The 57671-nt window shown below is 38.2% G+C and carries 56 protein-coding genes (1 of these 56 only partly in view); 27 read left to right on the forward strand and 29 right to left on the reverse strand.

What is annotated here, in order from left to right:
- Nucleotides 1-43: 43 nt before the first annotated feature.
- From BM207_RS13890 to BM207_RS13905, 4 genes are all read left to right on the forward strand, one after another.
- Complete coding sequence (locus BM207_RS13890) at nt 44-1591, forward strand: trypsin-like peptidase domain-containing protein (protein WP_090995380.1); 1548 nt, start codon at nt 44-46, stop codon at nt 1589-1591.
- A gap of 184 nt (nt 1592-1775) precedes the next feature.
- Entirely contained in the window at nt 1776-2450 is a 675-nt protein-coding gene (locus BM207_RS13895; RefSeq protein ID WP_090995383.1) for a succinate dehydrogenase cytochrome b subunit, read from the forward strand.
- Between the two features lie 32 nt (nt 2451-2482).
- Nucleotides 2483-4462, forward strand: a complete 1980-nt coding sequence (locus BM207_RS13900; protein WP_090995386.1) for a fumarate reductase/succinate dehydrogenase flavoprotein subunit — start codon at nt 2483-2485, stop codon at nt 4460-4462.
- A 10-nt stretch (nt 4463-4472) separates the two neighbouring features.
- Nucleotides 4473-5243, forward strand: coding sequence for a succinate dehydrogenase/fumarate reductase iron-sulfur subunit (locus BM207_RS13905; protein WP_090995390.1), 771 nt, complete (start codon nt 4473-4475; stop codon nt 5241-5243).
- Nucleotides 5244-5368: 125 nt separating this feature from the next.
- On the opposite strand, the gene BM207_RS13910 is transcribed toward BM207_RS13905, so the two are convergent.
- From BM207_RS13910 to BM207_RS13925, 4 genes are read right to left on the reverse strand one after another with little or no spacing between them, the layout of a single operon-like run.
- Nucleotides 5369-6175, reverse strand: coding sequence for an energy transducer TonB (locus tag BM207_RS13910; RefSeq protein WP_090995392.1), 807 nt, complete (start codon nt 6173-6175; stop codon nt 5369-5371).
- Between the two features lie 25 nt (nt 6176-6200).
- A complete protein-coding gene (locus BM207_RS13915) occupies nt 6201-7202 on the reverse strand; it encodes a TonB-dependent receptor plug domain-containing protein (RefSeq protein WP_090995393.1) in 1002 nt (333 codons plus the stop codon).
- Between the two features lie 7 nt (nt 7203-7209).
- The gene (locus BM207_RS13920) at nt 7210-9183 is read right to left on the reverse strand and encodes a TonB family protein (protein WP_090995397.1); all 1974 of its coding nucleotides are present in this window, start codon (nt 9181-9183) and stop codon (nt 7210-7212) included.
- Nucleotides 9180-9557 (reverse strand): BlaI/MecI/CopY family transcriptional regulator, encoded by a 378-nt coding sequence (locus tag BM207_RS13925; RefSeq protein ID WP_090995401.1) that lies wholly within the window; start codon nt 9555-9557, stop codon nt 9180-9182. The genes BM207_RS13920 and BM207_RS13925 overlap by 4 nt, the downstream gene beginning before the upstream one ends.
- 161 nt (nt 9558-9718) lie before the next feature.
- Between BM207_RS13925 and BM207_RS13930 the strand changes: the two genes are divergently transcribed.
- Nucleotides 9719-11122 carry an MBL fold metallo-hydrolase RNA specificity domain-containing protein gene (locus BM207_RS13930; protein WP_090995405.1) on the forward strand — a complete coding sequence of 468 codons (1404 nt, stop codon included), beginning with the start codon at nt 9719-9721 and terminating at the stop codon, nt 11120-11122.
- Nucleotides 11123-11125: 3 nt separating this feature from the next.
- On the opposite strand, the gene BM207_RS13935 is transcribed toward BM207_RS13930, so the two are convergent.
- The 7 genes from BM207_RS13935 to BM207_RS13975 all read right to left on the reverse strand — a co-directional run bounded on the left by BM207_RS13935 (nt 11126) and on the right by BM207_RS13975 (nt 17532).
- On the reverse strand, nt 11126-11773 hold the full coding sequence (locus BM207_RS13935) for a response regulator transcription factor (protein ID WP_245768118.1): 648 nt from the start codon (nt 11771-11773) through the stop codon (nt 11126-11128).
- Nucleotides 11774-11776: 3 nt separating this feature from the next.
- The gene (locus BM207_RS13940) at nt 11777-12568 is read right to left on the reverse strand and encodes a sensor histidine kinase (protein WP_177217130.1); all 792 of its coding nucleotides are present in this window, start codon (nt 12566-12568) and stop codon (nt 11777-11779) included.
- Nucleotides 12569-13214: 646 nt separating this feature from the next.
- Nucleotides 13215-13739 (reverse strand): hypothetical protein, encoded by a 525-nt coding sequence (locus BM207_RS13950; RefSeq protein ID WP_090995418.1) that lies wholly within the window; start codon nt 13737-13739, stop codon nt 13215-13217.
- A gap of 146 nt (nt 13740-13885) precedes the next feature.
- Complete coding sequence (locus BM207_RS13955) at nt 13886-15463, reverse strand: M28 family metallopeptidase (protein ID WP_090995421.1); 1578 nt, start codon at nt 15461-15463, stop codon at nt 13886-13888.
- Nucleotides 15464-15657: 194 nt separating this feature from the next.
- On the reverse strand, nt 15658-16446 hold the full coding sequence (locus BM207_RS13965; protein WP_090995427.1) for an ABC transporter permease: 789 nt from the start codon (nt 16444-16446) through the stop codon (nt 15658-15660).
- Nucleotides 16447-16448: 2 nt separating this feature from the next.
- Nucleotides 16449-17351: an ABC transporter ATP-binding protein gene (locus tag BM207_RS13970; protein WP_090995432.1), complete on the reverse strand. Its 903-nt coding sequence runs from the start codon at nt 17349-17351 to the stop codon at nt 16449-16451.
- A gap of 1 nt (nt 17352) precedes the next feature.
- On the reverse strand, nt 17353-17532 hold the full coding sequence (locus BM207_RS13975; protein WP_143095959.1) for a hypothetical protein: 180 nt from the start codon (nt 17530-17532) through the stop codon (nt 17353-17355).
- A gap of 275 nt (nt 17533-17807) precedes the next feature.
- Between BM207_RS13975 and BM207_RS13980 the strand changes: the two genes are divergently transcribed.
- Nucleotides 17808-18839 carry a sensor histidine kinase gene (locus BM207_RS13980; protein WP_090995439.1) on the forward strand — a complete coding sequence of 344 codons (1032 nt, stop codon included), beginning with the start codon at nt 17808-17810 and terminating at the stop codon, nt 18837-18839.
- On the forward strand, nt 18836-19564 hold the full coding sequence (locus BM207_RS13985; protein ID WP_090995444.1) for a LytR/AlgR family response regulator transcription factor: 729 nt from the start codon (nt 18836-18838) through the stop codon (nt 19562-19564). The genes BM207_RS13980 and BM207_RS13985 overlap by 4 nt, the downstream gene beginning before the upstream one ends.
- 4 nt (nt 19565-19568) lie before the next feature.
- Here the strand turns inward: BM207_RS13985 and BM207_RS13990 are convergent, their stop codons facing one another.
- Genes BM207_RS13990 through BM207_RS14000 form a run of 3 tightly spaced genes read right to left on the reverse strand, consistent with a single transcriptional unit; the run spans nt 19569 to nt 21743 of the window.
- Nucleotides 19569-20447, reverse strand: coding sequence for a TraB/GumN family protein (locus tag BM207_RS13990; RefSeq protein ID WP_090995448.1), 879 nt, complete (start codon nt 20445-20447; stop codon nt 19569-19571).
- A gap of 2 nt (nt 20448-20449) precedes the next feature.
- Nucleotides 20450-21187, reverse strand: coding sequence for a lysophospholipid acyltransferase family protein (locus BM207_RS13995; protein ID WP_090995451.1), 738 nt, complete (start codon nt 21185-21187; stop codon nt 20450-20452).
- A 1-nt stretch (nt 21188) separates the two neighbouring features.
- Entirely contained in the window at nt 21189-21743 is a 555-nt protein-coding gene (locus tag BM207_RS14000; protein ID WP_090995453.1) for an NUDIX domain-containing protein, read from the reverse strand.
- A gap of 231 nt (nt 21744-21974) precedes the next feature.
- Here BM207_RS14000 and BM207_RS14005 point away from each other — a divergent pair, with 231 nt between their 5' ends.
- The 10 genes from BM207_RS14005 to BM207_RS14050 all read left to right on the forward strand — a co-directional run bounded on the left by BM207_RS14005 (nt 21975) and on the right by BM207_RS14050 (nt 34262).
- The gene (locus tag BM207_RS14005; RefSeq protein WP_090995456.1) at nt 21975-22277 is read left to right on the forward strand and encodes a hypothetical protein; all 303 of its coding nucleotides are present in this window, start codon (nt 21975-21977) and stop codon (nt 22275-22277) included.
- A 139-nt stretch (nt 22278-22416) separates the two neighbouring features.
- On the forward strand, nt 22417-25725 hold the full coding sequence (gene secA / locus BM207_RS14010; protein ID WP_090995459.1) for a preprotein translocase subunit SecA: 3309 nt from the start codon (nt 22417-22419) through the stop codon (nt 25723-25725).
- Nucleotides 25726-25803: 78 nt separating this feature from the next.
- Nucleotides 25804-26244: an SPOR domain-containing protein gene (locus tag BM207_RS14015; RefSeq protein ID WP_090995463.1), complete on the forward strand. Its 441-nt coding sequence runs from the start codon at nt 25804-25806 to the stop codon at nt 26242-26244.
- A 47-nt stretch (nt 26245-26291) separates the two neighbouring features.
- Nucleotides 26292-27473 (forward strand): M20 metallopeptidase family protein, encoded by a 1182-nt coding sequence (locus BM207_RS14020; RefSeq protein WP_090995465.1) that lies wholly within the window; start codon nt 26292-26294, stop codon nt 27471-27473.
- Nucleotides 27474-27621: 148 nt separating this feature from the next.
- Nucleotides 27622-28569 carry a hypothetical protein gene (locus BM207_RS14025; RefSeq protein ID WP_090995468.1) on the forward strand — a complete coding sequence of 316 codons (948 nt, stop codon included), beginning with the start codon at nt 27622-27624 and terminating at the stop codon, nt 28567-28569.
- 44 nt (nt 28570-28613) lie between these two features.
- Nucleotides 28614-30173 carry a serine hydrolase gene (locus BM207_RS14030; RefSeq protein ID WP_090995470.1) on the forward strand — a complete coding sequence of 520 codons (1560 nt, stop codon included), beginning with the start codon at nt 28614-28616 and terminating at the stop codon, nt 30171-30173.
- Nucleotides 30160-30861, forward strand: coding sequence for an SGNH/GDSL hydrolase family protein (locus BM207_RS14035; protein WP_245768119.1), 702 nt, complete (start codon nt 30160-30162; stop codon nt 30859-30861). The genes BM207_RS14030 and BM207_RS14035 overlap by 14 nt, the downstream gene beginning before the upstream one ends.
- A 21-nt stretch (nt 30862-30882) precedes the next feature.
- Nucleotides 30883-32823 carry a DNA primase gene (gene dnaG, locus BM207_RS14040; protein WP_090995473.1) on the forward strand — a complete coding sequence of 647 codons (1941 nt, stop codon included), beginning with the start codon at nt 30883-30885 and terminating at the stop codon, nt 32821-32823.
- Between the two features lie 28 nt (nt 32824-32851).
- Complete coding sequence (locus BM207_RS14045) at nt 32852-33214, forward strand: YraN family protein (protein WP_090995477.1); 363 nt, start codon at nt 32852-32854, stop codon at nt 33212-33214.
- Nucleotides 33195-34262, forward strand: a complete 1068-nt coding sequence (locus BM207_RS14050; RefSeq protein ID WP_090995480.1) for a glutaminyl-peptide cyclotransferase — start codon at nt 33195-33197, stop codon at nt 34260-34262. The genes BM207_RS14045 and BM207_RS14050 overlap by 20 nt, the downstream gene beginning before the upstream one ends.
- A gap of 5 nt (nt 34263-34267) precedes the next feature.
- On the opposite strand, the gene BM207_RS14055 is transcribed toward BM207_RS14050, so the two are convergent.
- The 7 genes from BM207_RS14055 to pgi form a co-directional block, all read right to left on the reverse strand.
- A complete protein-coding gene (locus BM207_RS14055; RefSeq protein ID WP_090995483.1) occupies nt 34268-34789 on the reverse strand; it encodes a DUF4251 domain-containing protein in 522 nt (173 codons plus the stop codon).
- 114 nt (nt 34790-34903) lie between these two features.
- A complete protein-coding gene (locus tag BM207_RS14060; protein ID WP_090995486.1) occupies nt 34904-35371 on the reverse strand; it encodes a QcrA and Rieske domain-containing protein in 468 nt (155 codons plus the stop codon).
- 11 nt (nt 35372-35382) lie between these two features.
- Nucleotides 35383-36324, reverse strand: a complete 942-nt coding sequence (locus tag BM207_RS14065; protein ID WP_090995489.1) for a DUF5777 family beta-barrel protein — start codon at nt 36322-36324, stop codon at nt 35383-35385.
- A 5-nt stretch (nt 36325-36329) separates the two neighbouring features.
- Entirely contained in the window at nt 36330-36890 is a 561-nt protein-coding gene (locus BM207_RS14070; RefSeq protein ID WP_090995492.1) for a YceI family protein, read from the reverse strand.
- Nucleotides 36868-37995: an outer membrane beta-barrel protein gene (locus tag BM207_RS14075; protein WP_090995495.1), complete on the reverse strand. Its 1128-nt coding sequence runs from the start codon at nt 37993-37995 to the stop codon at nt 36868-36870. Before BM207_RS14075 ends, BM207_RS14070 begins: the two co-directional genes overlap by 23 nt.
- A gap of 1 nt (nt 37996) precedes the next feature.
- A complete protein-coding gene (locus BM207_RS14080; protein ID WP_245768120.1) occupies nt 37997-38548 on the reverse strand; it encodes an RNA polymerase sigma factor in 552 nt (183 codons plus the stop codon).
- Between the two features lie 119 nt (nt 38549-38667).
- Nucleotides 38668-40314 (reverse strand): glucose-6-phosphate isomerase, encoded by a 1647-nt coding sequence (gene pgi, locus BM207_RS14085; RefSeq protein WP_090995498.1) that lies wholly within the window; start codon nt 40312-40314, stop codon nt 38668-38670.
- Nucleotides 40315-40379: 65 nt separating this feature from the next.
- On the opposite strand from pgi, the gene BM207_RS14090 reads away from it, so the two are divergent.
- The 4 genes from BM207_RS14090 (at nt 40380) to BM207_RS14105 (ending at nt 44395) form a co-directional block, all read left to right on the forward strand.
- Nucleotides 40380-41684 (forward strand): amidohydrolase, encoded by a 1305-nt coding sequence (locus BM207_RS14090; RefSeq protein WP_090995501.1) that lies wholly within the window; start codon nt 40380-40382, stop codon nt 41682-41684.
- Between the two features lie 24 nt (nt 41685-41708).
- On the forward strand, nt 41709-42311 hold the full coding sequence (locus BM207_RS14095) for a DUF5034 domain-containing protein (protein WP_090995504.1): 603 nt from the start codon (nt 41709-41711) through the stop codon (nt 42309-42311).
- 53 nt (nt 42312-42364) lie between these two features.
- Nucleotides 42365-43439 (forward strand): peptide chain release factor 2 gene (prfB, locus tag BM207_RS14100; protein ID WP_143095960.1). Its coding sequence is split into 2 segments (ribosomal slippage): nt 42365-42424 and nt 42426-43439, totalling 1074 coding nucleotides; the frame shifts between segments, so codons are not numbered across the junction.
- A gap of 38 nt (nt 43440-43477) precedes the next feature.
- Nucleotides 43478-44395 (forward strand): alpha/beta hydrolase, encoded by a 918-nt coding sequence (locus BM207_RS14105; protein WP_090995510.1) that lies wholly within the window; start codon nt 43478-43480, stop codon nt 44393-44395.
- On the opposite strand, the gene rlmN is transcribed toward BM207_RS14105, so the two are convergent.
- The 6 genes from rlmN to BM207_RS14130 form a co-directional block, all read right to left on the reverse strand.
- Entirely contained in the window at nt 44390-45436 is a 1047-nt protein-coding gene (gene rlmN / locus BM207_RS14110) for a dual-specificity RNA methyltransferase RlmN (RefSeq protein ID WP_090995512.1), read from the reverse strand. The genes BM207_RS14105 and rlmN overlap by 6 nt on opposite strands.
- A gap of 85 nt (nt 45437-45521) precedes the next feature.
- Complete coding sequence (locus BM207_RS19290) at nt 45522-45671, reverse strand: type II toxin-antitoxin system YoeB family toxin (RefSeq protein ID WP_245768121.1); 150 nt, start codon at nt 45669-45671, stop codon at nt 45522-45524.
- Nucleotides 45672-45739: 68 nt separating this feature from the next.
- Complete coding sequence (locus tag BM207_RS19460; protein ID WP_394332974.1) at nt 45740-45832, reverse strand: DUF2683 family protein; 93 nt, start codon at nt 45830-45832, stop codon at nt 45740-45742.
- A gap of 50 nt (nt 45833-45882) precedes the next feature.
- Complete coding sequence (gene rluF, locus BM207_RS14120) at nt 45883-46875, reverse strand: 23S rRNA pseudouridine(2604) synthase RluF (RefSeq protein ID WP_090995515.1); 993 nt, start codon at nt 46873-46875, stop codon at nt 45883-45885.
- A gap of 115 nt (nt 46876-46990) precedes the next feature.
- Nucleotides 46991-47488 carry a DinB family protein gene (locus BM207_RS14125; RefSeq protein WP_090995518.1) on the reverse strand — a complete coding sequence of 166 codons (498 nt, stop codon included), beginning with the start codon at nt 47486-47488 and terminating at the stop codon, nt 46991-46993.
- 80 nt (nt 47489-47568) lie between these two features.
- Nucleotides 47569-48258 carry a helix-turn-helix transcriptional regulator gene (locus BM207_RS14130; RefSeq protein ID WP_090995521.1) on the reverse strand — a complete coding sequence of 230 codons (690 nt, stop codon included), beginning with the start codon at nt 48256-48258 and terminating at the stop codon, nt 47569-47571.
- A gap of 290 nt (nt 48259-48548) precedes the next feature.
- Here BM207_RS14130 and BM207_RS14135 point away from each other — a divergent pair, with 290 nt between their 5' ends.
- Nucleotides 48549-51002 carry a hybrid sensor histidine kinase/response regulator gene (locus BM207_RS14135; protein ID WP_090995524.1) on the forward strand — a complete coding sequence of 818 codons (2454 nt, stop codon included), beginning with the start codon at nt 48549-48551 and terminating at the stop codon, nt 51000-51002.
- Nucleotides 51003-51004: 2 nt separating this feature from the next.
- On the opposite strand, the gene BM207_RS14140 is transcribed toward BM207_RS14135, so the two are convergent.
- Nucleotides 51005-52318 carry a sigma-54-dependent transcriptional regulator gene (locus BM207_RS14140; protein ID WP_090995527.1) on the reverse strand — a complete coding sequence of 438 codons (1314 nt, stop codon included), beginning with the start codon at nt 52316-52318 and terminating at the stop codon, nt 51005-51007.
- Nucleotides 52319-52385: 67 nt separating this feature from the next.
- Complete coding sequence (locus BM207_RS14145; RefSeq protein ID WP_090995529.1) at nt 52386-52691, reverse strand: hypothetical protein; 306 nt, start codon at nt 52689-52691, stop codon at nt 52386-52388.
- Between the two features lie 254 nt (nt 52692-52945).
- Here BM207_RS14145 and BM207_RS14150 point away from each other — a divergent pair, with 254 nt between their 5' ends.
- The 5 genes in view from BM207_RS14150 to BM207_RS14170 are tightly spaced (at most 42 nt apart) and all read left to right on the forward strand, a layout consistent with a single transcriptional unit that may run on beyond the window.
- Nucleotides 52946-54109: an amidohydrolase family protein gene (locus BM207_RS14150; RefSeq protein WP_090995532.1), complete on the forward strand. Its 1164-nt coding sequence runs from the start codon at nt 52946-52948 to the stop codon at nt 54107-54109.
- 4 nt (nt 54110-54113) lie between these two features.
- A complete protein-coding gene (locus BM207_RS14155; protein ID WP_090995535.1) occupies nt 54114-55055 on the forward strand; it encodes an NAD(P)H-dependent flavin oxidoreductase in 942 nt (313 codons plus the stop codon).
- 42 nt (nt 55056-55097) lie between these two features.
- Nucleotides 55098-55376 carry an acylphosphatase gene (locus BM207_RS14160; protein WP_090995538.1) on the forward strand — a complete coding sequence of 93 codons (279 nt, stop codon included), beginning with the start codon at nt 55098-55100 and terminating at the stop codon, nt 55374-55376.
- 29 nt (nt 55377-55405) lie between these two features.
- Nucleotides 55406-56908, forward strand: coding sequence for an oligosaccharide flippase family protein (locus BM207_RS14165; protein WP_090995541.1), 1503 nt, complete (start codon nt 55406-55408; stop codon nt 56906-56908).
- Nucleotides 56909-57671: the start of a tetratricopeptide repeat protein gene (locus tag BM207_RS14170; RefSeq protein WP_090995544.1), read on the forward strand. It continues 932 nt past the right edge of the window; only the first 763 of its 1695 coding nucleotides appear in the window; it begins with the start codon at nt 56909-56911; its stop codon lies off the right edge, out of view. It begins immediately after the preceding gene.

A 57671-nucleotide genomic window follows, 5' to 3' on the forward strand; every position in this document is an offset into this window, starting at 1 on the left:
ATTATGATAGCTTGAATACCATTAAAAAACAAATTTTAAACAAATGAAAAAAATAGGATTAATAGTGTTTGCTGCATTTTTAGGAGGTGCAGTCGCAATTGGCGCTTATAAACTATTAGAGCGCAATAATGATAGCTTTTCTTTAGCTGAAAAGCAAAATATGATCTTTGCGAATAACCCAATTAAAGTCTCATCAACAGGAGCGGTAGATTTTGTGCAGGCGGCTGCAGCAGTTTCTCCAGCAGTTGTTCATATTAAAACAACCTACGGTACAAATCCTTCAAATGAAACACGTCAAGGTGGTGGATTAGAAGATTTCTTTGATTTCTTTGGTGGTGGCGGTAGCCGCAGAGGAATGATGCCAAGAGCGGCCTCGGGGTCAGGTGTAATTTTAACTGCTGATGGTTATATCGTTACCAATAACCATGTGGTTGATAAAGCTGATAAGATTGAAGTGATTCTTTCGAACCGTCGTAAAGTTACGGCTAAAGTAATTGGTAAAGACCCTAATACCGATTTAGCGCTCATTAAAGTAGATGTAGATGGTTTGCCTTTTGTTAAAATGGGTAACTCTGACAATGTACAAATTGGTGAGTGGGTATTGGCAGTTGGTTTCCCGTTAGACCTACAAACTACAGTAACTGCAGGTATTGTAAGTGCTAAAGCAAGAAGTATTGGCATTTTAGACAGAGAGAGTAATGGGATAACACGTGAAGAATATATGGAAATGCAACGTACTGGGGTGAGGCCAGAACGTCCGGCAAGTACGGCGATCGAGTCATTTATTCAAACAGATGCTGCCATTAATCCAGGTAATAGTGGGGGTGCTTTGGTAAATGCTAATGGTGAACTGATAGGGATTAATTCAGCGATCGCATCTCAAACTGGTAGAAATGAAGGTTATGGTTTTGCTATCCCAGTAAACTTGGCGAAAAAGATACTAGAAGATTTTAAACAATTTGGCAGTGTAAAACGTGGTTACATTGGAGTTAGCTTTAAAGCTTTAGATGCGGATGTTGCAGAGTACTTGAAAATTAAGGATATTAATGGCCTTTACGTAAGCGACGTGTTACCCGGCGGAGCTGCTGCAGTAGCAGGAATAAAAGAAGGCGATATCATTAAAAAAGTAGAAGGTGTCGAAATTTATGACTCGCCAGATTTGCAAGAGAAGATTGGTCGTCTACGTCCTGGTGATAAGGTTTCTTTAGGGGTGTTAAAAGCAGATGGCTCTTTGAAAAATATAGTGGTAACGTTAAAACCAGAGAGTAGCATGAACTTAGCCTCTGCAAAGAAAACAGAAGCGGTGCCTACCGGAACTACTGTAGCGAAGCTCGGAGCAAGTTTTGCGCCGGCATCTACGGCAGTAAAAGCAAAATATAAAGCTACAAGTGGGGTAGTTGTGACAAATGTTGAACCTGGTAAGTTATTCGACTATTTTGAAGTAACGAAGGGTTTGCTCATTACAACTGTAAATGGTAAACCGGTAAATAGCTCTGCTGATGTAGAAAAAGCACTAGCAACCTCTGGAAACGGTAAAACCACTATAGCTGGTTTTGGAGAGAATGGAGCTTATACATTTTCTTTTAATTAAAAAATAATTATACATGTTAATAATTAGGACAGCAATTTGCTGTCCTTTTTTTTTTGCCTTAAACTGCTCATTTTTTTAGAATGTTTCTAAATAACTTCTTTCTTATGATTTTATAGATGACAATCCTAATTTAAATCATATTTTAAATACTTTTGTAACAACTGAATAAAAAAATAAAAAGCTAATGGGCAGTATCGCAAATGCTTTTTCCTCATCTATAGGAAAAAAACTAATAATGGGTCTCACAGGCCTTTTTCTAATCTCTTTTTTAGTTATACACTGTTTTTTGAATTCCTTTGTGTTTTTCGATAATACTGGTGTATTATTTAATGAAGGAGCTCATTTTATGGCCACGAACTGGATTATACGTGCTATGGAAATAGTTTTAATGCTTGGTCTTATGTTGCATATTGTCCAAGGAGCGCGCTTAACATTCGAAAATCAAGCTGCCAGACCAGAGAAATATGCTTATAACAATGGTAATGCAAACAGTAAATGGTATTCGCGATCGATGGGTCTTCTAGGGACATTATTGCTGATTTTCTTAATTGTTCACCTTTCGCAATTTTGGACAGTTTCTCGATTTACAGGTATTCCTACTGTGGATTCTGCGGGTCATGAAGATTTGTATGCGGTGATGAAGGAAACGTTTAAGAATATATGGTTTGTTGTGTTGTATGTGCTTTCGATGATATCCCTAGCTTATCATCTGTTACATGGCTTTGCATCAACGTTTCAAACCTTAGGTTGGAATCACAAAAAATATACGCCTATTATAAAGGCAGTAGGCGTTTGGTTTTCTATCCTAATTCCTTTGATTTTTGCAGCAATGCCAGTTTGGATCTACCTAGGTCTTTAAAATAATTTTGAACGAATAAAGCTAAATACATAATGTCAGCAATAAATTCAAATATACCAGAGGGGGAATTAACAACTAAATGGACGAAGTTTAAGTCTTCGGTGCCATTGGTTAACCCTTCCAATAAAAGAAGTTTAGAGATAATTGTTGTAGGTTCTGGTTTAGCCGGAGCGTCAGCAGCCGCTACTTTAGCCGAAATGGGCTATAAGGTAAAGTGCTTTTGTTTTCAGGATTCTCCACGTAGGGCGCATTCTATTGCTGCTCAGGGTGGTATCAACGCTGCGAAAAATTATCAAAATGATGGGGATAGCACTTATCGTTTGTTTTATGATACGATTAAGGGCGGTGATTATCGTGCACGTGAAGCGAATGTTCACCGTTTAGCAGAGGTGAGTGCGAATATCATCGATCAATGTGTGGCGCAAGGGGTTCCTTTAGCACGTGAATACGGAGGCTTATTAGATAATCGTTCATTCGGCGGAACACAGGTGCAAAGAACATTTTATGCGGCAGGTCAAACTGGTCAGCAATTATTGCTGGGTGCATATAGTGCTTTAGAGCGCCAGATTGGAATGGGTAAGGTAGAAATGTTTACCCGTCACGAAATGCTTGAAGTTGTGAAAATTGATGGCAAAGCTCGGGGTATTATTGCACGAAATCTAATTACTGGCGAGTTAGAACGTCATTTTGGTCATGCTGTTGTATTAGGAACAGGTGGGTATGGAAACGTTTTTTACCTTTCTACTAACGCAATGGGAAGTAACGTAACTGCTGCCTGGAAAGCAAACAAGCAGGGTGCTTTTTTTGCCAACCCTTGCTATACGCAAATTCACCCTACCTGTATCCCTGTGTCAGGCGATCATCAGTCTAAACTAACCCTTATGTCTGAATCGTTGCGTAATGATGGAAGAATTTGGGTACCTAAAAAGAAAGATGATACCCGTAAAGCTTCAGAAATTCCTGAAGATGAAAGAGATTATTACTTAGAACGTCGTTATCCTGCGTTTGGTAATTTAGTTCCGCGCGATGTAGCTTCGAGAGCTGCGAAAGAACGTTGCGACGCAGGTTATGGAGTTGGAACTTCTAAGTTGGCAGTTTACCTAGACTTTAAGGCGAATACGGAACGCTACGGTAGAATTGAAGCGGCTAAGGCTGGTAACCATCATCCAGACAAGGAAACTTGTATGCGTTTAGGTTTGGCGGTGATCAAAGAGAAATATGGTAATCTATTCGATATGTATGCGCAGATTACCGGCGAAAATCCTTATGAAACACCAATGCGTATTTATCCAGCGGTTCACTACACAATGGGTGGATTATGGGTTGATTATAACTTAATGACTACGGTTCCTGGTTTATACTGTACGGGCGAAGCGAATTTTTCTGATCATGGTGCAAATCGTTTAGGTGCGTCAGCTTTGATGCAAGGTTTGGCAGACGGTTATTTTGTTCTTCCATATACGATCGGACAATATTTATCAAAAGAAATTTCCGTTAAAGCGATTCCAACAGATCATCCAGCATTTGCTGAAGCAGAAGCTAAAGCAAAAGGAATATTGGATACTTTAATTGGAATTAAGGGAACCAAATCGGTAGATCACTTTCATAAGAAGTTAGGTCTAATTATGTGGGAAAAATGTGGAATGGCTCGGAATGCTGAAGGATTAAAATCGGCCATTGCAGAAATTCAACAATTGAAGAAAGATTTTTGGAGCGATGTTAGGGTTCCGGGATCGGCAGATGAATATAATCCTGAACTTGAAAAAGCAGGCCGTGTTGCAGACTTTATAGAGTTAGGTGAGTTAATGTGTATTGATGCATTAAATCGTAACGAGAGCTGTGGTGGCCATTTCCGTGAGGAGTTTCAAACTGAAGAAGGTGAGGCCTTGCGTGATGATGAAAATTATGCTTACGTTGCGGCTTGGGAAAATAAAGGCGATGGAAGCTTCGAACTTCACAAAGAAGAACTGAAATTCGAAAATATTAAAATAGCACAAAGAAGTTATAAATAGTAGTTGAGGTATGAGTATAGGAAATATGAACTTAACGCTAAAGGTTTGGCGTCAAAAGAGTACAAAGGATAAAGGGAAAATGGTCGATTATAAAGTCGCTAATATTTCTCCTGACATGTCTTTCTTAGAAATGTTTGATGTCTTGAACGAAGATTTAATTACAAAAGGGGATGAGCCCATAGTATTCGATCACGATTGCCGCGAAGGTATTTGCGGGATGTGTTCCATGTTTATCAATGGCCGCCCTCACGGTCCAAAAGATGCAGTAACAACTTGTCAGTTGCATATGCGTTCTTTTAAAGATGGAGATACGATTGTAGTTGAGCCTTGGAGAGCAAAGGCATTTCCGGTAATCAAGGATTTAACGGTAGACAGGTCTGCGTTTGATAGAGTTATTGCAGCTGGAGGCTTTATTTCTGTTAATACAGGCAATGCGCAAGATGCAAACAATTTGCCAATTCCAAAGGCTCAGGCCGATGCTGCATTCGAAGCAGCTGCTTGTATAGGTTGTGGTGCTTGTGTAGCAACTTGTAAGAATGCTTCTGCGATGTTATTTGTGTCTGCGAAAATCTCTCAATTGGCTTTATTGCCACAGGGACAACCTGAACGTTATAAACGTGTGCAGAATATGGTTGCCCAAATGGATGCAGAAGGATTTGGAAATTGTACTAACACTGGGGCTTGTGAAGCCGAATGTCCCAAAGGAATATCGTTGGAGAATATTGCCAGGATGAATAGAGATTACTACTCGGCTAAGTTTATAAGTGAAGAAGAGGGATAGATAATCAGACAATTGATTTGGATTTATCCTATAAAATTACTAGATTTAGTTGTCCGAGACAGAGGAGACATTTAAACAAAAAACCCCGACCATTTAGGTTGGGGTTTTTTGTGAGTATTAATTTACTATTTTTTTAATGAGAATTTAACAGGAATACTGTATTTAGTACGAACTACCTTGCCGTTTTGCATTCCGGGATTCCATCGTTTTGATAACCTTAATACACGAACTGCTTCCTCATCTAATCCATAGCCTAATTTTTTGCCATCTACTTTAATATCACTTAATGAGCCGTCCTTTTCTATAGTGAAAGAGGTATAAACAGTTCCTTCAATTTTAGCATCCACTGCAGGCTTAGGATATTTCATGTTTGTACCTAAAAAATTATAGAACTTTGTGATGCCTCCTGGATAAGCTGGAGGGTTTTCCATGGAAACATGACTATATACTGTTTTGTCGCCTTCGCCTGATGTTGAAGGAGTAGTATGGGTATTTGCATTATTTGACGTTATGGTTTTTTTTGGTGTATTAGGCATTGCAAATTTTATTGGCATGCTGTATTTCACGCGAACAGGTTTTTCCTTATAGAGACCTGGATTCCATTTTCTCGCCAATTTAAGCACTCTAACGGCCTCCTCCTCTGTTCCTGAGCCTAGTTTTTTGCCATCTACTTTAATGTCAGTTAATGAACCATCTTTTTCTATCGTGAAAGAGGTATATACAGTACCTTGTACATTGTTTTCGATTGCCTGGGTGGGATACTTGATCGTTGCGCCAAGAAAATCATAAAACTTTTGAATACCTCCAGGATAGGTTGGTGGGGTTTTTAAAGATATATGATCATATACCTTTTCATCTTGGGCAAACGCTTGGTTTAGGCATAGATTGAGCATTAACACCGCTATTAGCGATGAGAAAATTTTTGTTTTCATCTTTTTTGAGCTTTAGGTTAAGTTTTTACTGATTCTTTGTTTTTTGAATTGGAACATTCTTGGTCGTCACTATGATTACGCCATTTTTCCCCGAAGAGCCGTAGAGGGCGATAGCAGAAGCATCCTTTAGGATCGAGATTGATTCAATCTTATTGGGGTCTAATTGGTTAATGTTTTCGTTTTCTAATACTTTTCCATCCAAAATGTAAAGAGGGTTTTTGCCATAGGTATTGGTGCCCCTAAACTTCACTTTACTTCCATAATCCTTTATGGTTACTTCATCATTGTTTTTCGAGGCTTCTGCTTGTTTGATTGCTGGAGTTTCTTTTTTGTCTACGCCATTTGCGATAGCATTTTTGGTAGTGATTACAACTACGCCATTAGCTCCTTGAGTCCCATAAAGACTAATTGCCGAAGCATCTTTAATTATGCTTACTGATTCAATGGTGTTTGGATCCAATTCATTTAAGTTAAGGGCAAACACTTTTCCATCAACGATGTATAATGGCTCTGTTTGTTTATTTGTTGAACGATAGCCAATAATTTTAATTGACTTTGAATCTACATTGCTTTTGGCTTGCGGATTTGATGCCTGGGCCATGATAGTTATTGTATTTAGCGCAGTGAAACCAATTGGCATTTTTACCCCGTCATTGATAATAGCCGTACTAGCGCCTTTAATTCTAAACGAAGTTTGCAACGCATACAAACCATCTTTTAAGGTGTTTAATTGCGAATAAGCCATCAAACTGTTTAAAACTGCAACATCACAGCCATTTCCAAGTTCTGTATGAATATTTATATGTTTTAAATTGCCTTTTATAAGTGTGAAAGTTATAATGCTATTTCCTTGATGGTTTTGTAAACGAGCGGTGCTAGGGTATTCAATACTTTGCATTAAATAGCTATAAAATTTACCTAGGTCATCAGCTCTATATATTTTTCCAATTGAGACATCTTTAAAGTCTGCGCTAACTGTGCCGCATAACAACGCAGCAACTAAAGATAATGTGATTATTTTTTTCATTGTAAAGTTATTTAGTTAGCGACTCTTTTTTAGTGGTAATAAGAATTACCCCGTTTTTTCCTTCTATTCCGTAGAGAGAGTTAGCAGAGCCGTCTTTAAGTATGCTTATGCTTTCAATGGTTTCTGGTTTCAAGTTGTTAATAGCAAGGTGATCTTGTTTCTCCCCGTCGATTATGTATAAGGGATTTGATTCCTGGTTTAAGTTGCTCCCTTTTAATTTGATGCTGGTAGCTAGGCTCGCATTATATGGTTCGCTGCTGGTTAATTTAAGTTTAGCAGTCTCATTGGGCATTGCGAACTTGATGGGAATGTTATATTTAACGCGAACCGGTCTGCCATTCAACAAGCCTGGATTCCATCTTTTACTTACTTTAACTACTCTGGTAGCTTCTTCTTCAAGGCCATAACCTAATTTTCTTCCATCTGCTTTAATGTCGGTTAATGTTCCATCTTTCTCTACAGTGAATGATATATATATAGTCCCTTGCACCCGGTTGTCAGTTGCCATCGAAGGATATTTAATCGTATTCGCTAACCAATGATAAAATTTTTGAATGCCACCTGGATAGCTAGGGGGACTACTCATTGACACGTGGCTGTAGACGATGTTTTCTTCTATAACCCCTTCTTTTTTAGCAGGTGTGGCATAGCCTCTCACAACTAGTTTCGGCAATTCATTGTATCCATTAGGTGCTTCGTTAGCGATCGCCTCTTCTTTACTGGTAAGCTGTGTTAATTTAAAAGCAGTGATGAAGCTATAATTTCCATCATCGGCAGGTAACTCTTTAGTAAATGCTAAAACGCTTTGCTTTACTTCTTGTTTGGTTTGATAACCTAAATCTCCCACCACATTCACATCTTGAATTTTCCCTGTTTCTACCTTAAAGTTAATTCGAACATCCCCTTCAATTTGTTTGTTCATTGCCTCTTTCGGATATTTGATAGTATTGCCCAAGAAATTATAAAAGCCATCCCAAGCTTTATTTGAATTGCTTATTAAGTTGTTTTTTGCGGTATTAAAGATTTTAGGATTTGTGTTATAAACACGTGGCGCAATTTCTATATTGAGAATTCTTAGTGGTTCTATGGTTTCAGTTACTGCCGCTTTAATATCATTTAATGGAATATGTTCTGCCACTTCAATTAACCTATTGTTTTTACGAATAGTAGCCGATGACAAGATCAACGTTAGCGCAAATAAGGGAACAAATAAACCATACTTGAGCATAGCTGTCTTTTTTGAGCGCTGTTTGTGTAACATAAAAATCCTTTTTTTGATAAGGGATTTTGTGAAAAAACCATTGGTTAAATCACTTGGACGGGCACCAAATGCTTGACTTAACAGTAACAAGGAATATGTTTCTTTATCACCTTGAAAATTTGCCGCAGCTTCATCGGCCAAGAATTCATGGATGTTTTTTACCGTATATTTGTAGGCATAAATTATTGGGTTAAACCAAGTAAAAATGGCTAATAGCTCGAAAAAGATCACATCAATGGTATGTTTTTGCTTGATATGGATTTCTTCATGTAAATGAATTGTTTCGGGCTCAGGAACATCTTCAGCGATAGCTTTTCTGTTCAGAAAAGAAAAGGCAGCGCCACTGTTTACATTATAGAACATTTTATTTACCGCTTTTAGCTGATAAATAAATCGAATAATAAAAAATATAATTCCAGACACATATATTGCTACAACCAGGTTCCCCCAATTAAATTTTTCTGACGACTGGTCGACAATACTTACTTGAGATACAAACCCACTTAGTTGGTCAACCCCTGTATACATACGTTGGGCAACAGGTTGTGTGGCTAACCATTCAAAGCGTAAGAAAGGAATGGTTAGGGATAGTAGCCCTGATCCAATCAAGTATATCCTGTTTAAGATAAAGTAAGTTTCTTTATCTAATAACAGTTTATAAAAGCAAAAAAATACAACCAGGTAGATATTTACCTGTAGCAAATAATGCGCCCAACTCATTTTGGTTTATTTTTGAATTTGTTAATCATTTTTAAAATTTCATCCACATCACCTAGATCGAGTTTCTCTTCCTTTACGAAAAAAGAAAACATGCTTTCAACAGAATTTTCGAAATAGTTCCCTAATAATTTCTCTGTAGCATGGCGTTTATATTCTTCCCGACTAATTAATGGGTAATATTTGTGAGCTTTACCAAATGCTTCATGCCCAATAAAACCTTTTACTTCTAAGATTCTGATAATCGTAGATACCGTATTATAGGCAGGTTTTGGTTCTGGCAGGTAATCCATTACTTCTTTTACAAAGGAATTCTCTAATTGCCATACAATTTGCATGATTTGTTCCTCAGCCTTTGTTAGATCTTTAATTTCCATGTTAATTGTTGTTTTTATGTATTAAGAGCGCTTTTTTTTTCAAATGAGTGTTATTATTTGAGTAATTTACCGAATAATTAGTATAAACTTAAAACTAATATTTTAGTTTTCAAAATATTTGTGCTGTTATTTTATTAAAATCAGAAAATAAATTAAAAAGAATGAAGATAGCATTTCATGGCGCTGCACGAACAGTTACCGGCAGTAAACACTTGATTACTTTAAATTCAGGTATAAAAATTTTGCTAGATTGTGGTCTATTCCAAGGAATGGGACATGTTACCGATCAATTAAATGAGCATTTTGGATTTGCGCCTGCGTCACTAAATTATGTAATTCTTTCTCACGCCCATATTGATCACTGCGGTCTGCTTCCAAGATTAGTAGCCGAAGGTTTTAATGGTACAATATTTTGTACGCCTGCTACGATGGATTTAGCGAGAATATTGATGATGGATTCTGCAAAAATACATATGCAGGATACTGAATTTTCAAATGAGCATAGACAACCGGGGGAGGAAGAAGAGCAGCCATTATACATTGATGAAGATGTGATTAAAGCTGTAGGCTTAATGAAAGTGATAGAATACAGGGAAGTTTATCAGATAACAGACAATATCAAAGTAAAATTTACTGATGCGGGTCATATTTTAGGAAGTGCTGCAGTGCATTTAACGCTAACAGAAGGTGGTAAAGAAAAGAAGTTAACTTTTAGTGGTGACATTGGTCGTTATGGAGATATGTTGCTCAAAAGTCCAGAAGTTTTTGACCAGGCAGACTATATTATTATGGAGTCTACTTATGGCGACTCATTGCATAGGGATCTAGAACCCATTGAGAAAAAATTGCTTGAAATTATAAATTATACCTGTAAAGTTAAAAAAGGAAAGGTAATTATCCCAGCTTTTAGCGTGGGCCGCACACAAGAGCTTTTATACGCTCTTAACGGTCTTGAGCTGAAGCAGCAGTTGCCAGACGTACCGTATTATGTGGATAGCCCGCTTTCAGCGCAAGCAACAGCTGTGCTAAAAAATCATACAGAAGTTTATAACCAAAAAGTGAAAGAGGTGCTGGCAGCTGATCATGATATTTTTTCTTTTAAAGGATTAAGATTTATCGAAAGTACGGAAGAGTCAAAAGCATTAAATAGTGATAATCGGCCTTGTGTAATAATCTCCTCCTCAGGCATGGCGGAAGGTGGGCGTGTGAGGCATCACATCAGAAATACAATCGGAAATGAAAGAAATACCATTCTAATGGTAGGTTATTGCGAACCTTCATCATTAGGAGGAGAATTAATTGCAGGTCAGAAAGTGGTGAAGATTTTTCGTGACGACTATGAAGTTAAGGCAGCAGTAGGTTCAATAAAATCAATGAGCGCACATGGTGATTTTGAGGATTTATTGCGCTTTTTATCTTGTCAAGATCCAGCAAGGGTAAAACACTTGTTTTTGGTTCATGGAGAATATGAAGCTCAACAGCACTTTGCAATCCGCTTGAAAGAAAAGGGCTTTAAAAATATTTCAATTCCCTCCTATCATGAAAAATTTGACCTCGATGTTTAGCGCTTATTTTTTTATTATATTGATTAAGCCGTTTTCGATGCCTTGTATTATTAATCCTGTTTTTGATCTAGTATTGAGTTTTTTGAAGAGTGAGTCTCGATAATTGTCTACCGTCCGATGGCTAACATGCATTTGTAAGGCAATTTCTTTATGTGTTAACTCTGCTGCGGACAGCTCAAGAAACATACGTTCTTTTTCTGTTAATACAGGTTTAATCTTCACTTTTTTTGAGGAGACCGCCAATCTTCCAGTTACAAGCTCGCTAGTATAAAAGCCTTTAGTTTTAACTACTTTGATGGCATGGAGAACTTCAGCGGGCTTGGCCTCTTTTAGTAAATATCCGCCTGCACCACAGTTTATCATTTGTATAATTGTTTTTTCATCATCGAACATACTGAGTGCCAATATGCGGATGCTAGGGTAGTTGCAATTTAACCATTGTGTGGTGGCATAACCATCCATGATAGGCATGCTGATATCCATTAATACGACGTCTATCGGTCCATGTTTTTTAATTTTGTCCTGTAATTCCATTCCATTTTTTGCAGTAAAAACCACATCAATTTCTTCAAACTCTTTCATTAATACCGCCAGGCCTAAACAGAATAATGCTTGGTCGTCTACGATTGCTAGGGTAATTTTTTTATTCATGATTTAAGTGTATGGTATCTGTATGTTAATTATTGTTCCTTTTAAGGGTGTAGAATGAATTGTTATTTTCCCGGCAAGGAGTTTTATGCGCCGTTGAATGGAATGAAGACCAATACCGATTTTTTGTTGATCATAAATTTTTTCAGGATCAAACCCTAGGCCATCATCTTTTACTCTTATGCTTAAGTTACCCATAGCAATTTGAGTATTAAGTTCAATATGGGTTGCGTGGGCATGTCTGACAATGTTATTCATGATCTCCTGCAAGATGCGCAGAATGATGATATCTTTTTCCGGAAATAAATTGTCAGCTTCCAGAATTTGATTGTTGAGGGTTAAATTATACCCTCCAGTCTTCAGTGATAAAGCTAATTCTTCAATAGCTTCTCCTAACGGTTTTTCTAGAGTTTGTTCACCATATAGCAGTTTTGCTAGATCACGCGTTTCCTTTATAGTATTATTAATCATGCTTAAAGCGGCATCTATTTTCGTTTTTGATTTTTGGATTTCCTCTAAATTTATTGAACTTAATGTAATGGAACTTAAGCTTAAAGTTTGGCCCAAATTATCATGTAAATCTGAAGCGATGCTTTGCATTAATTGTGCTTGCGCTTTGTGATTTGTTTCTATGATATCTATCTTGAATTGTTCGTTCATTTTCATTTTTTCTTCAATGTGCAATCTTTTTTTTCGAAAATAGAGCACAACAAAAAAGGGCATGGAAATTCCAGCAATTAAGATGGTAATTGAAACGATCGTAATTATTGCGAATAGGTCCGAGTTTTGAAAAGACATAAAAATGATTTTATCCAACATCCATACATAATAAGATTTAGAACGGAAATTAACGCATATCTAAACGGGAAATTATTAGCCTTGCTGACCACAATTAATTGATCTATATAGAGATTAACTGTTGTTGATCCAACATAAAATAGTAGACAACCAGTAATAAACCAAAAAGCGGGTTCATTGAGTATATTGTCAATTTGATCTTGATAAATTAAATTGTAATAGTAAAAAATAGAAAATAAAATAATGCTTATTCCAAATAAGACATTCGTTGTAGCAAAGAAATAATTAAGCCCTAGAAAATGCCATTCCCATGCATAACAACCTATTAGCGCTACAAATGTAATTTTCAAAACGCTCCGGATAAATGGCGCTTTTATCAACTTAGCAAATAAAAATAAATGAAAACACAAATAAACGAACAAGAATATATTATATATCCAATGGGTGCTAATTGCTTGTGGCGATGTTTTAGCGAGATAAAAACAGTAACTTTCCACCAAAACGGTAATAGCAAGATAGGGCACTATCAATCGCCAAAATTTTGGCTTTGCATTCATAACAAGTAGAATGGATGCAGCTAAGCATATCCATTCTATAATTATTCCCAACGGAATTCTGGTTAATATCACTATTTCGTAGCAGGCGGTTAAGTAGGTTCTCTCCCTACGTCAAATATACAATAATCTTGCTCATTTGCGTCAGGTATGCATTCTTCCATGCAGTCTGGCGGGCATAAAACAGATTGATCTAAGCCATAACCGCCATCATTCGGGTCCGAGCTGTCAGCAGACAACGTGGTCATGTTTGCTTCATTTGTTAAAATATCTTCGAATTGATACGCTCCGCGAATGATGGTATTACACAGAATGGTGGTATTAAAGTTAAGATACCTTGCTCTTTCGGCTTCATTACTGCCAGGGCAGTTTGATAACTCAAAATGGTTTCCAATATATATTTTTAAACCAAATTTTTCCGTGTTATTGAATTCAACATTGGAAATTATTCCGTTGTCTATGAATAACTGGATGACTTCCTCTGCGCCAAAATGTGCATAATTGAAGTTCTTTTGTATTGGCCGGTTTTCTCTATAAGCTACAACCATTTCTTTAATCGTTTGTCTGTCCATTTTGACAGAGTGGTTTCTGTTTGCTCCTACTGATTCTAATGACATAAATTTCTGGTGTTTAAAATTGTATTGTTTATTGTAAATGTCACTAGTTATTATTTAATTTATTACCGTTAAAACACCCTATTAATGCTCAAAAAAAATGCCCAGCAAATTTAATTGCTGGGCATTATATTATTTTTTAGAATCTTTTATTGTCTTGGGGCTGCTGGAGTAGGCATCGTTTTACGAGGCAGTTTCTCAGCTCTTTCCGAAGTGTGATAAACAAAAGAAGCAACAATAGTCGCTGATTTTTTTAAGTCATCTCCATCTAAACGATCAAAAGTGTCTTGATTAGAGTGGTGGGTTCTGGTGTTATAATCCATAGGGTCTTGGATGAACTGGAAGCCTGGTAAGCCCACACCGTCAAAGGCTTGATGGTCTGTTCCGCCTGTATTGTTGATCGTAATTGTTTTTGCTCCTAGATCTGCGAATGGAGTTAACCAAGTCTGGAAAATGTCTCTAACAGCAGCATTGCCCTGTAAGTACACGCCACGAATTGTTCCTGTGCCATTATCCAAATTGTAATAAGCACTCAATTTTTCATGCTCTGGTTTTGCAGTCATGTTGGAAGGGTCAGCAAAATGCTCTTTTACATAACCTCTAGAACCAAATAATCCTTGCTCTTCGGAACTCCATAATGCAATACGAATAGTACGTTTTGGCTTAAAATCTATTGCTTTTAAAATACGAACAGCTTCTATCATTACTGCCGAACCTGCTGCATTATCTGTTGCACCTGTACCAGAATGCCATGAATCATAGTGACCACCAAGCATTACAATTTCACTCTTTAGCTTAGGATCAGTACCTGGAATTTCGGCAATTACGTTATATCCTTTTGGATCTTTGTCGTAAAATGAAGTTTTAACCTCCGCTTCTAACTCCACTTTTTCACCACCGCGTAATAAACGTAAGATGTGCAGGTAATCTTCACTGCTTACTTCCAGCTCTGGGTTAACTGGCTTAGCATCTAATTTGTAAGAAGCACCATTGCTTGTAAAGAAAGTTCCATGACTTCCGCGAGCATAGGTTAACTTTAAGCCAATTTTCTCTGCTAATAACATACTGTCAATTGCAGCTCTAACAGCCATTAATTTCAGCATCATTGCGCGTTGGTTGCCTCCCGCATTGCCGAAATTTCCCCGACGACCAGCACCTGCAGCTTGAGGTTCTGCTGCTGCCATCTTTTCTAACGCTTCTTCGGTATATCTTACCGCATCAGGTGTATATGAATTTTTTAAAGGTTGAAGGGTCGCCGACTCGATCATTACAATCTTGCCTGTTAATTTGCCTTTATATTTGGCCAAGTCTGTAACGGTGTCGGCTTTTATTAAGATTACCTCTGATTTAATAGGTCCTTTTGTGCCCGGAGTCCAAGCTTTTGGAGATGCAATCATTGGACGATAAAAAGGTAAGGTAGTGGCAGCATAATATTTATCAACTTGCCATCCTTTACCAAATTCTCCCCATGCTTCTAAATGTACGTTTTGAAGTCCGATTTCTTTGAAGTATTTAACAGCCCAATCTTGCGCTCTTTTTAGGCCTGGTGAGTTCGATAAACGCGGTCCAGCCACATCTGTGATTTTGTAGGCAATTTCCATGGCTTTAGAGTTATCTAAGCCCTCAGTTCTGATCTTTTGTACAGCCGCAGTGTTTAAGGGCTCCTGTGCAAAAGCAGAAAAGCAAAGGCCTAGAGCCAATGCGCTAAAAGTAAATGTTTTAATCATGTTAAGTTAGTTTTAATGAAGTAACGTTGTTGATGGTGAATTTACAGGTATTGCTATTTATTTGTACCTTTCTATTCATATTTTTACACTTGAAGATTAAATACAAAATTTATCCAACCATTGAGAATCTTCCTCAACAGATGGGTAAATTAATTAAAGTGCTAGCGCTTTTAGATAAAGGGTGGGTAAAAGATTTACTTGATTGTTTTTTTCGCCACAATAAAATAGCCTAAAATAAATACTACAGCTGCGCAAATCATACTATTGTAAATTCCTTGGTCAAATACTATCATTTTGGTGATGTCGCCCTTACTGGTCATAATTTTCGTTACCGTTAAATTTGGATAGGCGTAAGGTAGATAATCTACATATTTCCAACCTACGTTGGCGGTAATAATTCCCATAATAGTTAATAGGAAGCCAATTCCGAAAGGTTTTAAAAAGTCATTCCACATCAAGTTCATTAAAAATTGAATAGAAATAATACCTAATGAGGATAAAAATAATTTCCCGAAAAACTTGACAATAATAGTGTTAGGATTGTAATCTCCAAATTCTAATGTGGGCTTTATGAGCTCGATCATATGCCCCGAGCCAATAATGAAAATAGCAAATAAAAACATCGTTATAAAAGTTAAAAATACGATGTAAATGTATTTGCTTGTGTAGACAGAGAATTTCGAAAGAGGTAAGGAAAACAAGCTTTTCCAAGTATCCCCTTTATATTCCATATTCGTAATAGCATAGGTGTTATAAATCACCAAAACAGGTAATAGCAATACCCCCATAACACCTAAGATTGCAGATATATATCTAAACCAAAGAACTTGAGCGGGATCGTTTGCTAGTTTGGTTTCCTGTGAAATAAAACCCCAGCTCATGAGTATACAAATTACCAAGGGTAATAAAATGGCACTCCAAAAGGCAAGTGTTTTTCTCGATTTGTAAAATTCTGATGTTAATGAAACAAGTAGTGAGCGCATAACTAATTTTTTGAAGTAATGTCTAAGAATAAATTTTCAAGGTCTTTTCTTTCAGTGCCAATGGTGTATACCTTAATGCCGTTTTGCACTAATAACGTATTGAGATTGGCCATATCTTCTCTGCTTTGGAAAGGTATGGTAACGGTACTCCCTTTTTGTTGAAGGATTTCAGTCGGTCCCAATAGCGCTATCGTTTTTTCAATATCATCTACTTCTACCTTGACAGTTGGTTTAGAAAGATCATGCAACTCATTTATCGTTCCCTGAAATAAAAGTTCACCTTTGTTAATGATTCCCACATGGGTAGCTGTCCTTTCAATTTCTGCTAATAAATGGCTCGAAACCAAAATGGTTTTTTGATGTTTTGTTGCTAACTCAATCATCAAGTTTCTGATTTCAATAATACCGTTAGGATCTAATCCATTGGTAGGCTCATCTAGTAACAACAATTCCGGGTCTGATACTAAAGCCAAGGCTATGCCTAAGCGTTGTTTCATTCCTAGGGAATATTTGCCAGCTTTTTTGTTAGCAGCGTCTGTTAAGCCAACTAAGCTTAACATTTCGGCAACCTTATTTTTTTTTATTCCTAGTAACAGGCAGCGGTTAACCAAGTTTTCTTTGCCACTTAAATGACCATATATGGCAGGCTGCTCAACTAAAGCACCCATCCGTTTTAAACTGGCAATGCGGTTAGTGTTGATGTCTCTTCCAAAAATGAAAACCTGGTCACTTGGAGACTTTAACAGGTTCAGCAAAATTTTGATGGTAGTGGTCTTGCCAGCGCCATTCGGACCTAAGAAACCGTAGATGCTTCCTTTAGGTACTTGTAATGATAAGTTTTTAACTACGGTTTGAGTACCGAAATTATAGGTTAGCCCTACCGTTTCTATTGCGAGGTTACTCATCTTATTTGATAATTGCAGTAGTTGCTTTGATGATACTTCCGGTAGCTGAAGGTGCACTTTTTAAGGCGGCTACTTCATTTTGACTAATATTAGTCGTTGCTGTTGCAAAAGCTAATACCATCATTACAAATACTGGAACTAATAAAAGGATAAACGGCGATATGTTTGATAATTTTTTCATGGTCTTTTCTATTTTTGTTTTGGTCTTGATACTGTGTGGTTCTAACTTGTTTTTGTTTTGTTGAACAAATAGAATAATTAAATAAAACATGCTAAAATGTTTTAGACAAAGTGCATTTTATTCTAGATAAACGCCTAAAATGAGTAGTTTTATAACTCGTTGCCAGATTTGGCCATTTGGTAGAATAAAAAAGCCAGTTCGTCGAAAGTAGCGTTAAAAAAACATACTATTAGTTATTTTGGATATACTTAAAGGCATTAATAATTTTTAAAAAGATGAAAAGCAAAGGTGCGGTAATTGTAAATCTTTTATTTTGGCTGTTTATTTTGGCGTTGATCGTGCTGCGTATTCTGAACAGTTCTATCAAAGCAACTTGGTTCGAACTATGGGTAACATTTGGCTATTATGGTATTATTAATGTCTCCTTGTTTTATATCAATTCATTAATTTTAATTCCGGACATCATTAAGAAGCGCCAAAAATCCTGGCTCTATCTTTTTTTAATTTTTGGATTAGTTGCTGTTGCGGTGGTAATCAAGACCGGGATTGCAGTACTCTACCCCGATATAGTTTTGCAGTATACAGACCGTGCTGGAAAACTCCAGTATACCGAGTATAGTCATTATATAGGTCAGACTTTTTTTACCTCTGGATTTTTCGTAGTCACTAGTTCATTATTAAAATTTGCAACAGACTGGTTTTCCAATGAACGGGTCCAGCGTAACCTAGAAAGTCAGAAAAAGGACATGGAGCTTCAATTTTTAAAGTCTCAATTAAATCCTCACTTTTTATTTAATTCTTTAAACAACATTTATTCGCTAGCGTATCAGAAATCTGATAAAACTGCGGATGCTATTTTGAAGCTTTCAGAAATTATGCGCTATATGATTTACGAGAGTAACGACAGTTGGGTAGCATTGAGTAAGGAGGTTGAGTATGTACAAAGTTATATTGAATTGCAGAAATTAAGATTTAAAGATGGTGCGGCGGTAGAGCTAACATTAAATGGCGAGATCGATGCCCAACATATCGTTCCTTTGATTTTAATTTCTTTCGTTGAAAATGCATTTAAGCATGGAGTGGCTAATGATCCCCAGGATCCGATTAGAATTAATATTATTGCTAATCAGAAAATTTTGCATTTTAGCATTACCAATAAAAAAAGTAAAACAAATAAGGATGCCATGGGTGGAGTGGGATTAAACAACGTTGAGAGAAGATTACAGTTGTTATATCCAGATCGATATAAATTAAATATTGTAAATTCGGCTACCCATTATACAAGTGAATTGATGTTAGATATATGATATTAAAATGTATTGCTGTTGATGACGAGCCACTAGCGCTCGATATTATTGAAGATTATATTGCTAAAGTTCCATTTTTAGAACTAGTTAAACGTACAGAAAATGCGATTGAGGCTCTGCAAATGGTGCAAGCCGGAGGAATTGATCTTGTTTTTTTAGATATCCAGATGCCTGATTTAACCGGTATTCAATTTCTAAAAATTGCGAGTGGGAAGTCTAATTACATTTTAACTACCGCTTATTCTCAATATGCGTTAGAGAGCTATGATTTGAACGTTTCAGACTATTTACTAAAACCGATAGCGTTCGACCGCTTTTATAAAGCAGTGGAAAAAGTACGCAACCAAATGCAAAAAGAGGAGGTTGTTTTACCCGTTGTTGAAACACCACAAAATACAGTAGCTGCGCAGGACTTCATATTCGTAAAAACTGAACATAAGATTCAAAAAATACAGTTGGACGACATTTTGTACATCGAAGGTTTAAAGGATTATATTTCTATATTCACAAAGAACGAGCGCATCATCACCTTGCAGAACATGAAAAAGATGGAAGAAACATTGCCGAAAGGGGAGTTTATTAGGGTTCACAAATCCTATATCATCTCATTGGATAAGATAGAAAGTATTGAGCGAAGTCGTATTTCGATAGCAGGAAAGATTATCCCCATAGGAGATACCTATAGAGATGAGTTTTTTAAATTAATTGAGGGAAAGAATGTTTAATTTGCTAATTGGTTGCCAAGGGCCTTACGGTATAACCCAAAGTTCTCAACCTTTTTATCAAACCGTCATTACCCAATAAATGACCTGCACCTACAGCGATAAATAAGCTTTGGTTTTCCATTAAACCTGGCATTTGAGCGATCCATTTTATGTTGCGATTTTTTAATAGCTGATCCAGTTCATCCTTGTTATAGCTATCCATTTTTGCAAAAAGCTTTGCTAATTCTTCCAAGTTTTGAGCAATGTAGTTGTTATACAATATTTGGCTTTCATTTTTATTCTTTTCTTCCTCCTTAACACCTTTTAAAAGCAACTCTTTTTGTCTTTCAAGGCTATTTCCGAATAATACACGGGCCTGATCTTCTATCGTTTCGAGCCCAATTATCAGTTTATTATTGGCTTTCCCATAATCCTGTATATATTGGTCTAGCGCAGGATTAGTTTCGCTGATGGTTTTAGGTGCTGTAAATTGTAACATGGTCATTTGCACCGCGACTGGTTTCATTGAATTGAACATTTTAAGGTCATAACCGGAAATCTTTTTCAAATGACTGGCCACCAATTCATATTGTTCAGCAGTGAGCAGTTTATCGAGGAAATTATTTTTCATCAGCATATAAGGTATTAACTTTCCAGCCATGCTTTTATCTATAATAATTTCGCCCACTATGGCATCGGCCATTGCTAATTTTGATTGAAGAACTTTCATCGTATCTATAAAATCTTTACCAGCAAAATGGTAGGTGCCGAATAGGTAGGATGATTTTCTTAAACCTTTTCCTGAAATTTCCCAAAGCAGCGAGTTTTCGGCTTTTTTTGATTGGGCTTTGCTGTTTGCACCAATACTTAAAAAGCTGATAATAAGGTAAACTAAAATTCTCATAATCAAATTGTTTGTTTTAATTGCAGACGTATTGCATGCTCTGCAGCCAAAGTGATTTCTTCAGCACTTTTATCTGTTTTATCTATTGGTTTTAAAACCGTCCATTGTACGGCGTTTCCAACCGCTAACGGAAGCTTGCCATGGCGTACAATTTTCCAGGAATTTTCGATTGCTACAGGTACGATCAGCGCATGTGGTACAACTTTTAGCAGTGTGGCAATTCCGCCAACATGAAATGATCTCATCTTCCCATCTTTTGCCCTGGTACCTTCCGCAAATATCACTGCACTCCAGTTATGCTCTTTCATTCTCCTTCCTAGTTTAATGATTTCCGAAACCGACTGCTTACTGTCCTTTCTGTCGATATTGGCCCCCCCTCCATATTTAAGATTAAAAGAAATGGATGGGATACCTTTGGTAAGTTCTATTTTGGAGATGAATTTTGGATGATAACGCCGTAAGTACCATATTAGCGCAGGAATGTCGTACATGCTTTGATGATTGGCGATAAAAATAATGGGCTGGTTTAATGGTAGATCTTCTTCATTTTTAAAAGTAACCGAATTTAAAAGTAGCCAATTGCAATAAGTTAAAAAGAAATTTAAAACATCTACAGAAGCCTTATGTGCTTTATAACCAAAAAGACGATAACTAATCCATTGAATTGGTTGAAAAATGCATAGAAACAGGAAGAAAAAAAAGTGGAATATAGATCCTAAGAGGTAGCCTAAAAACTTCATGTTAAATTTTCCCTTGTTCAATTAATATTTTTGTTTTTAAAATCCCTGCAACGCTCATGCTATCCGTAATTTCGCCTGTCATTACCATTTGATAGGCTTCGTCAAAAGCCAACTTACGCACTACTAATTCTTCGGTTTCTTCTGGAGAGGAGTCGCCTATTTGCAGATCTTGCGCTATATAAATGATGGCCATTTCATCAGTTACAGAATTAGAAAGGTGCATTTTTTGAATTTCCGTAAATTTAGTGGCAATTATTCCGGTTTCTTCCTGCAATTCTCTTTTTGCACTTAACATGGGGTCTACGGTATGCAAGCCGCCGCCCTCGGGAATTTCCCAACTATAAGCTTTTAGTGGGAAGCGATATTGTCCAACTAACCATGTGTTATAATCTTCATCAAGTACTACGACTCCAATTGCGAGGTTCTTGAAATGTACTTCGCCGTAAATTCCTTGTCCGCCTGCGGGATTGATTACCTGATGTTCGGTTAATTTAATCCAAGCATTATCGTAAATCTGATTACTTTTTAAAATCTTCCAAGGGCTGTCCAAACTCATGGTGCAAGATAAGAATTTTGCTATGGAGTACAAAGTTGAAATCCCATCCGACTCCCCAACCGACTTCGTAAGTCGCCCAACTCCTAGCCGACTTCGCAAGTCGAATCCCGCACGGGGGAGATCTAATCCTGCATTATTCCTGCACTACCCCGCATCCCGACTTGTGAAGTCTGGATAAAATGCGCTTATATTTCTATATGTAAAAGATTAAAAGTAGCTTTGCCGCTAGAAATGAAACACTTTGTTGCCATATCGCTTGTATTTTTTAGCTTAACACAGCTTGCCAAGGCTGATAGAGCTGAAGGACTTAGGTTAATAACCGAAGGCTATTGCAGTCAGCAACAAGTTTCTGTGCAAAAGTTTACTCAACAGGCAAATCCGTTAAATGATGAGCTGAGTACTTATTTTTTAACTTCGAGTGAACTTGCCTTAATAGGCACTCGTTCTGAAATCCGGACTACGCGATACCGCTTGCAAGATCAAAATGTGAGCGATTTAATTGTAGTGAGCAAACCAAACAATAAAAGCCCTTAGTTTTCGAAACCAAAAAGCAACGCTATGAAAATAGTGCCTTTTACGCTTTTCCATTCCCATAGAACTGCCAAGTTGACTTAATAAGTATGGCTTGGTTGTTGTGAACTAAACATTTTTTAAATAATAAATATAAATACCCATGTTAGGATTTTTAACCAAGATATTTGGAAGTAAGTCAGAACGAGACATTAAGGTTTTACAACCTCTGGTTCTCGAGATTAACGAAGAATACGCAAAACTTTCGTCATTAAGTAATGATGAATTACGTCATAAAACAATAGAATTTAAAGCAACCATTGCGGCGGCTGTGGCTGATATTGATGCCAAAGTTGAAGCTACTAAGCTGAAGGCAGAAAACCCTGATTTATCATTGCCCGAAAAAACTGCTTTATATGAAGAGGTAGATGCTTTAGCAAAAGAACGCGATGTTGAGCTTGAAAAAATATTGCAACAAATTTTACCTGCAGCATTTGCAGTGGTGAAAGAAACATCTCGCAGGTTAAGTGAAAATGATACCTTAGAAGTTACGGCAACAGCTTATGATAGAGATTATGCGGCACGGAAAAGCAATGTAAAAATTGTTGGCGATAAAGCTTTCTGGGCTAATAAATGGGACGCGGCTGGAACTGAAGTGTCGTGGAACATGGTGCATTATGATGTACAGTTGATAGGTGGTATGGTTTTACATGGTGGTAAAATCGCTGAGATGGCTACAGGAGAGGGTAAAACTTTAGTAAGTACCTTACCAGCTTATTTAAATGCCCTAGCGGGGCAAGGTGTGCACATCGTAACAGTGAATGATTACCTGGCACGTCGTGACTCGGAATGGAATGGTCCTTTGTTTGAGTTTCATGGTTTAAGAGTAGATTGTATCGACAAGCACCAACCTAATTCACAAGAGCGGAGGGATGCTTATTTAGCTGATATTACTTACGGTACCAATAACGAATTTGGTTTCGATTATTTGCGCGATAATATGTCGCAAACGCCTGATCAGCTAGTACAGCGAAAACTTCACTTTGCCATGGTTGATGAGGTCGATTCAGTGTTAATTGATGATGCGAGAACTCCCTTGATTATTTCTGGACCGGTTCCATTTGGCGATCAACATGAGTTTCATGAGCTAAAGCCACGGATTGAGCGTTTAGTGAATGCGCAAAAAGCTTACGTTACACAAGCTTTGAATGAGGCTAAGAAATTAATTAATGATGGTAAAGCGGGAGCTGAAGAAGGTGAGGGAGGTTTAGCCCTTTTGCGTGCGCATCGTGGTTTGCCTAAGAATAAAGCGTTAATTAAATTTTTGAGTGAGGGTGGCGTTAGACAGACTTTACTTAAAACGGAAAATCATTATATGGCTGACCAGTCGAAGAATATGCCTAAGGTAGATTCGGAATTGTTCTTTTATATTGATGAAAAAAATAATCAGGTTGAGCTAACCGAGAAAGGTATAGAATTGATTACCCAACAAGGGGAAGATTCTAGTTTCTTTGTATTACCTGATGTAGGAACTGAAATTGCTGAGATAGAAAAATCTTCATTAAGTAATGAAGAGAAAGTTGCTCAGAAAGATAGCTTAATGCGTGATTATGCTGTTAAAGCAGAACGTATCCACTCTGTAAACCAATTGCTAAAAGCCTATACTTTGTTCGAAATTGATGTTGAATATATCATTGACGAGGGAAAGATTAAAATCGTAGATGAGCAAACAGGCCGTATCATGGATGGTCGCCGTTATTCTGACGGTTTGCATCAGGCAATTGAAGCGAAAGAGAATGTGAAGGTAGAGGATGCGTCACAAACTTATGCTACAGTAACGTTGCAGAACTTCTTCAGGATGTACCATAAGCTTTGTGGTATGACCGGTACTGCTACTACTGAAGCGGGTGAATTTTGGTCAATTTACAAATTGGACGTTGTAGAAATACCTACCAATCGCGTGATGGCCAGAAAAGATCAGCAAGATTATGTATATCGTACTATTCGCGAGAAGTATAATGCGGTAGCGGAAGAAATAGGTAAATTAACAGAGGCCGGCAGACCAGTTTTAGTAGGTACCACTTCTGTTGAAATTTCGGAATTATTAAGCCGCATGCTGAAGCTTCGTGGTATTAAACACAATGTGTTGAATGCTAAGATGCACCAAAAAGAGGCTGATATTGTTGCTGAAGCTGGTAAAGCAGGAACGGTAACAATTGCGACCAACATGGCAGGTCGTGGTACGGATATTAAATTGGGAGAGGGTGTAAAAGAGGCCGGTGGTTTGGCGATCATCGGTACGGAGCGTCACGAATCTCGTCGGGTTGATAGGCAGTTGCGTGGTCGTGCTGGTCGCCAGGGCGACCCGGGAACTTCGCAGTTCTTTGTCTCGTTAGAGGATAATTTAATGCGTTTATTTGGTTCAGAACGTATTTCTAATATCATGGTGAAAATGGGTATTGAAGATGGTGAAGTAATTCAGCATTCGATGATTACCAATTCTATTGAACGTGCACAAAAGAAAGTAGAGGAGAATAACTTTGGTGTACGTAAGCGTTTGTTGGAATATGATGATGTAATGAACTCTCAACGTTCGGTAATTTATTCAAAACGTAGGAATGCTCTATTTGGTGACCGTTTGGATGTAGACATGAATAACATGGTGTTCGATGTAGCTGAAGATGTGGTGACCGAATATAAAGAAGTTTCGAATTATGAAGGGTTTAAACTTGAAGTAATTAGAAATTTTTCTTCGGATACAACCATTACAGAAGAAGAATTCAACTCGAAGAATATCCATCATTTAACCGATCGCTTATTTGAAGAAGTAACCGAATTCTATGCCCGGAAATCTGAAGGCATCATGAATCAATCTATGCAGGTACTAAGACAGGTTTTTGCGGAACGTGGAGAGCAGATTGAACAGGTAGTGGTTCCATTTACCGATGGTATTCGCCAAATTAATGTGCCGGTCGATTTGAAAAAGGCAATCGCAAACAACGGTCGTGAAGTAACTAAGGCTTTTGAAAAGACCATTATTTTGGCATTAATTGATGATAGTTGGAAAGAACATCTACGTGAGATGGATGAATTAAAACAGTCGGTTCAAAATGCTGTTTATGAGCAAAAGGATCCATTGATTATTTATAAAATGGAGGCGTTTAACTTGTTTAAAAGCATGCTGAATGTGATCAATAAGGAAGTTGTCGGGTTCCTGTATAAGGGAGGCATTCCTATTCATCAAGAGGCTGATGAAGTAAGGGAAGCAAGAGCACCTAAGCGTGAGCAGCCACAACTACGTACTTCAAAGCCAGAATATGGACAAGCTGGCAGTGCTGCGATGCCTATGGAAGATACGAGAGAATTTGTTCCACAGCAGCCCATCCGTAAAGAAGTAACTGTGGGAAGAAATGAGCCATGTCCATGTGGCAGTGGTAAAAAGTTTAAAAACTGTCACGGCGCAAATGCATAAAAATGCCGTAAGGCCTTAACGAAAGTTAAGGCCTTTTTTATTTGTATTCCCCGTCAATTATGCCGATTTTTGCTAGCAATGAAAAAGCTGCTACTCTTTATTTTGGTTTTGTTTATAGGAACGGCGACTTTTGCTCAAACAAAAGGCAAAGTAACTATTTTAAAAGACCCTTTAATTGACAGTTTAATTGCTAAAAGGATTGAGTTAAACACTAAAAGACCCACTACAACCAATCCAACATCATCGGTTATTGTTTCGCAAATGGGTTACCGAGTTCAAATTTTTTATGGCTTAGATCGTCGGGAAACTTTTAGTGAACAAGCTAGATTCAAAGCATTGTACCCTCGATTGAATACCTATATTACCTATAAAGAACCTAACTATTATTTAAGAGTTGGGGATTTTAGAACACGTTTAGAGGCACAAAACCTGTTAAACGAACTGCGTTCAAATTTCCCCACACTTTTTATTTTCAGGGAAAAAATTAATGCTCCAGTGTTGGAAGCAGACAATCAATAGGTAAAAATGGTAATTGTTTAAACAGGTAACCGATTAACCACAAAAGAATGAAGGAAAAAATCCAAAAATTGTCAGCTACAATCTACAACGATGTGGTAGGTTTTCGTCAGCATATTCATGCAAATCCAGAACTTTCTTTTAAGGAGTATGAAACTTCTTCATTCATAAAAGAGAAATTAACAGCTTGGGGCATTGAGTTTCAAGAAATGGCAGATACAGGCGTTGTGGGTTTAATTAAAGGAGTATTGCCGTCTGACCAAGTCATCGCCCTGCGTGCGGATATGGATGCGCTACCTATAGTTGAGACCAATAATAAGCCTTATAAATCGAAAAATGAAGGTGTGATGCATGCCTGTGGTCATGATGTGCACAGCTCTTCCCTATTAGGTACCGCTTATATTTTAAATGAACTGAAGACTGAGTTTGCCGGAACAATTAAATTGGTTTTCCAGCCAGCTGAAGAATTGTTGCCGGGTGGTGCGAGTATCATGATTAAAGAAGGAGTGCTAGAAAATCCTAAGCCCCATGCTATGGTTGGCCAACATGTAATGCCGCTCATAGAGACTGGAAAAGTGGGTTTCCGTTCAGGTATTTACATGGCCTCTACAGATGAACTTTACGTTACAGTACATGGTAAAGGTGGTCATGGCGCACAGCCACATCAAAACATAGATCCTGTAGTAATTACAGCTCATATCATTGTGGCACTGCAACAGATAGTAAGTAGAAATGCAGATCCACGTTTACCTTCGGTGCTGTCATTTGGAAAAGTAAACGCAAATGGAGCCACCAACATTATTCCCAACGAGGTCAAATTGGAGGGTACATTTAGAACATTAAATGAAGAATGGCGTAATGAGGCTCATCGTTTGATGAAAAAAATGGCAGAAGGTATTGCAGAAAGCATGGGTGGTTCTTGTGATTTTAATATCATGAGGGGATATCCCTTTTTAATTAATGAGGAAAAACTCACAGCCAATGCGATCGAATATGCCCAAGACTATCTGGGTAAAGAAAATGTAATCGATCTGGATATTTGGATGGCTGCTGAAGATTTTGCTTATTATTCGCAGGTTACGGATTCATGTTTTTATAGATTGGGTACTGGGAATGCTGCCAAAGGAACGACTTATTCAGTCCATACACCTAATTTTGACATAGACGAAGATGCACTAAGAACGTCGACAGGATTAATGGCTTATATTGCATTGAAGCAACTAGGGAATTGATGAAAGCGGTTGCCTACGCAGCTCCGTCATTGCGAGATACGAAGCAATCTAGTGATCAGATTGCTTCGTACCTCGCATCGACGGGACATCACCTCGCAATGACGACAAGGAAAATTAAACAGGGCATTATTTTTGTATAAGCTAGTCGATGAAGAAAACTTTTTTATTGTTCATATTTTCAATCTTTTTCTTTAATGCCAAAGCGCAGGAAATCCCTCGTTTTAATCCAGATACAATTAAAACAATTCGGCTGGATTCGGCAGTGAACATAGTGGGAAAGAAGTTCGGGATAGAAACGTTTATCGACGCTATTATCAACGACACTAGTTTTTATCAGGCTTTTAGAAATATGAAGCGGTATAGCTTCATTGCAGAAAACAGAATTTATACCTATGATAAGAGTAATAAGGTAGATGGAAAGATTTATCGTAAAATACGACACAATAACGACGGGCCATATAAGATGGAATATCTGGTGAAGGAAGACAACGGTAGGATATATAAAAAGAATGGAAAGTATCAATTGTATACCGTTGAAATGTTCGATTATATTTTTATGAATGCCTACAACACCGACTTCGTTTCGAACGCACCTATGAATAGTGGTAAAGGGGGTGGGTCTAATGAAAGTTATAAGGACAAACTGAAGACGTTAATTTTCAATCCTGGAAGACCCATTAAAGGCCTGCCCTTTATCGGCAACAAAACCCAGATTTTTACCGCCAATATGCGCCAGTATTATGATTACTCTTTTTATAGCGCCACTTACTTAGATTCAATTCCTGTTTATCGTTTCAAGGTTGCGGTTAAGCCGGGATTGAGCAGTTGGACAAAAGATGGTTTGATGATCAAAGAATTGGTAACGATATTCGATAAGCGCAATTTCGAAATCTTAGGACGATATGTGGATATGAAATATAGCAATATGCTATTCGATTTTGATGTGCAAATGAATATAGAGATGAGCTATTTTGGCGAAGACAAATTGCCAACCAAAATTACCTATCAAGGTAATTGGGATTATCCGTTTAAAAAGGAAGAACGGGCAAGTTTTTTAATCGTTCATAAAGATTATAAGCTCGGAAAAGGCAAGTAGTTTGTGATTTTTAGTATCTTAGAAATCAATTTAAAACTTACACAATGAGGTCATTTTTGAAACTTCCTATTTTGACTTTTCTACTCCTTTCGGGAGTAAATCTAAACGCTCAAATCTTAACTTCTAAACAAATTGATAGTGTTGCCGAGCAAACCTTGTGTACTTTTAATGTGCCCGGCATTGCCGTCGCCGTAATTAAAGATGGCAAAGTGATCCACACAAAGGGGTATGGAGTTCGGTCTATTAAAACCAATCAGAAGGTAGATGAACATACTTTATTCGGCGTGGCTTCAAATACCAAGGCCATTACGGCTGCCGCCCTGGGGATGTTGGTTGATGTGAAAAAGATCACCTGGGATACTAAAGTAATTGATGTCATTCCTGAGTTTAAATTGTACGATGCTTTTGTAACAAGTGAATTTACAATAAGGGATTTGTTAACCCATAGAAGTGGCTTAGGTTTGGGAGCAGGCGATTTAATGATATGGCCCGACTCGTCCACCGTCAATAAAACACAACTTATTCACAATTTAAGGTATTTAAAGCCCGTGTCTTCATTCCGTACAAAATACGATTATGATAATTTAATGTACATCGTGGCAGGAGAGGTTGTCGCAAGAGTTTCAGGATTAACCTATGAAGATTTTATCGAAAGAAAAATCATTAAACCATTGGGGATGAACAAAACAGCAGCTTCCTGGTATCGTTTAAAAGATAAGTCAAACGTGATTGATGGTCATGCTCCTTATCAGGGTAAATTGCTTCCGGTAGGCTTGAGCTTTGGTGAAATTGCAAATGCTGCAGGTGGGATATACTCAAGTGTAACCGATATGAGCAAATGGGTGATGGCCATGTTAAACGGCGGAAAGTATGGAGATAATTTAACACAGCAATTGTTCAGTCCTGCGGTACATCAAGAAATGTGGACCCCACAAACAATTATAAGTGGTGGTAATCCCGCCAGTTTTAGTAGTTACGGCTTAGGTTGGTTTTTAAGTAATGTAAATGGCCATTTTCAGGCAACGCACACCGGCGGCCTATCTGGAATTGTAACGCAGGTAACCCTTATACCTGATATTAAGTTAGGGATTATCGTTTTAACTAATCAGCAATCAGGCGCAGCATTTAATTCCATTACCAATTCAATTAAAGACGGGTATTTGGGTATTAAAGGTCAAAATAGGATTAAAACATATAACGACAATAGGCTAAGAAGAGAAAAGGAAGCAGATGATATTGTTGCTAAAGTTTGGGCTGATATTGATGCAGCGCAAAAATCCTCAACGACAAAACAAGAGCTTAAAAATTATTTCGGTACCTATAAAGATCCATGGTTTGGAGACGTTGTTATTAGTGAGGTAAATGGAAAAATGCATTTCCAAGCTAAAAACTCTCCAAAACTTAGAGGTGATATGACTTTTTATAAGGGTAATACTTTTATCGTAAAATGGTACGACCGCAGTTTGGATGCCGATGCCTTTGTGAATTTTACCTTAAATACAGAGGCAAAAGCAGATGGATTTAAAATGTCGGCAATTTCGCCTTTGACCGATTTTAGTTTTGACTTTCAAGATCTAGACTTTAAATTAAATGATAAGAAATAACGAGAACATGAGCCAGATAAAAATTTATAAATCTAAAAAGTGGAGCAGCTTCTTTGTGGCAATTGCTGTATTAATTTCATGTATAGCTATGCAAAGACAAGCGAAAAGAGTGATCTTCTTTGGTGATTCGATTACACAGGCAGGAGTTAAAGGCAACGGTTATATCAATCAATTGAAAAAAGCAGTCGACTCTACGAAGTTTCAATTAATTGGAGCAGGCATTGGCGGCAATAAAGTCTACGATCTTTACTTACGCCTGGAGGAAGATGTGTTAAATAAAAAACCTGACCTAGTCTTTATTTATGTAGGCATTAACGATGTATGGCATAAGTTGGGAGCCAGAACCGGTACCGATTATGATAAATATCTGAAATTTTATCAGGCATTGATCAATAAAATACAGGCCAAAGGCAGTAAGGTCGTATTATGTACACCAACGGTAATTGGCGAGAAAAAAGAGGGGACCAATGAGGTAGATGCTGATCTGAACAAATATGCTGCTGGAGTGAGAGATCTGGCCGCTAAAAACAATCTTCCACTGTGTGATTTAAGAAAAGCATTTATGGATTATGAAGCGGCAAATAATACAGAGGATCAGGAAAAAGGCGTGCTAACTACTGATAAAGTACATTTGAATGATGTAGGCAATAAGTTGGTTGCCGATACAATGCTACCGTTTATCAAGTAAGTGAATGCCTAAAACCCACCCATGATTAACCGCGAAACTATAGACAAAATAATGGAAACTGCCCGGATAGAAGAGGTAGTAGGCGATTTTGTGCACTTAAAAAAGCGTGGTACAAGTTTAATTGGGAACTGTCCATTTCATGGAGAGAAGACACCTTCCTTTCACGTTTCGGTAAGTAAAGGAATTTATAAATGTTTTGGCTGCGGAAAGGGAGGGGATTCGGTACGCTTTGTAATGGAACACGAGAAATATTCCTATCCTGAAGCCCTGAAGTTCCTTGCTCAGAAATATAATATTGAAGTTGAAGAGACGGTTGAAACGGTACAAGATGTCGAAGCTCAAAATGCAAGAGAAAGCCTTTACATTGTATCTCAGTTTGCAGGCAATTTTTTCGAAGATCAGCTTTGGAATACCCCAGAAGGGAAAGCAATTGGCTTGAGCTATTTCAAAGAGCGTGGATTTAGAGAAGACATTATCAAGAAATTTAATTTAGGCTATTCGCCTGATTTTTGGGATGCACTAACGCAGGATGCAGTTAAGAATAAACATGCTGAAGAGTACCTTGAGAAAACAGGCTTAGCCATTAGAAATGATAAAGGTAAGCTCTATGATCGTTTTCGTGGGCGGGTGATGTTCCCGATCCATAACTTTACTGGACGTATTATTGGCTTTGGCGGTAGAACTTTAAAAACGGATAAAAATGTTCCGAAATATGTGAATTCGCCTGAAAGTGATATTTACCATAAATCGAATGTTTTATATGGCTTATTTCATGCTAAAAAGGCTATCAGAGATACCGACAACTGTTACCTGGTTGAAGGTTACGCTGATGTCCTAGCGGTTCATCAGGCGCATATTGAGAATGTAGTTGCTTCTTCGGGAACTTCATTAACCATCGAACAAATAAGATTAATTGGTCGTTTTACCCAAAATGTAACCATTTTATACGATGGGGATGCGGCCGGTATAAAAGCCTCTTTGCGCGGCTTGGATATGATTTTAGAAGAAGGACTTAATGTTAAGGTAGTGTCTTTTCCTACCGGGGATGACCCTGACTCGTACATGCATAAAGTTGGGGCTGGCGCATTTAAAAGCTATATAGAAGATAATAGGCAAGATTTTATCCTATATAAAGCCAATATATTATTAGCGGAGGCTGGCAAGGATCCGATTAAACGCGCGGGTATCATTAGGGATATTGTGGAGAGCATCGCTAAAATCCCCGACAATATTAAAGCCTCTGTTTTTATCAGAGAATGTAGCCGTTTGTTAGAAGTTGAGGAAAGAATCCTGCTTTCGGAGTTAAATACCATGCGCGCGGCTAAGCTGAAAAAAAGCTCGACCAGTTCTGCCCGTCAACCTCAGCATCCAGATTTGCCTCCCGATAATCTCTTTGCCGATGATGAGGCAGTGGTTACTATGGAGACTATGCCCGATGATGAATTGCAGGAGCAGGAAATTGTACGGTTGTTATTAGCATTTGGGCATGAGTTGGTAAGCTGGGATAAAATTGATAATATGTATATTGGTTCGTTTATCATGCAAAACCTCACCGACGTAACATTTGAAAATACACTTTGCAAGAAGATAATTGATCATTATCGGATCGAGATTGAGAACGGACAATTGCCCACGGCTAACCATTTTATTAAAAGTGAAGATCGGGCTATTGCCGATTTAGCCATTACACTTTCTACCTCTCCTTATACTTTAAGTGAAAACTGGTACAATAAGCATAATATCTATGTGCGTGATGAAACTGTTAACTTAAAAGCGACTATCCTTGGAGGCCTCTATCATTTAAAAAAGCGTAAAGTAGATCGAATTTTGCTAGATTTATTGAAAGAGATTAAATCAGAGAATGATGCAACAAATCAAGAGATCTTGATGCAGCGGTATGCCTTTATAAAGAATGTAGAAAAGGAGATTTCCAAGTTTTTAGGTTCTGTGATTGTAAAATAAATTGAACAGGTTCAGAAATTAATTAAGTATGGCGCAGCACAACGATTTGGGGAAGTACGGGGAAAAATTGGCAGCAACATTCTTAATGCAAAAAGGGTTTGAGATTTTAGATGAAAACTGGGTATTTGGGCGGGCTGAGATAGATTTAATTGTCTATGTAAATCGTATCATTGTATTTGTTGAAGTAAAAACCCGGAGTTCGACTGGCTTTGGCTTGCCAGAAGACTTTGTGAATTATAGTAAGCAGCAACACATGGCAGATGCTGCCGATGCGTATATCGAAATTATGAATCATGAAGGCGAAGTCCGGTTCGATATTATATCCATACTTTTTAAAAGAAATAATAGTTATACCATAAATCATATTGAAGATGCATTTTGGCCAACCTAAAAAAATTAACCTTATCGCAATTGGCTTGTTTATATTGCTGGTACAAGCCTGTAAAAATAACGTACCAGTTAACATCAGTTTTAAATCGCCAGATCAAGGGCAAAACATCAAAATCGGAGACGAAATTAAAATCCAAATGGATATTCCGAAAGAAGTATCCTTAAAGTCGATCCAATATTTGATAGATGGTAAGCCGGTAGCAGGCAATCAAAACCAGAAACCATTTAAACTGCCTACCAACAACCTGAAGCTGGGTTATCGAATGATTACGGCAATTGTAGCCTATGATGATCAAATAGACACATCGAACATCAATGTTGTTGTAAAGTCTGACACCAAGCCAAAGAAAGTTGCCTATAAAGTTGTTAAAACCTTCCCGCATGATACGAGTGCCTATACGCAAGGTTTAAGCTATGTAGGGGGGAAACTGTTGGAGAGCACAGGTAGAGAGGGCAAGTCAAAGCTGAAGTGGGTAGACCTTAATTCGGGAAAGACTTTACAGCAAACGAAGCTGGGAGATCAATATTTTGGAGAAGGGAGTTTGATGCTAGGCGACAAAATTATCATGCTTACCTGGCGAGAAAATACAGGGTTTATATTTGATGCTAGGACATTTAAGCAAATAGGCACCTTTCCATATGAGGCAAGTAGAGAGGGTTGGGGCCTCACCTTTGATGGACAACATATATTGAGAACGGATGGAACCAATCGGATTTGGATGATGAACAAAGAAACCTATAAGGAAGAAGGATTTATAGAAGTTTATGATGATGCTGGACCAGTAAATAGCCTGAACGAAATGGAATATATCAACGGGAAAATATATGCTAATGTTTACCTAACGAGTAAAATTGTTATTATCGATCCCTCATCCGGAAAAGTTGAGGCAAGTATTGACTTAGCTAAACTGGTTCCACAGCATTTTTTCAAAGCCGAGGAAGAAGAAAATAACGTTCTAAACGGCATTGCATGGGATGCCGCTGGTAAGCGGCTTTTTGTAACCGGAAAGAAATGGCCGAAGCTGTATCAAATTGAACTTGCGCAGTAGCCAGGTTATTTTTTCGGCTCCGCTAAATAACCATTATAGTTAATACTTTGCTTATTATTGCTGCTTACTACCAGCGATGCATAACCATTCTGGGAAACAGAAAAGTTCATCCGTATATTTTCTTTCGTGTCTTTCGGATTAATGGTGATTTGCCAACCTCCTTTTTTTCGAGTAACGTTTTGATAGGAGAATTTAGTAGAGGTAAATTTGAATCCGCTTTCATTTCTATCCATTGGCGCGCTAAAAGCCCTTCCATAATAAGGTAAGTATGCTACCAAGCTATCTGGCGTAATACGTACATCGTAATTACCGCCGGTTAAACTGATCGTTCCACCACCATTGCCCCCCGGCATTCTGCTCAAAATATTGTTAATTTCAGCGCTGTTCATCGGAATTGCCGATGAAGCAATAAAAACAAAATCCTTTGCTTCGATAATTCTTTTAGTGGTCTCTTTATCTGTTTGAGCATTAACACCTATCGAGATGAATGCCAATAAAATGCTTATAATTATTTTTATCCTATTCATGGTCTAATGATTAAGTAACTAAATACTAGACAATAAAAATAGCAAATAGTTTAACTTTTTAGCTTAAAGAGCAAAGATGAATGACTAATCTTTCACCTTTGCTCCCGGTTTATTTTAACTCAAGGTTGCTGTCAAAGTAGTGCCCGATACGGCTAAGCTATAAACTTTCAATGCAGCAGTTGAACCACCATCATTTGGTTGCTTAAGAATTGCACCACCAGCGGTGTATTGAGAGCTATGTAAAGCACATTGTATAAGGTTGCTGGCGGCAATCCAATTTAATGCCCCGCCTTGATGCGGACAAGTTGCCTGGGTTGCCGTAAAAGAGGAGGCTGCATTTCCTGTTGCCAAGCGGACAAACAGTACGCCACTTACTGTTGCGAATGATCCTACAGATAGCAGCTGGGATGCTAAATCTATGTTTACTTTTGTATTGGTATTTCCGCCGCCACCGCCACCACCTCCACCACCGCCCGGTGCAGGATCATCAGATTTGCTTCCCCCGCAACCAGACATACAGCTGCCTGTGCATACCAGCGCTATCCCTAGCCCTAGTGACTTAATAAATTCGTTACGTTCCATAATTTAGTTTTTTAGTAAATGGTTGATTTTGTGTCCTGATTTTTATTCTTTGACTTAAAGAGGCTAAAGTTTCTTGAAATGGTGAACCCAAAACGTACACCACCATCCTTCCATGACTTTTTTGTACTGGGAATAAAGCTATTCTCATTGATGTATTCTGAGTTCATAAAATTGAGCGAGAATATATGTCCGCCCGTTTCAATTTCAAGACCTACACCCAGTGGGTTGTATAAATCGCCTGCCAGTTCGCTTCTAGAAAGTTCGTTTACCAGGGTATATTCAGCTATAAAAGATAGCCGCCTATTCAGTTTCATCCTCCCAGCAAAGCCTAAACTAAGCAGATTTTCGGGGTCTGCAGATCCTAGTGTTTTTGAACGAATTAACAACGCAGGCATAACCTGTAATGAAAGGCTGGATGAAAATTTCCTCGATAATATCGGTTGAATCAAATAGCTTAAGCGATCATTATAACTTGCAAATTCATTTGCAGCAAATGGTTCTCTCGCAACTAGCCCCAGCTGAGCAAAAAGTGTTAAATTAATGGGCATACCCACTGTTTGCTGTTGGAGTAATTTTTGCTTTACCAGGAGGTTAAATAGTTCATCATGCTTGCTCCTGCCAATGCCTACCGTTAAGTTATCAGTAACACCATAATCTAATCCAATAAACAAATCGGTGGCAACATCTAAACCATAAAGGGTATGGGCATTGCCAAATTCACCTCCAATATCTCCAAAATGATGTCTAATTCTGAGATCTAAATCGCGTTTCTTTTGGGTTTCAGTAGAGTTGGATAAAACAATGTGTGTCGACTTAAAAGTCGCTGCTACCTTATTGAATTGCTGGTCAACACTCAACGAATTTAGCAGCGAATCAACCTCCTGGGCACTTGCCCTCATTGCCAATAAGGCACAAAGAAGGATAAAGAAAATAAATAGTTTGGTTTTATTCATGATCGTTAGTTAAGTGGGTTTAAATTGCCCTGTACCTTTACCTGAATTGTCTCGGCAATCTTGGTAAACATCAGGCTTGGGATTTTTATTTGATGCGCTGCGCAGGCAACATTGAAGGTTGCATCCAGACTAACTATTTTATTTTTGATGGTAATTTTTCCATTGATTGTTCTCCCTTGGCTAACTCCGTGCACAAGCAATGTTCCTTTTGCTGTTACATTATATTCGCCATCTTTTGTCCAATCTATCTTGGGTTCAATTATTCCCTTAAACTTAGCAAGAGGGTATTTATCGCTTTCCATGTAATTTTCATTAAAATGCTCTTGCATTAATTTTTTATCAAACTCGAAGCTTTTAATCATTAATTGCATGCTGAGCTCTTGTTTTTGGGCTACTAACACCGCCACACCAGTATAACTTACAGCTTTGATATCTTCAATCGGCGTCGACGAAAAAATGTTGAACTTGATCTGCTTCCCAGCGAAGGTCTGTGCCTTTGCTTGCAGCAGTGGACTTAGGCTCAGGAGCGCCACGAATAGGAGTTTAGTATTTTTGAGTAAGTTCATAGTTTAATTTTAAAGAAATTCCACTCGATTTTAAAGGCACCCTTCCTTCACCGATCCCGCTTAATGGGATTTTAAGATAAGGCTCTAAGCCCAATGCAAATTTTTTGTTTCTGAGTTTAATGTTATAGGTGGCTGATAAATCGATCACACTCAAGAAATGTTGATTAGCATTCTCTTTCTCCAGGAACCGATCTTTTTTGCCGGAAGCAGGCGTGTAAACAAATCGGTAATTTTCTTTAAGCATGATATAGCTCGAGAGGCCAGCATTTAGACTGATACTACTTTTTTGATTATCGGTTAAGGTATAAGCGGCACGCAAAGGGATTTCCAACACTTTACACGCAGCGTCGATAGCTGAAATAGTATTTACGATGTTTTGGTTATTAAATGTGTAATCATAAGCTTTAGCCTCGTAATTTTTAGAGCCGTAATTTAAACCGGTTTGCACGCTTAGTCTTTTAGTTAGCCCAACACTCATTCCCACTCCAATCGCCATCCCGCTTTTACCCCCAATGGCATTTTCGGTAGAATTGAAATCTGGACCAATTACGAAAGCGAGGCTATTTGGGAGTTTTGCTTTCACTTTGCTTGATACTTTAGGGATCGCATTTTCCCTTACAGGAGGTTCTGCTACATCTTGTATAGCAATAACTGCTTTATTTTGACCTTCCGTAGGATGGCTATTAGCTACGATACCTTGTTCCGTTACTGGATTTTCGGTACTTTGGATAATTTGTGCTGTAGCTGCTTGGGATGACTTATTTAGTATTTGCTTGCTAACAATCACCCGATGAGCAACTTTGTTTTCGGTAAAATTATCGCTGAGTTTTGAAGCCGGACTAGTTATTTCAGGTGTATTTTCCGTAGCTTTTTTTACCATATATACCGGGCTATCTGGTAGTTTATGGTCTTTAATAAAATATAAGCCAACACCAAAAGAAAGGAATAATAAAATAATGCTCGCATTTCTATAAAAGACAAACCGCTCTCTTCTACGGAGCTTTCGCTCCATCTTAAGCCACGAATCTTCTTCGTATTCAAGATAATTAGCAGTTATCTTATTTTTGAAGATCTCATCAAAATCATTGTCATTTAACTCTTCCATTTTAATAATTAATGTCGTGGTTAGCAACCATTCTACTTTCAGTTAGCATCTTTTTCAGATTTTCTCGAGCTTTAAATAAGTTTGATTTTGAAGTGCCTACAGAAATATGCAGCATTGCAGCAATTTCTTCATGATTGTATCCATCTATCGCAAATAGGTTAAATACCGTGCGATAAGCGTAAGAGAGCTTTTGTACCAATTTAATTAAGTCTTCATAATTGATATTGGAAAGAATATTTTCTCTGTCTTCAACTTCCTGTTTTTCGTTTAACTCTTCCATTTCTATTTGTTTAATACGTTTCCGGTATTGATCAATAGCCGTATTAATCATAATGGTGCTTAACCAGCTATTAAATGACTGCTCAATTTGGTATTTCGAAATATTCATAAACACCTTCATAAAACCATCATTAACAATTTCAACGGCTTCATCTTTATCTTTTGCATACCTTAGGCATATCCGAAGAGCATAGCCATAGTAAAGCTTGTAAAGCTCTTTCTGGCTTATCCTGTCCTTTTTTACACAGCCGTGGATTAAGTTTGAGGTTAGCAAAATTGTGTAATGAGTTTGTTTATATAGAGGTACGCAAATTAAGGGCAAGCGGTTGCCTATACCTTAAGAAATTTACTCAAAAGAATTTATATACAGAAAACCGAAGCGGAAAAAGGTAGCTATCGCCAGTTCTTATACTGGTTAATTAACCCATTGGTGGATGAATCATGGGAATTGATCTGCTGATCGGTAGCAAGTTCAGGTTGTATTTTTTGAGCTAATTGTTTGCCCAGCTCTACCCCCCATTGATCAAAACTATAGATATTCCATATAATACCCTGTACAAAGATTTTGTGTTCGTACATGGCAATAAGGCTACCTAAGCTAAAAGGAGTAATTTTTTTTAATAAAATGGAGTTTGTTGGCCTATTCCCATCAAAAACTTTAAATGGTGCAAGCTCAGCTATCTGTTCCTCTGATTTTCCAGAATCTTTAAGCTCTTCTTTAACTGTTTCCTCACTTTTTCCATTCATCAAGGCCTCGGTTTGGGCAAAAAAGTTCGATAACAAAATAGGGTGATGATTGCCTAAAGGATTTAAGCTCTGTGCGGGAGCGATAAAATCACATGGGATTAATCGTGTACCTTGGTGAATTAATTGGTAAAACGCATGTTGGCCATTGGTACCTGGTTCGCCCCAAATAATCGGACCGGTTTCATAATCAACCGCTTTGCCGTTGCGGTCTACATGCTTCCCGTTGCTTTCCATATCCCCCTGCTGAAAATAAGCGGCAAAACGATGCATGTATTGATCGTAAGGTAAAATTGCCTGTGTCTCGGCTCCAAAAAAATTAATATACCAGATCCCTAATAGCCCCAAAATAACCGGGATGTTTTCCTCAAATGCTGTTTGCTCAAAATGTTGATCCGCTGCATGTGCCCCGGCTAACAATTGTTTAAAGTTAGCATAACCTATACCCAGTGAAATCGACAAGCCAATTGCACTCCATAATGAATAGCGACCGCCCACCCAATCCCAGAACTCGAACATATTTTCGGTATCAATACCAAAAGCAGCAACATCTTTTGCATTGGTAGATAAGGCTGCAAAATGTTTTGCGATATCTTCAACTTGAGCGCCACTATCCAGAAACCATGCTCTGGCACTATGGGCGTTGGTCATGGTTTCTTGCGTGGTAAATGTTTTGGAGGCAACTAGAAATAAAGTTGTTTCCGGATTTATAAGTTTTAAAGCTTCCGCCAGATGCGTGCCGTCTATATTAGAAACAAAATGCAAATTTAAATGTGTTTTGTAAGCTTTTAAAGCCTCGGTTACCATCACCGGACCGAGGTCCGATCCGCCTATACCTATATTTACAACATCGGTAATAGGTTTGCCTGTATAGCCTTTCCAATTGCCTGAAATAATGGCATTGCTAAACCTTTCCATTTTGGCTAAAACAGCATTTACCTCAGGCATCACATCTTTGCCTTCTACCAAAATCGGCGTATTACTTTGATTTCTTAAAGCTACGTGCAAAACTTCACGCCCCTCTGTCTGATTAATTTTATTACCCTTAAACATGGCTTTAATTGCCTCATCCAGTTTACATTCTTTTGCCAATTGAACCAACAGCGCTAAAGTGGTATCATCAATTCTATTTTTAGAAAAATCAAAGAGTATGTCTTCAAAAAGGATGGAAAACTTCTTAAAACGTTCCGGGTCATCCTTAAACAAATGTTTAAGATCTGTTTCGCTCATGGAGATGAAATGATCAGTTAAATATTGATAAGCGGCGGTTGTTGTGAAGTCTATTTTAGGAAGCATAAAAGAATGATTTAGGGTAAAAATAGGAAATTAAACTAAATAACTAAATTTCGTTATCTTGCTAAATGAAAAGACTTTTACTCTCTACGGTGCTTATTGCTCCATTGTTTTTATTTGCACAAAAGGCCACCTTAAAAACTGAGGCGGCTAAACGTGCAGATGCCTTAACTGAAAAGGTAATTGCCTGGCGGCGCGATTTTCACGAACATCCAGAATTGGGGAATTTAGAGACACGTACTGCCGGTATTGTTGCCGATCATCTTAGAAAATTAGGGATTGAAGTAAAAACAGGAGTGGCTAAAACAGGTGTTGTAGGCGTTTTAGTAGGCGGTAAACCGGGTCCGGTTGTAGCTTTAAGAGCCGATATGGATGGTTTGCCAGTAACTGAACGGGTGCAGTTACCTTTTGCGTCGAAAGTAAAAACTATGTACAATGGTCAGGAAGTTGGAGTTATGCACGCTTGCGGCCACGATTCGCACGTGGCAATGTTGATGGGAGTTGCTGAGGTATTGGCGGGAATAAAAAAGGACTTGGCTGGCACGGTTAAGTTTATCTTTCAGCCTGCAGAAGAGGGCGTTCCTGTTGGGGAAGAAGGAGGTGCGGAGTTAATGGTAAAGGAAGGGGTTTTACAAAATCCGAAAGTGGACGTTATTTTTGGCCTGCATATTAATTCACAAACACCGGTGGGGGATATTACCTACCGGCCAGGGGGAACAATGGCGGCAGTTAATGATATGAAAATTACTGTTACTGGGCAACAGGCGCATGGCGCATATCCCTGGAGTAGCATAGATCCGATTGTTGTGGCCGCTCAGATAGTAACCAATCTTCAAACCATTGTAAGTAGGAACTTAAACATTACAGAAAACCCCGGTGTGGTTACTATTGGATCGATACAGGGCGGGGTGCGGTCTAATATTATCCCTGAAAAAGTTGAAATGTTAGGGACAGTACGCAATTTTAGTGCTGCCGACGAGAAAATGTTTATTGAACGGATTAAAACTATTGTAACAAATACAGGTGAAGCTGCGGGAGCTAAGGCAGAGGTATTGATCCCTTACAGTTCACATTACCCAGTAACCTTTAATGACCTTGCTTTAACCGAAAAAATGTTGCCAAGTTTGCAACAAACTGCGGGTGCGGCCAATGTAAAACTAAAGCCACCTGTAACAGGTGCAGAAGATTTCTCTTTTTACCAAGAAAAGGTGCCAGGTTTGTTCTTCTTTTTAGGGGCTATGCCAAAGGGTAATGATCCTTTGAAAACGGCTTCTCATCATACACCAGACTTTTTCTTAGACGAGAGCAGTTTTAACTTAGGCGTAAAAGCAATGATTAACCTGACCTTGGATTATATGTCGGCAAAGAAATAGTTCATTTTAGAAAAATATAATGTTATGATAAAGAAGGTACTTTTTGTTTTTGGCTTGGCGCTCATTGTCCAAACCATTACAGGTTGCGTAGATTGTAATTGTGGGCCAATTAGGAAAATTTATATCACCAAAACGGGTTTAACGCTCAATGCTTTAGATTCTTCTTTACCGCAACCCATGGTTAGCCAAACTGGAGTAATTGCTAGTGCTAACTTTGGTTTTCAGCTGCTGTTGCGAACAGCTCATGTGGCAGTAAGAAAACAACAGGTAAACTGGAGGTTAATACAAACTGCTCAGGCATGTAGCTGTGCTGAGGATGACTTTATATCCAAAGAGGACGTCTTGTCCGTAGAAATATTCTCCAATAATGATTTTGACGCTAGCCATCCAAAAAATACCGATCTAAGCGTATATTTCGAGGTAAAAAATTATAAAACTATGGTTCCACTTGCTGAATACATTAAGCGCATCAAAGATTCTAACTACTTAGCAAGAACTGCCTTTTTTGAAGGGATATTCCTCACGAATGCTCCAACAATTAACAAAATGCATAAATTCCGTGTTAAAATTACTTTATCAGACGGTAGGATTTTAGAGGCTGAAACTCCAGAAGTGGAATTAACGTAAAAATAGTGAGTGCCCCGTGAAGTGGGCTTGTAACAATTCTCTATATTTGTAACATGACTAAAGAAAATTTAGAAGATTTAAGGGACAGAATAACGTCGCTGAGGAGGTATCTTTGACGTCGATGAATTAATTTATCAGATTGGTGAGGAGCAGAAATCAACATTAGATCCCAATTTCTGGGATAACCCCAAAAAAGCCGAAAGCATATTGGCTGCAATTAGCAGTAAAAAGAAATGGACAGATGGGTTTTCAAAGGCAAATGGTGCCGTTGAAGACACCGCGGTACTGTATGATTTTTTTCAAGCTGGAGATGCAACTGAGGCTGAAGTGGATGAACAATACGCCATTGCCGTGAAAGAGGTGGAAGACCTTGAACTAAAGAATATGCTCAAGACTAAAGAAGACCAATTGGATGCGGTTATGCAAATTACCGCAGGAGCTGGAGGTACTGAGAGTTGTGATTGGGCTTATATGTTGATGAGAATGTATTTGATGTGGGCAGAGAAAAATGGTTATAAAGTAACAGAACAAGATTATGCGGAAGGTGAAGTTGCAGGAATTAAATCAGTTACCATTCAAATAGCGGGTGAGTTTGCTTATGGTTATCTTAAGGGTGAGAATGGCGTACATCGCTTGGTGAGAATTTCTCCGTTCGATTCAAACGCACGTAGGCATACTTCTTTTGCATCTGTATATGTTTATCCCCTAGTTGACGATACTATTCAGATAGATGTTAATCCTGCCGATGTAGAGTTTGAAACCTTTAGGGCAGGTGGTGCAGGTGGACAAAATGTAAATAAAGTGGAAACTGCGGTTCGACTTTATCATAAACCATCCGGGATTATCATTAAGAATCAAGAATCAAGATCTCAATTACAGAATAAGGAAAATGCCATGCACCTACTTAGGTCACAATTGTATGAAATAGAACAACGTAAAAGAGCGGAAGCCTCTGCGGCTGTAGAGGGCTCAAAGAAGAAGATTGAATGGGGTTCGCAAATCAGAAGTTATGTATTGGATGATAGAAGAGTAAAAGATCATCGCACAAACTTCCAGACGTCTAATCCTCAGGCAGTGCTTGATGGGGAGATCAATGATTTTTTGAAAGCTTATTTGATGGAGTTTTAGAATAAAAGCTTAGTTTTAAGTATTAATAGATTAATTCGATGAAAAAGGTACTCATTTTAGCGCTATTTCTTTTTATGCTAGTAGATCAAACTATTGCCCAGGAAGTTATTCCTTTGTATGGATCAAAAATCCCGGGTGCTAAAATAGCACCGGCCGACTATCAGGAAACAGTAGTTACTGCACCTGATGGCGTAATTAGGATAAGTAAGGTTACCGAACCAAGCCTTACCATATATTTGCCGGAAAAAGGGAAGGCAAATGGTACAGGTGTAATTATTTGTCCAGGTGGTGGTTATAGTATTTTAGCATTTGATAAGGAAGGGACAAAAGTAGCGGAGAAATTTGCAGAGATTGGGATTACGGCATTCGTACTAAAATACCGTTTACCGAGCGATCTTATTATGGCTGACAAATCTATGGGTCCATTACAAGATGCCTTACAAGCTATTTATCTTGTGCGTAAGAATTCGGCTGTTTGGAATCTTGATAGAAACAAAATTGGCGTAATGGGCTTTTCGGCAGGGGGTCATTTAGCGGCCAGTTTAACGGTTCATTACAATGATATGAAAATCCAAAATGCTGAAAATATAAGCTTACGCCCAGATTTCTCCATTTTAGTTTATCCGGTTATTAGTTTCGGTACAGTTGCGCATGCCGGATCCGTTAGAAATTTAGTTGGGGAAAAGCCAACGCCGGCTCAGAAGACTTATTTCTCTAATCAGAATTATGTAAATGAGCATACACCGCCAACTTTTTTGGTGCACGCTAATAATGATGCCACTGTTCCTGTAAAAAATAGCATACTTTTTAATGAGGCCCTGGTGAAGTTTAAAGTTCCTGCTGAGATGCATATTTATCAGGGGGGTGGACACGGATTTGGCTTGTATAACAAAACCACTCAGGAAAATTGGTTCGAAAGCTTACAGCATTGGCTAACTGCGAATAAATTCTTATGATTTTACTGCTAACTGTCCGCAGGCAGCGTCTATGTCTTTCCCTCTGCTTCTCCTGATGTTTGTGTTAACCCCGTTGTTTCGCAGATAAGTTGCGAAAGCGTCAATTTTATCGCCTTCTGCATTAATGAAGTCGGCAAATTGAATAGGGTTGTACTCAATTAGGTTAACCTTACAAGGTACATGCTTACAGAATTTTGCCAACTCCATCGCATCCTGTATTTCATCATTAAAGTTATTGAATACAATGTACTCGTAGGTAACCGGATTTTTGGTTTTCTGGAAGTAATATTTTAAAGCCTCCGCCAGAGCTTTCAAGGAGTTATGCTCTGTTATGGGCATAATTTCATGCCTTTTAATATCGTTGGCGGCGTGCAGAGAAAGGGCTAAATTAAATTTAGCGCCGTCGTCACCCAATTTCTTAATCATTTTGGCGATGCCGGCGGTAGATACCGTAATGCGCTTATACGACATATTTAAGCCGTCTGGAGCCGTGATGCGTTCGATAGATTTTAGCACATTGGCATAATTTAGCAAAGGCTCGCCCATTCCCATGTATACGATGTTGGTAAGAGGTATATTATAGTTCTTTTTAGCCTGTTGGTCTATCAATACTACCTGATCATAAATTTCATCGGCATTCAGGTTTCGTTTACGATCCATATAGCCGGTTGCACAGAATTTACAGGTTAAACTGCAGCCAACCTGTGAACTTACGCAGGCGGTCATCCGTTCTTCTGTGGGGATTAAAACACCTTCAACAATATTACCGTCATATAGGCGAAAGGCGTTTTTGATGGTATGGTCGTTGCTAAATTGAGCAGTATTAATTTCAACAATATTGATGCTATAGTTCTCGTCAAGCTTCTTGCGAAGATCTTTAGAAAGATTGCTCATTTCCTCAAAACTTCGGGCAGATTTTTCCCAGAGCCATTGGTAAACTTGCTTTGCGCGATATGCGGGCTCTTTCATCTCTGTGAAATGTTGTTGCAGTTGCGGCAAGTCTAGTGAACGAATATCTATTTTCTTTGTGATTGCGGGCATATTATTTTTCGCTATAATGACCTATTGCGGAAATAATAAGAACAGTTACTATTTCTTCTTCTACTTTGTAAATAAGTCTGTCTTTTTAGTTTACTCGTCTTGACCAATATCCGGTAAGTTCATGTTTTAGTTGTTCGGGTTTTCCTGTACCTGTTTTAGGATTTAAGGATAACTTTTCAAGTATTTTTTTTAATTTTTTCAGTGTTACTGCATCTCCACTTTTATAATGCTGCATGATTTGTTTTTGCGCAAGAATCTCAAGAATTATATGGTATTTTCCCTTTCAGTTTTTTCCTTTTTTTTCTATCTTTCAAACGGGACTTTAAGCGCCTTAGCAAATGCTTTTAGGGCTTTTAGTTGCGTTTGATTTTCAGGATGCATGATTAAAGTCTCCATAAAACAATTTTTTATAAGTGGCTGATGTGCAAAGATAATCAAAAATTATGTTACTTCCTTTTTGGGCTTCGCGTTCTGGCTGCCGGCGCACCTTGTTTGCCATTCGATGGTCGTGTTGGCCGTTTACTCGGTCCATTTGTTTTAAACCAATCATTAGCCGCTGCGTTGGCTTTGTAACCACTTCCACTTGATGGTGACCCGCCTCTTGACGCTCCGGGTTCCTTGCCCCTCGCTGTTTTATCTTTGGCAAAACGCTGTGCTGGCCGTTCTTCCTTTTCGCGGGCGGGTTTTTTGGTGATTTGCTTAGGAGTGGCTGGTTTTTCAGAACTTGATTTAGCCACCATTTTAAAAATCTCTGCCTGCTCTTCTTCTGTAAGTTCTCTCCAATCGCCAACAGGAATTCCTTTTACGCTAATGTTCATGATGCGAACACGCTCTAATTTAGTTACCTCATAATCAAAATGCTCACACATCCTGCGGATCTGGCGATTTAAGCCTTGAATTAAGGTGATTTTAAAAATAAAAGGACTTTCTTTGGTAACCTTACACTTTTTAGTCATAATCCCCAAAACAGGAACACCTTTACTCATTCCGGTAAGGAACTGCTCTGTTATCGGTTTATTTACGGTAACAATATATTCCTTTTCGTGATTATTTCCTGCTCTTAAAATCTTGTTGACTAAGTCACCATTATTAGTTAAAAAAATCAACCCTTGCGAATCCTTATCCAATCTTCCGATAGGGAAAACACGTTCGCTATGGTTCACATGATCAACAATATTTCCCTTTACATTAGATTCGGTTGTGCTGGTAATTCCAACGGGTTTGTTATAGGCTAATAGGATGGTGTTTTCTGCTTGTGCCGGTTCAATGGTATTGCCATTTACCATAACTACATCGCCAAATAATACTTTATCGCCTATTTTAGCTTTACGGCCATTGATGAAAACCTGACCTAGTTCAATAAATCGATCAGCCGCTCGTCTGGAGCATAAACCACTTTCGCTAATGTATTTGTTTAATCGTGTTGTTGAGTCGGCCATCGGGTAGAATTATTTAATAATTCACAAAGTTAGCATTTTAACACATCTATACATTACAACTGCGTAGAAACATAGGCCCATCGTGATAAACTTGATGTGCCTATGTGAAAATGGTCTAAAAGTTCTGATCATCAGCACTCGGACCATAGCTTCCAGGAATAGGGATGTTCAACAAACGCAAATAAACACCTAATTGCGCCCTGTGGTGCGATACTTGGCTATAAGAAACCCTTATCATTTCATAAACAGACATATCTGCATGAATTGTATCGCCTGTTCTTAGCAACCATCTTCCATTCAGGTCTTCCTCTGTAGCTTGTGCTAAGCTGCTTTTTGCCTCTTCCAAACTTTTTTCCAATATTGATAAAAGATCATTATTGGTTGCTACAGGAACCGGTTCATAAGGAGCAGTGGCGAAATCTAATTCCTTTGTAGTTAAGGCTAATTTAATCCACCCTGGTAATTCGGCAATATGCGTTGCCAAAGCTTTCATTTTCATGCTTTTTTCATGAGGAGCCCAATCAAATTTGTCTACAGGTACAAGCGCTAACATTTTGCGGGTAACGATCGCTTCTTGCGCTAATTCAGTTAATAAGAGTTCGATAATGTTCATTTTCTTTGATTTTAATTTATTGTTATACAAAGAAAATCCACGATACTGACAACCCTATGTCAGTGCAAAAAAAGAATTATTTAAAAATTTACAGGAAGCAATTTCATGTAATCGCTAATAGGCATATGCTCCATTTTTCTGAAGGGAATATCCGTACAATTTACGTTGATAATATTATTCAGCTTAAAGTCCCTATACTCATTTCTGAGATGACACCATGCAATTAAATGCCAGTGAAATGCGTAAAAAACCAGGCCAATAGGTTCTACTTCACGCTTACTCGTTTCGGCTTTGTTGTTTTTATAATTTATTTCAATAATGCATTGGGCAGAAATGGCATTTTGAATTAAAGAAAGATATTCATAATCATTTTTTAAACGCCCTGGTAATTGAAGTTTAATATGTTCGTTTAAGGTCTCCAGTTTTTCTCTTTGGGCAGAACGCAACACATTCTTAACCTTGTTTAGAGCAGTTGTATAATGAGTGAGTATTGATTTATCTGCAAACCCTTCCAGAAATCGCTCCATTAAAAGTAAGGCATTGGCTTCATCAGAATTGAAAGAAACAGGAGGTAAGAAATAGCCGTGCACTATAAAATAGCCCTTGTTTGGTTCAAAGCTCAAGGGGATTCCTTGTTCACTCAGGGCTTTGATGTCCCGATAAACAGTTCGAATGCTAATTCCGTATTGTTCAGCAATCCGCTCTGTGGTAGTGTATTTTTTTGATTGTAAGAGAATTAGAATTCCGAAAAGCCGATCAATACGGTTCATATGATTGTTGCCTTGTTTCCGATAAAATTACTAAAAAATATAAGTTCGGTATGGTAAATCTTAATTAGTTGTTAACCATACATGAAGTAGTGTTCAAGTAGGTATCAAGTAGGCATCAAGTAGGTAATATACTACTTGATGCCTACTTGATACCTACTTCATGCTTACTTGATGACCGCCTGAACTTAGGCATTCCAAACTTACTAAACTTACGCAGCATTCAATTGTTAAGTATACCATAACGTTATTTGCTCGTTATAGAGAGATTGTATACCATATTTTAGAACTAGATGGCAAATGTTGCTCAAAAACCTTTTATTCAGGCTACCAAAGGAAAGGTTATTTTAGGTTTTTTATTTGCTTGTTTGGCGCTATTGGCTGCTTGGGGGGTAAGTAAGTTTGTTTTTAAAGAAATGTTACTGACGGTCGAAAAGCTTTCAGCTCCAAATGATCGACTTAGGATTGTCAACGAACTTTCACAAAAAATAGCCCGGTTAGATCAGTTGCAAAGAGATCATTCATTTGGCAAATCTGGAGATAGTTTTATAACGGAGACCAAATATCTAAGAAAAAAACTAGATACACTTTCTAACTTTTATGAGAACGACCAAGCACAGCTTCAAAGGATAAAAACGCTTAAAAAATTGTTGTCAGATCGGGACAAGCAATTTGTGAAATACCTTGAAGTAAGGGAGACGTTGGTGAATACCGAATCTTTCTCGGATGATGTGCAGAAATTAAATAAGTTGGTTTTGCAGCGATCACGGGAGTCGGATAGTGCTGTTTTAACCACCGAAAGGGCAACTTCTACGAAAACAATAGCGCCAGATGAAGAGAAAAAGTCGAAAGGTTTTTTAAATAGGCTTTTTGGGAAGAAGGAGGCGGAGGTTTATAAAATCATAAACGAGGAATTTAAGATCAAAAGAGATACCTTAAATGCGCTTGTTGAAGACAGTATTATGAAGGGTGTTCAGGAAACCCTAAAGTCTATCGAAGTAGCACAGCGCCAAAAAAGTCAAAAGTTCTTAAAACGAGAGGCTGTTCTGGCAGAATCCAGTAATGCGCTCACAAAGCAAATGTTAAGTATTTTAAGAGAGGTGGAGGACGAGGTGTTGAGCCAAATTATCTTAAATGGGGCCAATGCAAGGGAGGTGGTAAATGAGGGTGCTGTTCAAATAACGGTGATTATTATTGCATTCTTTTTTATCACACTGGTATTGGTTTATTTAATTTTAACAGATATTACCAAGAGCAATCAATATCGCAAAGCAGTGGAATTGGCGAAAGAAGAAGCCGAGTATCATGGAAAAGCCAAACAACGCTTTCTTTCGAATATGAGTCATGAAATAAGAACACCACTCCAATCTATTTTAGGGTATGCAGAAATAATTACCCGACAAAAAAGCCCTGAAAAGAAAGACATTAATGCTATTTATCAATCTGCTGTTCACCTTCTCCAAATTGTAAATGAAGTTTTGGACTATAGTAGAATCACCTCTGGAGAGTTTAGCTTTAATAACCAAGTTTTTTCCCTGCGTAAGGTGCTTGAGGAAGTGGTTGCCGTAATGTATCCGTTGGCGGAGCAAAAATCGCTCAAGTTGGTTACGCGATTTGACCTTGAAGAGGTAGACCATGTTGTTGGCGATGCATTTCGATTAAAGCAAATCCTTTTCAATTTATTGGGTAACGCTATCAAATTCACATTAAAGGGACATATTCTGCTTGATGTTTCTTTTAAACAACATGGTACGGCATTGCACTTCAACTTTACGATCGAAGATACAGGTATAGGTTTATCGGAAGAAGATTGTAACCGGATTTTTAATGAATTTGAGCAAGTTGAGCTAGCAGGGGAAAGCCAACTTAATCAAAGTGGTACGGGACTTGGTTTAACTATTGTGAAATCACTTGTGGACCGCCAATCTGGGCGCATATATGTAAAAAGCGAACTTCATAAAGGCTCAACATTTAGTGTTTTTTTAACATATACCTTGGCCGACGAGCAATTACAAAAGCCCGTTGAATTATTGGAACATCCAATCGAAAGTAGGGGTAAAGTGTGGATTATAGATGATGATAAGTTAATACTGGACCTTTGTGAGCTAATTTTTGAAAGAAACGATATTCCTTATAAAAGTTTTAGTGATGTAACCGATATTTTAGCGGAGGCACTAGATGAAAGCGTAAAATATGTGCTCATCGACATGCGTCTTCCAAAAATGTCGGGAGTTGACCTATGTGGTTTATTAAGAGAACGGATGTCGGCCGACGTGAAATTCTACGCGATTACCGCACAAGTTTTGCCCGATGAACGAGCAACTGTTTGGAGTGAAGGATTTAACGGAATAATTACCAAGCCCTTTAGTGAACGCGATTTGCTTAGCATTTTTACAACTTCTGTTGACACTTCAATAATGGATCGCAGTTTGCTAGAAAAAATGACCATGGGTGATAAGCAGATGCAAAAGAAAATCATAGCCCGTTTTAAGCAAGACTCTAATGAAGACGTCGCGGCATTAAAAGAAAGCTTGGCGCAGGGCGATGGACAAAAGAGTCGGTTAATCATTCACCGCCTTGCTGGAAGGCTAGCACAGATCGGGGCGAAAGATCTCGCAGTCGAATTTAGGCAAATCGAAGTTTCTGTTGCTCAAAAGGAATCGATTGATGAAGAATGCCGTACTGCCATCTCGGTGTTGTTGATTAACTTAGAGAGGTTGTTGAGCGTAATTGAAGAAGCGTATTAAATTTAGGCTATCCCATAACGTTCCATTTTGCTATATAACGTTTTACGGTCGATATTCAATAGTTTTGCTGCTTGCGATTTATTGTATTTCACCTTGACTAAGGTTTCCATAATCAAAGCTTTTTCATTTGCTTCATTAATAGCCTTTAAATCGGAAGAAGGGTGGGTTGGTGCTTGATGAATTGCGATCCGCATCTCATCCGGCAAAGCGTCAAGGGTAGCGAGGTTGCCCGGACTAAGGAGTACCATCCGCTTAATCACATTATTTAGTTCCCGTAAGTTGCCCGGCCAATCATAACTTAAAAGTAATGACTTTGCTTCGTCCGTAATGCTTTGCACATTGCGCTCTAAAGAAGCATTAGCCAATGCTACAAAGTGATTGATAAACAGTTCAAGATCTTTCCCCCTTTCACGAAGTGGTGGAAGCTGGATCTTAAATTCATTGATACGATGATACAGGTCTTCTCTAAAATCTCCTTGCTGAACGCTTTTTATCAACTCATCGTTAGTGGCTACAATTATTCTTACATCAACAGCAATCTGTCTAGTACTGCCTAAGGGTTGTATAGTTCTTTCTTGTAGCGCACGTAATAATTTGATTTGTACCTCATAGCTAAGGTTACCGATTTCATCTAGAAATAAAGTGCCTCCATCCGCTATTTCAAACTGACCTTTTTTGTCGGCTATTGCTCCTGTAAAAGCTCCTTTAACATGTCCAAATAGTTCGCTTGCGGCTAAGTCTCTTGATAATGCGCCACAATCTATCGCAATAAAGGGCTTGTTTTTCCTTTTACTTTGGAGATGAAGCGTTCTTGCGGCGTATTCCTTACCCGTCCCGCTTTCTCCCTGGATAATGACCGACATATCTGTAGGAGCCACCAGGTTTATGTATTCATAAAGCTTATCAGCGATAGCACTTTTACCTTTGATAAATTGGTCGGTTTCAACTTGCTCTTCCGGTTTGGATAAGGAATGGTTAATCACCATCAAAAGTTCATCTGGATTGACAGGTTTGGTGATATAGTCAAATGCACCCAGCTGAATAGACTTAACTGCCGTGCGTACATCATTAAAGCTAGTCATGATGATTACAGGAATGTGGATTCCTTTTTCTCTAACCGTTTTTAATACATCCAAGCCAGTTCCATCGGGCAAACGGTAATCGATCAGTAGGAGGTCAAACGCCTGTTGGTCAAGCATTTTATTTGATTGCTGAACCGTCACGACAGTTTCTAGTTGATGATGGTTTTTAGTTAAAAAAACCTCCAATAGTTGGGCAAAGGTCGTGTCATCTTCAATTATCAATATCTTAGCCATATAGCAAAAATAACAAAAGCCAGGTAATCTTCTGGCTTTTGTTATACACACATAATAGAATTATTGCTTATTCAATAGGTTTACCGTCGGCACCAAATTTCAATGAAGCTACTTGCTCTTCTTTTTTAACATCTACTTGGTAATATGATTTATCACCATCTTTTACGCTGAAAGCTGCTGTTGGCGTCCAATCTTTGTAAGGATCCGTTTTCAGTGTAGCTATTACAGCTTCTGGCAACTCTTCTAATTTAATTGGTGTTTTTACCAATGTATCTTGAACGGCAACAATTTCCATTTTGTTTACATTACTTGCGTTTACCGCTCCGAATCCAGCAAATGCAAAAAATGCTGCTGATAGAATTAATTTTTTCATAGTTATTAATTTTTTAATTGTGGATTAATGATATGCCTATAAGCAAAACGGTGCCAAAAAGATGGTCAAAGTGTTAAGGTGCTGTAATTTAATTAGTTGGTTTTTTTGAAAGGTTGTAGAGTTGGGGAGTTTCTCCCCAATATGATGCTTATGTAAACATGTTGATTGACTTACGAAGTTTGAATAGTCCGACGCACATTAACTTCGTATGTCATATTCTTCTACTTCTCATCAGAATATCCGTTCTTTGCAATATGATTAGCTATATCTCTGCGAACATCATTTATCCGGTAAGCGAACCTCCTATTGAGAACGGTGTAATAGCGGTAGATGATGATGGCAGCATCCATGCGGTTTTAACCAATGAACAAGCTCAGCACTTGGAAAATGTAATTCATTACGAGGGTGTTTTGGTTCCAGGTTTTGTAAATACCCATTGCCACCTGGAGTTGTCGCATTTACAAGGAAAAATTAAGGAGAAGATAGGGCTAACAGGTTTTATTCAATCACTTTTATCGATCAGGCAACAGCCGGAAGACTTAGTGATAGCTGCTATAGAAAGGGCCGACCAAGAAATGAAGGCGAATGGCATTGTAGCGGTTGGCGATATTTCCAATCAATTGATTTCTAAAGAGGTTAAACTTCGGAGCGAGATATATTATCATACTTTTGTTGAAGTTTTTGGTTTTAATAGACCGGCTAAGCCGACCATTGAAGATGGTTTACAACTTAAGTATGATTTTATGCCGTTAAAATCTTCCATTGTGCCACATGCACCCTATTCAGTTTCTGCTGAGCTTTTTGAAGAGATAGCAAAAGCGACAACTGCAAATGATATCTTAACCATTCACAACCAAGAAACCCCCAGTGAAAATGAGTTGTTTGAAACTGGGACAGGGAGTTTTGCCGAGTTTTTAGCTGAGCTTGGGATATCACAAAGTGAAGCACATAATTCTTCCGAAAGTTCTTTAAGCTATCATTTACCTAAATTGCCTAAGAGTGTAAATACCTTAATGGTTCATAATACTTTTACTGGCAAGGGTGATGTAGATTTTGCAAAAAGAACCCATCAGCAATTGTTTTGGTGCCTTTGTCCCAATGCTAATCTTTACATTGAGGATACCCTTCCAGATGTAATGCTTTTACAAAATGAAGCGGTGAAAATAACCCTTGGAACGGATAGTTTGGCGAGCAACCAACAGTTAAATATTTTAGCAGAAATGCAAACTTTACAGACAAACAAGGCTATCCCGTTTCAAACATTATTAACTTGGGCGACCCTGAATGGCGCCGAATTTTTAGGGATTGATTCCCAGTATGGGAGTTTAAGTGTAGGAAAGAAGCCGGGAATTATTTTGATTGAACTTTTGGAAGGGGTGACAATTGCCGACAACACTGCCATAAAACGTTTATTTTGATAAGATGACCAATCGCATTACCTCTTTATTTGCCATTCAATACCCTATCATCCAAGCTGGGATGGTATGGTGCAGTGGTTGGAGATTAGCCTCGGCCGTTTCAAATGCAGGTGGCTTGGGTATTATTGGCGCAGGCTCTATGTATCCCCATGTGCTGCGCGAACATATTCAAAAATGCAAAAATGCCACCATTAGGCCTTTTGCGGTGAATGTTCCCTTGCTCTATCCCAATGTGGAAGAAATAATGGACATCATCATTGCAGAGGGTGTTCAAATTGTATTCACCTCGGCAGGTAACCCCGCCACATGGACTAGTTTTTTGAAGGAAAAAGGAATAACGGTTGTGCACGTTATTGCCAATACCAAATTTGCCTTAAAAGCAGAAGCATGTGGGGTTGATGCGGTTGTGGCAGAAGGTTTCGAAGCTGGAGGGCACAATGGGCGGGAGGAAACCACCACTTTATGCTTAATTCCAATGATCAAAGCTGCGGTTAAAATTCCGGTTATCGCTGCGGGGGGGATTGCCAGTGGAAAAGCGATGTTGGCAGCATTAGCATTAGGAGCAGATGCTGTTCAAATTGGTTCTGCTTTTGCGGTAGCAGAGGAGTCGTCGGCCCATATTAATTTTAAAGAAAGAATAATTAACGCGGCAGAAGGAGATACTAAATTAAGGATGAAAAAGTTGGTGCCCGTTCGCTTATTAAAAAATGAGTTTGCTGAAGAGGTAGCGCAGGCAGAAGCTGCAGGTGCCAGCACCGCCCAGCTAGCCGAATTATTGGGAAGAGCAAGAGCAAAATTGGGCATGTTTGAAGGAGATATGGAGAAAGGCGAGCTGGAGATTGGTCAGATATCAGCCATGTTGGATGCGGTAAAACCGGCAGCGGTTATTTTGAGCGCGATATGGGAAGAGTTTTTAATAGAAAAGCAGCGGTTAATAGCAATGTAACTTCGTAAGTAAGTCGACTTACTAAGTTGAAAAGAAAAGGAAATGAAACATATTAATATAAAAATTACCGGCAAGGTTCAAGGCGTTTTTTTTAGGGCAAGCACCAAAGCTGTGGCTGATCAGATGGGCGTTAAGGGCCTGGTTAAAAATGAGAGGGATGGCTCGGTTTATATTGAAGCAGAAGCAGTACAGCCTATTTTGGCGATGTTTTTAGAGTGGTGCAATGAGGGCCCCGACAAATCGACCGTAGAAAATGTTGAAGTGAAAGAGGGAGAAGTAAAAAATTATCGCAACTTTGAAGTGGTTAAAAAAATTAGCTAGTCAGCTAGTTGGTAAATAGCTAATTAACGATGTCTGTACTCAAAAAATTTCTCGGGCAAACAGCGATTTATGGTATCAGTACCGTTTTTTCGAGGTTATTTAACTTTATTTTAACGCCAATATATACCAAAGTTTATGCTAAAAGTGTTTACGGTATATTTACCAATATGTACGCCAATGCGTCGATAATTAATGCTATTTTGGCATTTGGGATGGAGAGCACCTATTTCCGCTACCTCAACAAGCATGAAGATAAGAAGCAGGAAGTCTACAATAATTCTTTTTTTTGCATCGCTTTTATCGCTGTACTTTTCTTAATAACAGGCTTAATTTTTTCCGATACGATTGCGGCATATCTGGCTGCCAATGCCGCCGAAGTACCAGATTATAAACAATATGTTGCCCTCTTCTTGTGGATTTTATTTGTCGACGCTATTTGTGTGATCCCATTTGCCAAATTGAGAGCCGACAATAAGGCAATGAAATATAGTATAGCCAAATTCTTAAATATTGGTTGCTTTGTTGGTTTTAATCTGGTCTTTATTTTTGTAGTTCCGGCCATCATTAAACACCAATGGGTTGGGGCAGAATGGTTGTCGAGCTGGTATAAACACCAATGGATTGGCTATGTATTTCTGGCAAACTTAATAGCCAGTTTGGTGACATTTGCATTTTTATTGCCCGAGCTCTTGAAGCTACAGTTTAAATTTGATAGGCCGCTTTTTAAAATGATGGTTGCTTATAGTTGGCCGATTTTAGTAGCCAATCTTTCTTTTATTGTCAATGAAAATCTTGACAAGATTGTACTCAGACGTTTATTGCCAACCGATATTGCCGATGGGGAAGTGGGGATATATGGTGCGGTCTGTAAAATTGCTATCTTTTTAAGTATTTTCATTACAGCCTTCAGGCTAGGCGCGGAGCCGTTTTTCTTTAGTCACGCTAAGAACGAAAATGCGAAGCAAACCTATGCGACTATTTTACATTATTTCGTCATTGCCCTTGCCATCATTTTTGTGGGGTTAATTGCCAATATTGAAATATTGAAACATTTCATTAGTAGAGATGGAACGAGGGTGGCTGAATATTGGGCTGGATTGCCCGCTGTCCCATTTCTACTGCTGGGTTATGTGTGTTTGGGTATTTATATGAATCTTTCCGTGTGGTACCGATTATCGGATCAAACCCGTTTTGGATTATATATCTCCTTAGTTGGTGCAGCTATTACCATTATTTTAAATTTTGTGCTTATTCCAAAGTACAGCTATATGGGTTCGGCTTGGGTTAGCATGGCGGCATATTTTGTTATGATGGTCTTATCGTATACTTTAGGACAAAAATATTACCCTATTCCTTATAATCTGAAAAGAATTTTCGCTTACTTGGTTGTTTCAACAGTAATAGTGTTCTCTTCATTCTTTCTTTTTGATCGGAACATCTATATTGGAAATGCCTTACTGCTTGTTTTTTTAGCAGGAATTGTTTATTTTGAAAAGGATGATTTAAAGAAAATTTTGAAGACTAATAGTTAAATGAAGAGTAAAATTATTTTCATCCTATTATGTTGCCATACATGGCTGTATGCTCAAGACCCATCGCTCTTAAAAGTGAGGGATAGCAACATTGTGAAAGAGCTTTTTTTTGCTGGTTTAAAGGAGAAAATGCTAGAGAACTACGTCAGTGCTGGTGCAAACTTTAAGAAGATCATTGAATTATCTCCAGAGAATGATGCAGCGTTTTTTGAATTGGCAAATGTAAATTTTCGACAGCAGAAATTGCTCGATGCAGAGATTAATATCAAAAAGGCGATAGCTGTAAACCCTAAGAATATTTGGTACTTTAAGTTGCAGTCTGAAATTTATAAACGCAACGGCAATATGGATGCCTTGATCCCAGTTTTTGATAAGCTGATAACATTATCACCTTTAAACGAAGATTATTATTTTGACAGAGCGAATGCACTTTTCTTAGCTGGTAAAGCAGACGAAGCTTTAAATGCTTACGATTTAATTGAGAAGAAGTTTGGCACCTCTACTGCGTTAACAACGGCTGTACAACGAATTAAACTGCAGAACACCGAGGTTTCTTCAGATGCTGCGATCGAGAAGATCTTAGCTGAAAATCCTACGGATGTGAAAAATCATTTATACCTAAGTGGCGCATTAGTAGAGAAGAATAAAAAAGAGGAGGCAATTTCGGTTTTGCAAAAGGCTAAGTTGCTGGAGCCAGGTAATTACGAAATTGATTTGGCTATAGCCGATATTTACCAATCTCAACGTAAGAATGAATTGGCCA

The organism is Pedobacter insulae, assembly GCF_900113525.1.
Taxonomy (GTDB): domain Bacteria; phylum Bacteroidota; class Bacteroidia; order Sphingobacteriales; family Sphingobacteriaceae; genus Pedobacter; species Pedobacter insulae.

Coding starts and splice junctions, on each gene's coding strand:
- BM207_RS13890 (WP_090995380.1), top strand. CDS start 44: ATGAAAAAAATAGGATTAATAGTGTTTGCTGCATTTTTAGGAGGTGCA.
- BM207_RS13895 (WP_090995383.1), top strand. CDS start 1,776: ATGGGCAGTATCGCAAATGCTTTTTCCTCATCTATAGGAAAAAAACTA.
- BM207_RS13900 (WP_090995386.1), top strand. CDS start 2,483: ATGTCAGCAATAAATTCAAATATACCAGAGGGGGAATTAACAACTAAA.
- BM207_RS13905 (WP_090995390.1), top strand. CDS start 4,473: ATGAGTATAGGAAATATGAACTTAACGCTAAAGGTTTGGCGTCAAAAG.
- BM207_RS13910 (WP_090995392.1), bottom strand. CDS start 6,175: ATGAAAACAAAAATTTTCTCATCGCTAATAGCGGTGTTAATGCTCAAT.
- BM207_RS13915 (WP_090995393.1), bottom strand. CDS start 7,202: ATGAAAAAAATAATCACATTATCTTTAGTTGCTGCGTTGTTATGCGGC.
- BM207_RS13920 (WP_090995397.1), bottom strand. CDS start 9,183: ATGAGTTGGGCGCATTATTTGCTACAGGTAAATATCTACCTGGTTGTA.
- BM207_RS13925 (WP_090995401.1), bottom strand. CDS start 9,557: ATGGAAATTAAAGATCTAACAAAGGCTGAGGAACAAATCATGCAAATT.
- BM207_RS13930 (WP_090995405.1), top strand. CDS start 9,719: ATGAAGATAGCATTTCATGGCGCTGCACGAACAGTTACCGGCAGTAAA.
- BM207_RS13935 (WP_245768118.1), bottom strand. CDS start 11,773: ATGAATAAAAAAATTACCCTAGCAATCGTAGACGACCAAGCATTATTC.
- BM207_RS13940 (WP_177217130.1), bottom strand. CDS start 12,568: ATGTCTTTTCAAAACTCGGACCTATTCGCAATAATTACGATCGTTTCA.
- BM207_RS13950 (WP_090995418.1), bottom strand. CDS start 13,739: ATGTCATTAGAATCAGTAGGAGCAAACAGAAACCACTCTGTCAAAATG.
- BM207_RS13955 (WP_090995421.1), bottom strand. CDS start 15,463: ATGATTAAAACATTTACTTTTAGCGCATTGGCTCTAGGCCTTTGCTTT.
- BM207_RS13965 (WP_090995427.1), bottom strand. CDS start 16,446: ATGCGCTCACTACTTGTTTCATTAACATCAGAATTTTACAAATCGAGA.
- BM207_RS13970 (WP_090995432.1), bottom strand. CDS start 17,351: ATGAGTAACCTCGCAATAGAAACGGTAGGGCTAACCTATAATTTCGGT.
- BM207_RS13975 (WP_143095959.1), bottom strand. CDS start 17,532: ATGAAAAAATTATCAAACATATCGCCGTTTATCCTTTTATTAGTTCCA.
- BM207_RS13980 (WP_090995439.1), top strand. CDS start 17,808: ATGAAAAGCAAAGGTGCGGTAATTGTAAATCTTTTATTTTGGCTGTTT.
- BM207_RS13985 (WP_090995444.1), top strand. CDS start 18,836: ATGATATTAAAATGTATTGCTGTTGATGACGAGCCACTAGCGCTCGAT.
- BM207_RS13990 (WP_090995448.1), bottom strand. CDS start 20,447: ATGAGAATTTTAGTTTACCTTATTATCAGCTTTTTAAGTATTGGTGCA.
- BM207_RS13995 (WP_090995451.1), bottom strand. CDS start 21,187: ATGAAGTTTTTAGGCTACCTCTTAGGATCTATATTCCACTTTTTTTTC.
- BM207_RS14000 (WP_090995453.1), bottom strand. CDS start 21,743: ATGAGTTTGGACAGCCCTTGGAAGATTTTAAAAAGTAATCAGATTTAC.
- BM207_RS14005 (WP_090995456.1), top strand. CDS start 21,975: ATGAAACACTTTGTTGCCATATCGCTTGTATTTTTTAGCTTAACACAG.
- secA (WP_090995459.1), top strand. CDS start 22,417: ATGTTAGGATTTTTAACCAAGATATTTGGAAGTAAGTCAGAACGAGAC.
- BM207_RS14015 (WP_090995463.1), top strand. CDS start 25,804: ATGAAAAAGCTGCTACTCTTTATTTTGGTTTTGTTTATAGGAACGGCG.
- BM207_RS14020 (WP_090995465.1), top strand. CDS start 26,292: ATGAAGGAAAAAATCCAAAAATTGTCAGCTACAATCTACAACGATGTG.
- BM207_RS14025 (WP_090995468.1), top strand. CDS start 27,622: ATGAAGAAAACTTTTTTATTGTTCATATTTTCAATCTTTTTCTTTAAT.
- BM207_RS14030 (WP_090995470.1), top strand. CDS start 28,614: ATGAGGTCATTTTTGAAACTTCCTATTTTGACTTTTCTACTCCTTTCG.
- BM207_RS14035 (WP_245768119.1), top strand. CDS start 30,160: ATGATAAGAAATAACGAGAACATGAGCCAGATAAAAATTTATAAATCT.
- dnaG (WP_090995473.1), top strand. CDS start 30,883: ATGATTAACCGCGAAACTATAGACAAAATAATGGAAACTGCCCGGATA.
- BM207_RS14045 (WP_090995477.1), top strand. CDS start 32,852: ATGGCGCAGCACAACGATTTGGGGAAGTACGGGGAAAAATTGGCAGCA.
- BM207_RS14050 (WP_090995480.1), top strand. CDS start 33,195: ATGCATTTTGGCCAACCTAAAAAAATTAACCTTATCGCAATTGGCTTG.
- BM207_RS14055 (WP_090995483.1), bottom strand. CDS start 34,789: ATGAATAGGATAAAAATAATTATAAGCATTTTATTGGCATTCATCTCG.
- BM207_RS14060 (WP_090995486.1), bottom strand. CDS start 35,371: ATGGAACGTAACGAATTTATTAAGTCACTAGGGCTAGGGATAGCGCTG.
- BM207_RS14065 (WP_090995489.1), bottom strand. CDS start 36,324: ATGAATAAAACCAAACTATTTATTTTCTTTATCCTTCTTTGTGCCTTA.
- BM207_RS14070 (WP_090995492.1), bottom strand. CDS start 36,890: ATGAACTTACTCAAAAATACTAAACTCCTATTCGTGGCGCTCCTGAGC.
- BM207_RS14075 (WP_090995495.1), bottom strand. CDS start 37,995: ATGGAAGAGTTAAATGACAATGATTTTGATGAGATCTTCAAAAATAAG.
- pgi (WP_090995498.1), bottom strand. CDS start 40,314: ATGCTTCCTAAAATAGACTTCACAACAACCGCCGCTTATCAATATTTA.
- BM207_RS14090 (WP_090995501.1), top strand. CDS start 40,380: ATGAAAAGACTTTTACTCTCTACGGTGCTTATTGCTCCATTGTTTTTA.
- BM207_RS14095 (WP_090995504.1), top strand. CDS start 41,709: ATGATAAAGAAGGTACTTTTTGTTTTTGGCTTGGCGCTCATTGTCCAA.
- BM207_RS14105 (WP_090995510.1), top strand. CDS start 43,478: ATGAAAAAGGTACTCATTTTAGCGCTATTTCTTTTTATGCTAGTAGAT.
- rlmN (WP_090995512.1), bottom strand. CDS start 45,436: ATGCCCGCAATCACAAAGAAAATAGATATTCGTTCACTAGACTTGCCG.
- BM207_RS19290 (WP_245768121.1), bottom strand. CDS start 45,671: ATGCAGCATTATAAAAGTGGAGATGCAGTAACACTGAAAAAATTAAAA.
- BM207_RS19460 (WP_394332974.1), bottom strand. CDS start 45,832: ATGGAGACTTTAATCATGCATCCTGAAAATCAAACGCAACTAAAAGCC.
- rluF (WP_090995515.1), bottom strand. CDS start 46,875: ATGGCCGACTCAACAACACGATTAAACAAATACATTAGCGAAAGTGGT.
- BM207_RS14125 (WP_090995518.1), bottom strand. CDS start 47,488: ATGAACATTATCGAACTCTTATTAACTGAATTAGCGCAAGAAGCGATC.
- BM207_RS14130 (WP_090995521.1), bottom strand. CDS start 48,258: ATGAACCGTATTGATCGGCTTTTCGGAATTCTAATTCTCTTACAATCA.
- BM207_RS14135 (WP_090995524.1), top strand. CDS start 48,549: ATGGCAAATGTTGCTCAAAAACCTTTTATTCAGGCTACCAAAGGAAAG.
- BM207_RS14140 (WP_090995527.1), bottom strand. CDS start 52,318: ATGGCTAAGATATTGATAATTGAAGATGACACGACCTTTGCCCAACTA.
- BM207_RS14145 (WP_090995529.1), bottom strand. CDS start 52,691: ATGAAAAAATTAATTCTATCAGCAGCATTTTTTGCATTTGCTGGATTC.
- BM207_RS14150 (WP_090995532.1), top strand. CDS start 52,946: ATGATTAGCTATATCTCTGCGAACATCATTTATCCGGTAAGCGAACCT.
- BM207_RS14155 (WP_090995535.1), top strand. CDS start 54,114: ATGACCAATCGCATTACCTCTTTATTTGCCATTCAATACCCTATCATC.
- BM207_RS14160 (WP_090995538.1), top strand. CDS start 55,098: ATGAAACATATTAATATAAAAATTACCGGCAAGGTTCAAGGCGTTTTT.
- BM207_RS14165 (WP_090995541.1), top strand. CDS start 55,406: ATGTCTGTACTCAAAAAATTTCTCGGGCAAACAGCGATTTATGGTATC.